The organism is Actinomadura sp. NPDC049753, assembly GCF_040674655.1.
In the GTDB taxonomy this organism is placed as follows: domain Bacteria; phylum Actinomycetota; class Actinomycetes; order Streptosporangiales; family Streptosporangiaceae; genus Spirillospora; species Spirillospora verrucosospora.
The window spans coordinates 1-55,214 of sequence record NZ_JBFARL010000004.1 but is presented as its reverse complement, the minus strand read 5'-3'; the positions used below and the strand labels follow the sequence as shown (position 1 = coordinate 55,214).

General features: G+C 72.5%; 57 protein-coding genes and 1 pseudogene (1 of these 58 running past the window's edge). 30 read left to right on the top strand and 28 right to left on the bottom strand.

Going from position 1 to position 55,214, the window contains the following annotated elements:
- The 3 genes in view from AB0K37_RS02150 to AB0K37_RS02140 are tightly spaced (at most 10 nt apart) and all read left to right on the top strand, a layout consistent with a single transcriptional unit that may run on beyond the window.
- On the top strand, positions 1-280 hold the 3' portion of the coding sequence (locus AB0K37_RS02150; RefSeq protein WP_363973458.1) for a hypothetical protein. It extends 8 nt beyond the left edge of the window; 280 of the gene's 288 nt are visible here — the last part of the coding sequence; the start codon falls outside the window, past its left edge; it ends in the stop codon at positions 278-280.
- On the top strand, positions 277-1,038 hold the full coding sequence (locus AB0K37_RS02145; protein WP_363973455.1) for a peptidoglycan-binding protein: 762 nt from the start codon (positions 277-279) through the stop codon (positions 1,036-1,038). The genes AB0K37_RS02150 and AB0K37_RS02145 overlap by 4 nt, the downstream gene beginning before the upstream one ends.
- A 10-nt stretch (positions 1,039-1,048) precedes the next feature.
- The gene (locus AB0K37_RS02140) at positions 1,049-1,414 is read left to right on the top strand and encodes a hypothetical protein (protein WP_363973452.1); all 366 of its coding nucleotides are present in this window, start codon (positions 1,049-1,051) and stop codon (positions 1,412-1,414) included.
- A 442-nt stretch (positions 1,415-1,856) separates the two neighbouring features.
- Here the strand turns inward: AB0K37_RS02140 and AB0K37_RS02135 are convergent, their stop codons facing one another.
- The 6 genes from AB0K37_RS02135 to AB0K37_RS02110 form a co-directional block, all read right to left on the bottom strand.
- Positions 1,857-2,270 carry a hypothetical protein gene (locus tag AB0K37_RS02135; RefSeq protein ID WP_363973449.1) on the bottom strand — a complete coding sequence of 138 codons (414 nt, stop codon included), beginning with the start codon at positions 2,268-2,270 and terminating at the stop codon, positions 1,857-1,859.
- A 390-nt stretch (positions 2,271-2,660) separates the two neighbouring features.
- The gene (locus AB0K37_RS02130; RefSeq protein WP_363973446.1) at positions 2,661-2,930 is read right to left on the bottom strand and encodes a hypothetical protein; all 270 of its coding nucleotides are present in this window, start codon (positions 2,928-2,930) and stop codon (positions 2,661-2,663) included.
- On the bottom strand, positions 2,927-3,142 hold the full coding sequence (locus AB0K37_RS02125; RefSeq protein ID WP_363973443.1) for a hypothetical protein: 216 nt from the start codon (positions 3,140-3,142) through the stop codon (positions 2,927-2,929). Before AB0K37_RS02125 ends, AB0K37_RS02130 begins: the two co-directional genes overlap by 4 nt.
- Positions 3,132-3,611 (bottom strand): hypothetical protein, encoded by a 480-nt coding sequence (locus AB0K37_RS02120; protein WP_363973440.1) that lies wholly within the window; start codon positions 3,609-3,611, stop codon positions 3,132-3,134. Before AB0K37_RS02120 ends, AB0K37_RS02125 begins: the two co-directional genes overlap by 11 nt.
- Complete coding sequence (locus tag AB0K37_RS02115; RefSeq protein ID WP_363973437.1) at positions 3,604-3,828, bottom strand: hypothetical protein; 225 nt, start codon at positions 3,826-3,828, stop codon at positions 3,604-3,606. Before AB0K37_RS02115 ends, AB0K37_RS02120 begins: the two co-directional genes overlap by 8 nt.
- On the bottom strand, positions 3,818-4,048 hold the full coding sequence (locus AB0K37_RS02110; RefSeq protein WP_363973434.1) for a hypothetical protein: 231 nt from the start codon (positions 4,046-4,048) through the stop codon (positions 3,818-3,820). Before AB0K37_RS02110 ends, AB0K37_RS02115 begins: the two co-directional genes overlap by 11 nt.
- Positions 4,049-4,183: 135 nt before the next feature.
- Here AB0K37_RS02110 and AB0K37_RS02105 point away from each other — a divergent pair, with 135 nt between their 5' ends.
- Positions 4,184-5,476, top strand: a complete 1,293-nt coding sequence (locus tag AB0K37_RS02105; protein ID WP_363973431.1) for a hypothetical protein — start codon at positions 4,184-4,186, stop codon at positions 5,474-5,476.
- Positions 5,473-6,039, top strand: coding sequence for a GNAT family N-acetyltransferase (locus tag AB0K37_RS02100; RefSeq protein WP_363973428.1), 567 nt, complete (start codon positions 5,473-5,475; stop codon positions 6,037-6,039). Before AB0K37_RS02105 ends, AB0K37_RS02100 begins: the two co-directional genes overlap by 4 nt.
- A 156-nt stretch (positions 6,040-6,195) precedes the next feature.
- Here the strand turns inward: AB0K37_RS02100 and AB0K37_RS02095 are convergent, their stop codons facing one another.
- The 5 genes from AB0K37_RS02095 to AB0K37_RS02075 all read right to left on the bottom strand — a co-directional run bounded on the left by AB0K37_RS02095 (position 6,196) and on the right by AB0K37_RS02075 (position 10,269).
- Positions 6,196-8,301 carry an FtsK/SpoIIIE domain-containing protein gene (locus AB0K37_RS02095; RefSeq protein WP_363973425.1) on the bottom strand — a complete coding sequence of 702 codons (2,106 nt, stop codon included), beginning with the start codon at positions 8,299-8,301 and terminating at the stop codon, positions 6,196-6,198.
- Positions 8,298-9,122 (bottom strand): DUF2637 domain-containing protein, encoded by an 825-nt coding sequence (locus tag AB0K37_RS02090; RefSeq protein WP_363973422.1) that lies wholly within the window; start codon positions 9,120-9,122, stop codon positions 8,298-8,300. The genes AB0K37_RS02095 and AB0K37_RS02090 overlap by 4 nt, the downstream gene beginning before the upstream one ends.
- A complete protein-coding gene (locus tag AB0K37_RS02085; RefSeq protein WP_363973418.1) occupies positions 9,119-9,580 on the bottom strand; it encodes a DUF1707 domain-containing protein in 462 nt (153 codons plus the stop codon). The genes AB0K37_RS02090 and AB0K37_RS02085 overlap by 4 nt, the downstream gene beginning before the upstream one ends.
- Positions 9,577-9,837, bottom strand: a complete 261-nt coding sequence (locus AB0K37_RS02080; RefSeq protein WP_363973415.1) for a hypothetical protein — start codon at positions 9,835-9,837, stop codon at positions 9,577-9,579. Before AB0K37_RS02080 ends, AB0K37_RS02085 begins: the two co-directional genes overlap by 4 nt.
- An 87-nt stretch (positions 9,838-9,924) precedes the next feature.
- On the bottom strand, positions 9,925-10,269 hold the full coding sequence (locus AB0K37_RS02075; protein WP_363973412.1) for a hypothetical protein: 345 nt from the start codon (positions 10,267-10,269) through the stop codon (positions 9,925-9,927).
- A 185-nt stretch (positions 10,270-10,454) separates the two neighbouring features.
- On the opposite strand from AB0K37_RS02075, the gene AB0K37_RS02070 reads away from it, so the two are divergent.
- Positions 10,455-10,697, top strand: coding sequence for a hypothetical protein (locus AB0K37_RS02070; protein ID WP_363973409.1), 243 nt, complete (start codon positions 10,455-10,457; stop codon positions 10,695-10,697).
- 317 nt (positions 10,698-11,014) lie between these two features.
- On the opposite strand, the gene AB0K37_RS02065 is transcribed toward AB0K37_RS02070, so the two are convergent.
- On the bottom strand, positions 11,015-11,551 hold the full coding sequence (locus AB0K37_RS02065; protein ID WP_363973406.1) for a hypothetical protein: 537 nt from the start codon (positions 11,549-11,551) through the stop codon (positions 11,015-11,017).
- Between the two features lie 155 nt (positions 11,552-11,706).
- Between AB0K37_RS02065 and AB0K37_RS02060 the strand changes: the two genes are divergently transcribed.
- Entirely contained in the window at positions 11,707-12,141 is a 435-nt protein-coding gene (locus AB0K37_RS02060) for an NUDIX hydrolase (protein WP_363973403.1), read from the top strand.
- Between the two features lie 185 nt (positions 12,142-12,326).
- Here AB0K37_RS02060 and AB0K37_RS02055 read toward each other — a convergent pair whose 3' ends face one another.
- Complete coding sequence (locus tag AB0K37_RS02055) at positions 12,327-12,938, bottom strand: dihydrofolate reductase family protein (protein ID WP_363973400.1); 612 nt, start codon at positions 12,936-12,938, stop codon at positions 12,327-12,329.
- 78 nt (positions 12,939-13,016) lie between these two features.
- Entirely contained in the window at positions 13,017-13,859 is an 843-nt protein-coding gene (locus AB0K37_RS02050) for a helix-turn-helix domain-containing protein (protein ID WP_363973397.1), read from the bottom strand.
- Between the two features lie 186 nt (positions 13,860-14,045).
- Here AB0K37_RS02050 and AB0K37_RS02045 point away from each other — a divergent pair, with 186 nt between their 5' ends.
- On the top strand, positions 14,046-15,161 hold the full coding sequence (locus AB0K37_RS02045; protein WP_363973394.1) for a glycoside hydrolase family 25 protein: 1,116 nt from the start codon (positions 14,046-14,048) through the stop codon (positions 15,159-15,161).
- A gap of 12 nt (positions 15,162-15,173) precedes the next feature.
- Here the strand turns inward: AB0K37_RS02045 and AB0K37_RS02040 are convergent, their stop codons facing one another.
- Positions 15,174-15,734, bottom strand: coding sequence for a GNAT family protein (locus AB0K37_RS02040; protein ID WP_363973608.1), 561 nt, complete (start codon positions 15,732-15,734; stop codon positions 15,174-15,176).
- A gap of 199 nt (positions 15,735-15,933) precedes the next feature.
- Between AB0K37_RS02040 and AB0K37_RS02035 the strand changes: the two genes are divergently transcribed.
- Positions 15,934-16,707, top strand: coding sequence for a hypothetical protein (locus tag AB0K37_RS02035; protein ID WP_363973391.1), 774 nt, complete (start codon positions 15,934-15,936; stop codon positions 16,705-16,707).
- A 31-nt stretch (positions 16,708-16,738) separates the two neighbouring features.
- Here AB0K37_RS02035 and AB0K37_RS02030 read toward each other — a convergent pair whose 3' ends face one another.
- Genes AB0K37_RS02030 through AB0K37_RS02020 form a run of 3 tightly spaced genes read right to left on the bottom strand, consistent with a single transcriptional unit; the run spans position 16,739 to position 17,978 of the window.
- Positions 16,739-17,152, bottom strand: coding sequence for a VOC family protein (locus AB0K37_RS02030; protein ID WP_363973388.1), 414 nt, complete (start codon positions 17,150-17,152; stop codon positions 16,739-16,741).
- Positions 17,149-17,646 carry an SRPBCC family protein gene (locus tag AB0K37_RS02025; protein WP_363973385.1) on the bottom strand — a complete coding sequence of 166 codons (498 nt, stop codon included), beginning with the start codon at positions 17,644-17,646 and terminating at the stop codon, positions 17,149-17,151. Before AB0K37_RS02025 ends, AB0K37_RS02030 begins: the two co-directional genes overlap by 4 nt.
- The gene (locus AB0K37_RS02020; RefSeq protein WP_363973382.1) at positions 17,643-17,978 is read right to left on the bottom strand and encodes a metalloregulator ArsR/SmtB family transcription factor; all 336 of its coding nucleotides are present in this window, start codon (positions 17,976-17,978) and stop codon (positions 17,643-17,645) included. The genes AB0K37_RS02025 and AB0K37_RS02020 overlap by 4 nt, the downstream gene beginning before the upstream one ends.
- Positions 17,979-18,128: 150 nt before the next feature.
- Between AB0K37_RS02020 and AB0K37_RS02015 the strand changes: the two genes are divergently transcribed.
- On the top strand, positions 18,129-18,926 hold the full coding sequence (locus AB0K37_RS02015) for a nuclease-related domain-containing protein (protein WP_363973379.1): 798 nt from the start codon (positions 18,129-18,131) through the stop codon (positions 18,924-18,926).
- Between the two features lie 34 nt (positions 18,927-18,960).
- On the opposite strand, the gene AB0K37_RS02010 is transcribed toward AB0K37_RS02015, so the two are convergent.
- Positions 18,961-19,398 carry a nuclear transport factor 2 family protein gene (locus AB0K37_RS02010; protein WP_363973376.1) on the bottom strand — a complete coding sequence of 146 codons (438 nt, stop codon included), beginning with the start codon at positions 19,396-19,398 and terminating at the stop codon, positions 18,961-18,963.
- Positions 19,399-19,421: 23 nt separating this feature from the next.
- Positions 19,422-20,291, bottom strand: a complete 870-nt coding sequence (locus tag AB0K37_RS02005) for a TIGR03619 family F420-dependent LLM class oxidoreductase (RefSeq protein WP_363973373.1) — start codon at positions 20,289-20,291, stop codon at positions 19,422-19,424.
- Between the two features lie 84 nt (positions 20,292-20,375).
- On the opposite strand from AB0K37_RS02005, the gene AB0K37_RS02000 reads away from it, so the two are divergent.
- The 9 genes and pseudogenes from AB0K37_RS02000 to AB0K37_RS01960 form a co-directional block, all read left to right on the top strand.
- On the top strand, positions 20,376-21,245 hold the full coding sequence (locus AB0K37_RS02000) for an SDR family NAD(P)-dependent oxidoreductase (protein WP_363973370.1): 870 nt from the start codon (positions 20,376-20,378) through the stop codon (positions 21,243-21,245).
- An 11-nt stretch (positions 21,246-21,256) separates the two neighbouring features.
- Entirely contained in the window at positions 21,257-22,195 is a 939-nt protein-coding gene (locus tag AB0K37_RS01995; protein WP_363973367.1) for an EI24 domain-containing protein, read from the top strand.
- A gap of 97 nt (positions 22,196-22,292) precedes the next feature.
- Entirely contained in the window at positions 22,293-23,564 is a 1,272-nt protein-coding gene (locus AB0K37_RS01990) for a hypothetical protein (protein ID WP_363973364.1), read from the top strand.
- Positions 23,565-23,615: 51 nt separating this feature from the next.
- Entirely contained in the window at positions 23,616-25,748 is a 2,133-nt protein-coding gene (locus AB0K37_RS01985) for an acyl-CoA dehydrogenase (RefSeq protein WP_363973361.1), read from the top strand.
- A 30-nt stretch (positions 25,749-25,778) separates the two neighbouring features.
- Positions 25,779-27,503: a hypothetical protein gene (locus AB0K37_RS01980; protein WP_363973359.1), complete on the top strand. Its 1,725-nt coding sequence runs from the start codon at positions 25,779-25,781 to the stop codon at positions 27,501-27,503.
- The gene (locus AB0K37_RS01975) at positions 27,503-27,634 is read left to right on the top strand and encodes a hypothetical protein (RefSeq protein ID WP_258942032.1); all 132 of its coding nucleotides are present in this window, start codon (positions 27,503-27,505) and stop codon (positions 27,632-27,634) included. Before AB0K37_RS01980 ends, AB0K37_RS01975 begins: the two co-directional genes overlap by 1 nt.
- Before the next feature lie 13 nt (positions 27,635-27,647).
- Complete coding sequence (locus AB0K37_RS01970; RefSeq protein ID WP_363973355.1) at positions 27,648-28,550, top strand: glycosyltransferase; 903 nt, start codon at positions 27,648-27,650, stop codon at positions 28,548-28,550.
- Positions 28,547-29,731 carry a glycosyltransferase family 4 protein gene (locus AB0K37_RS01965; RefSeq protein ID WP_363973352.1) on the top strand — a complete coding sequence of 395 codons (1,185 nt, stop codon included), beginning with the start codon at positions 28,547-28,549 and terminating at the stop codon, positions 29,729-29,731. The genes AB0K37_RS01970 and AB0K37_RS01965 overlap by 4 nt, the downstream gene beginning before the upstream one ends.
- Positions 29,732-29,765: 34 nt before the next feature.
- Positions 29,766-31,847: pseudogene (locus AB0K37_RS01960) on the top strand (alpha-(1->3)-arabinofuranosyltransferase family protein); the annotation flags it as partial.
- Positions 31,848-33,957: 2,110 nt separating this feature from the next.
- On the opposite strand, the gene AB0K37_RS01955 reads toward AB0K37_RS01960, so the two are convergent.
- Positions 33,958-35,139: an acyltransferase gene (locus AB0K37_RS01955; protein WP_363973349.1), complete on the bottom strand. Its 1,182-nt coding sequence runs from the start codon at positions 35,137-35,139 to the stop codon at positions 33,958-33,960.
- Between the two features lie 59 nt (positions 35,140-35,198).
- Positions 35,199-35,990, bottom strand: coding sequence for a methyltransferase domain-containing protein (locus AB0K37_RS01950; RefSeq protein ID WP_363973346.1), 792 nt, complete (start codon positions 35,988-35,990; stop codon positions 35,199-35,201).
- Between the two features lie 185 nt (positions 35,991-36,175).
- Here AB0K37_RS01950 and AB0K37_RS01945 point away from each other — a divergent pair, with 185 nt between their 5' ends.
- The 3 genes from AB0K37_RS01945 (at position 36,176) to AB0K37_RS01935 (ending at position 40,093) form a co-directional block, all read left to right on the top strand.
- A complete protein-coding gene (locus tag AB0K37_RS01945) occupies positions 36,176-37,336 on the top strand; it encodes a porin PorA family protein (protein ID WP_363973343.1) in 1,161 nt (386 codons plus the stop codon).
- Between the two features lie 361 nt (positions 37,337-37,697).
- Complete coding sequence (locus tag AB0K37_RS01940) at positions 37,698-38,807, top strand: nitronate monooxygenase family protein (protein ID WP_363973340.1); 1,110 nt, start codon at positions 37,698-37,700, stop codon at positions 38,805-38,807.
- Between the two features lie 170 nt (positions 38,808-38,977).
- On the top strand, positions 38,978-40,093 hold the full coding sequence (locus AB0K37_RS01935) for a hypothetical protein (protein ID WP_363973337.1): 1,116 nt from the start codon (positions 38,978-38,980) through the stop codon (positions 40,091-40,093).
- A 67-nt stretch (positions 40,094-40,160) separates the two neighbouring features.
- On the opposite strand, the gene AB0K37_RS01930 is transcribed toward AB0K37_RS01935, so the two are convergent.
- The gene (locus tag AB0K37_RS01930; protein ID WP_363973334.1) at positions 40,161-40,562 is read right to left on the bottom strand and encodes a hypothetical protein; all 402 of its coding nucleotides are present in this window, start codon (positions 40,560-40,562) and stop codon (positions 40,161-40,163) included.
- A gap of 103 nt (positions 40,563-40,665) precedes the next feature.
- A complete protein-coding gene (locus tag AB0K37_RS01925) occupies positions 40,666-41,478 on the bottom strand; it encodes a crotonase/enoyl-CoA hydratase family protein (protein ID WP_363973331.1) in 813 nt (270 codons plus the stop codon).
- 170 nt (positions 41,479-41,648) lie between these two features.
- Here AB0K37_RS01925 and AB0K37_RS01920 point away from each other — a divergent pair, with 170 nt between their 5' ends.
- The 8 genes from AB0K37_RS01920 to AB0K37_RS01885 all read left to right on the top strand — a co-directional run bounded on the left by AB0K37_RS01920 (position 41,649) and on the right by AB0K37_RS01885 (position 50,217).
- Positions 41,649-43,208 carry an acyl-CoA synthetase gene (locus AB0K37_RS01920; RefSeq protein WP_363973328.1) on the top strand — a complete coding sequence of 520 codons (1,560 nt, stop codon included), beginning with the start codon at positions 41,649-41,651 and terminating at the stop codon, positions 43,206-43,208.
- Complete coding sequence (locus AB0K37_RS01915; protein ID WP_363973325.1) at positions 43,198-44,172, top strand: OB-fold domain-containing protein; 975 nt, start codon at positions 43,198-43,200, stop codon at positions 44,170-44,172. The genes AB0K37_RS01920 and AB0K37_RS01915 overlap by 11 nt, the downstream gene beginning before the upstream one ends.
- Positions 44,172-45,212, top strand: coding sequence for a thiolase domain-containing protein (locus AB0K37_RS01910; protein ID WP_363973322.1), 1,041 nt, complete (start codon positions 44,172-44,174; stop codon positions 45,210-45,212). Before AB0K37_RS01915 ends, AB0K37_RS01910 begins: the two co-directional genes overlap by 1 nt.
- Positions 45,205-46,362 carry a thiolase domain-containing protein gene (locus AB0K37_RS01905; RefSeq protein ID WP_363973319.1) on the top strand — a complete coding sequence of 386 codons (1,158 nt, stop codon included), beginning with the start codon at positions 45,205-45,207 and terminating at the stop codon, positions 46,360-46,362. The genes AB0K37_RS01910 and AB0K37_RS01905 overlap by 8 nt, the downstream gene beginning before the upstream one ends.
- An 18-nt stretch (positions 46,363-46,380) precedes the next feature.
- Positions 46,381-47,949 (top strand): acyl-CoA synthetase, encoded by a 1,569-nt coding sequence (locus tag AB0K37_RS01900; RefSeq protein WP_363973317.1) that lies wholly within the window; start codon positions 46,381-46,383, stop codon positions 47,947-47,949.
- A 240-nt stretch (positions 47,950-48,189) separates the two neighbouring features.
- Positions 48,190-48,660: a MarR family transcriptional regulator gene (locus AB0K37_RS01895; RefSeq protein WP_363973314.1), complete on the top strand. Its 471-nt coding sequence runs from the start codon at positions 48,190-48,192 to the stop codon at positions 48,658-48,660.
- Positions 48,661-48,925: 265 nt separating this feature from the next.
- The gene (locus tag AB0K37_RS01890) at positions 48,926-49,456 is read left to right on the top strand and encodes a pyridoxamine 5'-phosphate oxidase family protein (protein ID WP_363973311.1); all 531 of its coding nucleotides are present in this window, start codon (positions 48,926-48,928) and stop codon (positions 49,454-49,456) included.
- Between the two features lie 275 nt (positions 49,457-49,731).
- Positions 49,732-50,217, top strand: a complete 486-nt coding sequence (locus AB0K37_RS01885) for a hypothetical protein (RefSeq protein ID WP_363973308.1) — start codon at positions 49,732-49,734, stop codon at positions 50,215-50,217.
- Between the two features lie 106 nt (positions 50,218-50,323).
- Here the strand turns inward: AB0K37_RS01885 and AB0K37_RS01880 are convergent, their stop codons facing one another.
- The 4 genes from AB0K37_RS01880 to AB0K37_RS01865 form a co-directional block, all read right to left on the bottom strand.
- Positions 50,324-51,655: an erythromycin esterase family protein gene (locus tag AB0K37_RS01880; protein ID WP_363973305.1), complete on the bottom strand. Its 1,332-nt coding sequence runs from the start codon at positions 51,653-51,655 to the stop codon at positions 50,324-50,326.
- A 139-nt stretch (positions 51,656-51,794) separates the two neighbouring features.
- Positions 51,795-52,370 carry a TetR family transcriptional regulator gene (locus AB0K37_RS01875; protein WP_363973302.1) on the bottom strand — a complete coding sequence of 192 codons (576 nt, stop codon included), beginning with the start codon at positions 52,368-52,370 and terminating at the stop codon, positions 51,795-51,797.
- Between the two features lie 15 nt (positions 52,371-52,385).
- Positions 52,386-54,503, bottom strand: a complete 2,118-nt coding sequence (locus AB0K37_RS01870; RefSeq protein ID WP_363973299.1) for a YhgE/Pip domain-containing protein — start codon at positions 54,501-54,503, stop codon at positions 52,386-52,388.
- A gap of 30 nt (positions 54,504-54,533) precedes the next feature.
- On the bottom strand, positions 54,534-55,214 hold a 681-nt coding region (locus AB0K37_RS01865; protein WP_363973296.1), incomplete at its 5' end, for an ATP-binding cassette domain-containing protein.

Sequence of the window (55,214 nt, the reverse complement as noted above, 5' to 3'; positions counted from 1 at the left end):
GCGGGTGCTGACGCGCACGGGCGCGTTCCGGGCGTGGTGGTCGGTGGCGATCGTGACCGTCTCGGCACTGCTGGTGGCGGGTGCATGCATCCTCTACACGGGCCACGTCCAGCGGCAGTCGGATCAGCGACAGGACCACGAACGGCGCGAGGACGACCGGCGCTGGTGTTCGCTGCTGACCCGGCTCGACCAGCCGGGGCAGCCCGCGACGACGGACCGAGGCCGGGCGGTTCAGCGCGACATTCACCAGCTACGGCGAGACCTGGGATGTGAAGTATGACCTACTCCGCTGCCGCCGCGATCGAGACGGCCGAGGACAAGATCGGGTACCGGGAGAAGGGCACCAACGACACGGTGTTCAACCGGTGGCTGGGGAAGATTGGTGGCTACCCGGCCGGCGGCTACGGCTACCCGTGGTGCGCGAGCTTCATGTCCTGGGTCGCCGACCAGGCAGGCGGGCGGGCCAACCAGGACTACCCGAAGACCGCCGGGTGCGCCACGGCCGTCGCCTGGTTCAAGTCGCACGGCCGATGGTCCAGCACCCCGCACGTCGGGGACTGGGTGTTCTACGGTCCACGCGGCGAGACGCACGTCGAGCTGGTGATCGCCGTCTCGGCGTCCAGCTTCACCACGATCGGCGGCAATACCAGCGGCAGCCTGTCCGGCCGGTACTACAACGGCGACGGCGTCTACAAGAAGTCGGTCAGCCGCTGGTCGGAGCGGATCTACGGGTACGGCCGCCCCGCCTACTCGGGTGCCGCCGCGCCGTCGAAGCCGAAGCCGCCGGCCAAGCCCGCGGGCGGCGCACCGAAGTGGCCGGGCCGGTACCTGACGCAGCCGCCGATGATGTCGGGCAGCGACGTGACCGTGTGGCAGCGGCAGATGCACGCGCGCGGCTGGGGCATCGCGGTCGACGGCGCGTACGGGCCCGACAGCGAGAGCGTGTGCCGGGCCTTCCAGAAGGAGAAGGGCCTCACGGTTGACGGCGTGGTCGGCCCCAAGACGTGGGCGACCGCATGGTCTGCCCCGGTGACCTGAGGAGGAAAGCATGAAGGTTTTCGGCTTCCGGGCGGAGCCCGCCGTCATCGCCTACGCGGTGAACGCGGTCGTGGCGCTGCTCGTGTCGTACGGGCTGCCCCTCTCGCAGGGGCAGGTCGAGGCGGTCACGGTCATCACGACCGCGCTCACGGCCGCCGTCGCCGCGATCACCACCCGGCCCATCGTGGTGTCCGGCATCACCGGCGCGCTGGCCACGATCATGGCGGCGCTCGCGGCGTTCAACTGGCACTTCACCGCCGACCAGATCAGCAACACGGTCGCGGTGGCGAGCATCGTCCTGGCGCTGCTGCTGAGGCAGAACGTGAGCCCGGCGACGCGGGCCGTGGGCGGGGAGGTCCCCGCGCGTACCCCCTGATCGTGGGGCGGTCCTCCCCGAGCCGCCCCGCGCGAACGCCCCTGCCTTCCGGTCTTATGGAGGGCAGGGGCGTTCGTCGTCAACAACCGTCAATTAGGGGCGCTGGCATCCGTTCGGGCACGAATGAAGGCCCGGGATGAACAAGGGCTCGCCCGAGCCGGACGGCCAGAATTGCTGAGCATCCACATGCACCGGCGTCTCGCATGCTGGGCAGGGCGGCCGCTTCTTAGCGGAAAACTCTTCCCAGGTGTAGCCGCGGTCGTCTTTTCCGTCATGCACGCCTGCATCGAAACGCCACGTGTGTGGATCAATCGTCCAAGCCATGAATATCCCCCAAAATAGTCGGCCGGGGCGATCCCGTTCCTCGCCTCGTGCCTCTTTCCAGGGTATGACCCGGACCGACATTTTGAGCCCGGGCAGAACTCACACCCGGGCTGCCTGGTCAGGGGTGTCGCGCGTCGTAGACCGCGCGGAGCTCCTTCGCCGAGCAGATCCACCGCCTCGCCGCCGCGAGAATCCGCCGCGCCTTCGCCGACCGGTCCGGCACGCTCGCCTGCCCGCCGTTGTAGCGGTAGGCGGTGTTCTTCAGCACGGTCGCGGCCGGCTTCCCGCCGTAGATGTCCCAGCACACGCTCACGGCGCGGCGGAGCGGCCGGGCCTTCGCACCGGGTGAAGTCGGGGTGAGGCCAGGATCGAGCTGGTGAAGGTAGGCCACGAATGCGCGTCGCTGGGCGGTCGGCACGTGCTGCCAGGCCTCCAGGCTCCGAGTGGGGGACGGCTTCGCGCGCGGGCTGGCCTTGGCCGTGGGTCCCTCGTCCTTCGCGGAGGTGATGACGGCAAGGACGGTGATGAGCACGATTAACGTGCCGGCCGCAACGGCGGCGACGATCCGGCCTTGCTTTCGTTCCTGCCTTACATGGGGCGGCCCGCCGGGCGGCGGGGGAGGCGGAGGTGGGCCGTACGGGTTGGGGGCGCCGTGCATGGGGGTCCTGTCTGGAGGAGGTGGGTGTGCTCGGCGGGGTGGCGGTCCTGTGACGCGTGACGCTCATGTCCGGTTCACGCCTGCGGCCCCGGCGCTACGCGCAAGCTCTGGAAGTGCGGGGCGTGCCGACCGCGAATCGGTGACGGGGGACAACGCAGCGGCTCGCGGCCGGCACATCTGGAAGGGGCGGCGCGTTCAGCCCGCGCACTGAACGCGCCGCCCCGCCGCGCCCCCGGGCGAACGCAAGCCTGGGGGCGCGGGGCTTTACAGGATCGACAGGCCCAGCGCGACCGCCACCGCCACCGCCGCCTGGTCGACGTCGGCGCCGAGCTGCCCGCCGGCATCGGGACCGGTCTTCCACTGGTAGACGCCGCGCCGCCGGTCCCAGACGATCACCCGGGGCTCGATGCCGGGTCTTGCGACCTTCAGGTAGCTCGACACCCGCCCCTCATCGCAGCGGAGGACCGTCTCCAGTCCCGGGACGCGCAGCCGCAGCTCGTCGCACAGCAAGCCCACCGGTCCGAACGGGGTCATGGAGCCGTCCGGGGTCCGGTGGCGTCCCGCTCGCGGGCGCGTGCTGCCGCGCGCTCGATGATGTCGCCGCACGCCGCGATGAAGTCGACGTTCTCCCCGCGCTTCCCGTGCTCGGACTCGGTGACGACCTCGTCGAGGAAAGCGTTGTACGCGGCGAGCGCTTCGGGTAGGCCCGGCCGGTCGAGGTCGTAGCGGTTGCGCCTACTCGCCACGGGTTACCGCCCGTCCGCCGAGGACGACCAGGGCGTCCACGACGTTGTCGGCCTCGACGATTGGCAGGCCCGCGCCGTCGAAGAACCAGAACTTGTCGTCGTCGTCGACGCGGGGGCCGCAGGTCACGACCACGGTCCCGGTGGTGCCGGGCGCGATCAGCATCAGGACCCTCCAGTCCAGATCCGCGCGCCACCCTGCCCCGGCCGCCCGCAGCCGCAGCGCCTCCAGGTGAGTGCGTGCGGCGGGCCCCGTAGCAATCCGGGCCTCGGCCGTGAGTGCCGCGTCGAGGAGGCCCATCAGGTCGCGGGCGGTGGCGGCGCCGATCCACATGTGCCCGCCGGTGGCGGGGAGAGTGGAGGTCTCCCGCCGCGCCTCCCAGGCCGGGGACGCCTCGGGCATGTGCTGGAACACCCAGTCCGGATAGTCCTCGCTGAGGTCGATGAGGTCCTGCTCGTCGCGGTCAGCCACGATGCCCCCTCGTCGCCGTGATGGCTCTGCCGAGCTGGTCCGGGGTCGATGCCTCGACGAGCCGGGCCTCGGGCAGCAGGGCCCACCAGCGCCGCGTGAAGCGGCCGAACCACACGCTGGTGGCTCCGTAGCTGGCCTGGATGCGGCGGGCCTCCAGCGCGCGGATCGGGGCGGGGTCGTCCATGGCCGTGTCCGCCGGTCCCCACCTACTGGCCACGGGTCACCTCCCGGATCTGGTGCGCGATTCCCTCGGGGTTGGTGTCGCTGAGGCCGGAGGCCCCGAGCGTTTCGCCGTTGAGTGGGCCGCGGATCGCCCACCACTGCCACCATCGGCCGCGGTCGATGTAGGTGAAGCTCCATCCCGGAAACTCGGCCTCCAGCCGGGCCTTGGCCTCCAGCCGGGCCTCTTCGGCTGGTACGTCAGGGGCGTGCACCATGCGCTCCCTCACTCGTGGTGATTGGGTTACGGCCAGTGAAAGCCCTACGTCTGTGACGCGGGAGGCGGATACTGGCGGTCAGAAGGCGGACTGTTCGGAGAGTCCGCCTGCCCGGTCCCGGCGGATGGTGCACGCATGACCGACGACGAACTCCCGCGCTGGGCGGCGCGCCTGAGCGCCGAGCGCGAAGCCCGCAGATGGTCCAAGCCACGGATGGCACGCGCCTTATACAGCGCCCGTGACCTGCGCCCGAACCGCACACAGGTGGAGTCGCTCGCCCGCCAGATCCGCAAGTACGAGAGGGGCGAGCACTTCCCCCGGGAGTGGGCCGCCGCCTACGCGATGGCGTTCGACATCGGGGAAGTCGAGCTGTTTGGGCGACTTGACGACGGCCATGACAATGAGGACGTGGACCGCCGCACACTCCTCGGCCTCGTAGCCTCCGCCACCGCCGCCGGCTCTCTCGCCCGCGATGCAGCACCCCTGCGGGATGCTTTCGAGGCCGCGGTCGCCGCCGACGCCAGCGACCGCGACGCCGACACATGGGAGCGCGTCGCCTACGATTACGCCCGAGAGGTCGGCTGGGCTCCCGCCGCGGCCCTGCAGGAGGAACTGGCGGCGGACTTCGCCGAACTCACACGCCTGGTCCCCGCCGGGAGCGGCACCGCCCGGACGCGCCTGATCCACGTCGCCGCGCAGATGGCCGCGCTCATGGCCATCAACCTGACCAACCTCGGCGAGGGCCGCGCCGCGCGCCGCTGGTGGCGCACCGCCGCCCGCGCCGCCGACCAGACCGGAGACCACACGGCCGCCGCCCTCGTCCGCGGCCGCGCCGCCGTCTTCTCCCTCTACGCCCCCACGCCCCGCCTCTCGGTCGTCGAAGCGGCCGAGGAAGCGATCGAAGTCGGGAAGGGCACCCCCTGCGCCGGCGTCGCCTCCGGGCACGCCGCCAAGGCCCAGGCCCTCGCCGAGCTCGGCCGCCACGATGAGGCCGCAGACGCGCTCAACGACCTGGGAGACGTGTTCGAGGGCCTGCCTGAGGATGTGCGGACGGAGCGGGGCAGCCAATGGGGATGGAACTACGGCCGCCTGCTGTACGTCACCAGCCTCGTCCACACCTGCGCCGGGAACGTTGGACCCGCGATGGCCGCCCAAGACGCCGCCCTCGACCTCTTCCCTCAGCGGAACTGGCAGGCGCGCGGCCAGGTCGAGATGCACCGGGCCGGCGCGCTGATCCGTGCTGGGGACGTCGACGAGGGCGCCGACCACATGGCGCGGGTCCTGCAGAGCCTGCCGGCCGAGCAGCGCGGCGATGGGCTCCTGCAGGGCAGCGCTCTGACGTCCTTGCGTCTCGCGGCGCCAGCCCAGGCAGGCCGGCCTTCGATCCGGCAGGCACGTGAACTACTCGCAGCGACAGGAGACCGATGACCGCGGATCCCACCTTCACCCGCCACGACCCTGACGATGCCGAGAAGATCCTCGACAGCGTGATCGTGCCGGTCTATGTCGCCTCCCACCAGGACGTGATCGACCAGCCGTTCTACTCCGCTGAGCGGTTCGCCGAGCGCTTCCCCGGCTACGCCAAGGCCCCGGGCTTCGAGATCGTTATCGCCTACATCGACGGGCACCCGGTGGGGCAGGCGTTCGGGTACGCGCTCCCGGTGAACGCGCGCTGGTGGGACGGGCTGACCACGCCGGTACCGGACGGGTTCACCACCGAGACCGGGTCGAGGACGTTCGCGTTCAACGAGCTGATGGTCGTCCCGGAGTGGCAGGGCAGAGGGGTAGCGCACGCGCTGCACGACGCGCTGCTGGGCGGCCGCTCCGAGGAACGGGCGACGCTGCTGGTGCGGGAGGACAACGACTCCGCGCAGCGCGCTTACGCCCGGTGGGGGTGGCGGAAGGCGGGCAAGGCCCAGCCGTTCCCCGACTCGCCGCACTTCGATGTGATGGTCGTGGATCTGCCGCTGGGCGAGGGCCGCGTGCCGTAGGTTCGCGGGTGCGTGCACCACACGCAGGGCGCCCCATCCCCGGTCTGGAGGTGGGGCGCCCGTCATTTGGAGACCTGTGACGATCCCATAGAGGCGAAACCGGTTTCGACCCTGGTATCGGGGGTGACCTGCGATGTTTCGGGTTTCGGGGGGTGCTCAGCCCCCCGGCAAATCGTCCCAGCGGACGCCCTTGCCACCCCCTCCCTGGCCGCGCCGGTTGATCTGCCTCGTCACCACGCCGTGGGACTTCAGCGCCGCGGCGAGCATCGTGGAGGCGGACGTGCGGGCCTCCCGCTGCTCGTCCTCGCCGAGCGCCTCCAGGTTGCCCGGGATCCACTCGCCGTACAGCTCCGGCTTGTAGACCGCGAGGGCCTGGACGAGGCGCCAGGAGTGGACGGCGTCGTCGCCAGCCGGCCACACCGCCCGGACGTGGTCGATCAGCGTGGACCTGTCGACCTCGGCCGCGCCCTGCCCGGCGGCCTCCCCGGTGAGCAGGCCGGCCGCCGTGCGCACGGCCAGGGCGCGGCGGCCGATCTCAACGGCCTCGGCCTGGGTGATGAACGCGGCCCGCGCGATCTGCGCGTCCAGCGCCGACCGGGCCAGCCAGCCCGTCCCGGCGTCCTTGCGCGGGTCGAACATCGTCGCCCGCACCCCGCGCGCGTACGCCCCGGAGCCCAGCACGAGGTTGTTGGCCAGGTGCCCGGTGACGGCCAGGCAGAACCGCAGGATCGCGTTGTCGCTGATGGCCTTGGGGATGCTGGCGGCGTCGGGCCGCTGGGTGGTGAACACGATGACGATGCCGTACGCGCGGGCCTTGCGGATCAAGCGCCCGGCGATCGCGGCGGCCTCCTCCCCGTACTGCTCGTGCTCGAACAGGGTGTGCGCCTCGTCGAAGATCGCGAGGATCGGGTGCAATCCGAGTTCGCGGCGGTCGGCGAGGCGGCGGGACACCTTCCGGCCGTCCGGGACGTCGGCGAGCGGAAGCGCCTTGACGACCTTCTTCCTCCGGTTCAGCTCGGCCTCCAGGCCGCGCAGCGCGTCGAGCGCGGCCTCACAGTCCTCGTCGTCGTCCCCGGACCGGTACCGGTGCGCGACCGGCCGGACGGCGTCTAGGTCCCCGGATCCCTTCATCTCGTACAGCCACAGCTCGCACGTCGGGTCGAGCGCGCCGGCGAGGGCCAGGACGAGGACGGCGGAGGTCTTCCCGGAGCCCATGACGCCGCCGATGAGAACGTTCGCGCCGGTCAGCTCCAGTTCGACGAGCCGCCCGCGCGGGTCCCACCCGAACGGGATCGGGGCGAACAGGTCGGCCTGCCCGTCCTTCATCAGCGGCCAGATCCGCCGTGGTGCCCGGGCCGGGTCCTGGCGGGCGACCCAGAGGCGGAGGCGGCCGGGGTGGGCGTCCGGGTCGGTCTCGGGCCACACGCACCCCAGCGGGCGCCGCATCGCCGCGGCGAGCGCGGGCCGCTTCTCCAGCACCGTGTCGGCGAGCGTCGCGCCCGGAAGGTCGACCTCGGCCAGCCACCCGGGGCCGTCCACGGCGATCGGCGCCACGTAGTCGACGCTGCCCTTCACGCCGATCGCGGCGAGCGCCTGGTCGACCTCGGCCGAGTCCAGACGCCGCTGGAGCTGCACGGCCACGTACCGGGTGACGATCGGCCGGTCGGAGTCCCGCCCGATCCAGCCCAGCGCGCACAGCGCCGCCGCGCCGGCCGTTGTCAGCGCCCACCCGGGCAGCAGGATCGCCGCGAGCGTGACCAGCAGCGCCACCGGGACGGCGACCACGACCGAGGCGCGGCGCCGCGGGCCGGTGCGGCGCGTCTGCGTCGCCACGAACCGCGTCCAGGCGTCCGGGTCGCCGAGCGAGGCCTTGGCCTCCACCGGGCGCGCCTCGGCGTCGGTCACCCACCTCCACCACTTCCGCGTCACCCGGGACCCGCCGCGCGGCGCGCACGCCCACAGGCGCCCCACGTAGACCGGGGCCCGGAAGGTGTGGAACGCCCACTCGCGGCCATACCAGCGCGCCACGAACGCGGCGGAGTCGGCGAGTTGGGCGCGGTCGCGTAGCCACACCGGAACCACCCGGGGCGCCTCGTCGAGCCGGGCCCGGCGGTCGTCCAGCCACCCGGGCCGCCCGGTCGCCGGGCCGTCGACCGGGACCGCCTCGACGGTCTCGGCCTCCAGTTCGACGGCGCCGGCGTCCTTGACGAGGGAGACGCCCTCCTCGTCCGGCACCGCGTACAGACGGGGGAGCTGCGTCACGAGGCGGCCTCCGCGGCGAGGATGGTGTAGACGCGCTTGGCCTTCGGGTGCCCGATCCGCAGCTCTCGCCGGAGTCGGCGGACCGAGGGGACGGCACCGGTCGCGAGCACCTCGGCGTACCGGTCGCGGGCGGTCGCGACCACCTCGGCGAGGTCCGGCTCGATGTCGGAACTTTCCGACACGGGCGGCTCGTCGTCCGGTGCCTCCGGGAGCGCGGCCGGGAGCGTCTCGCGAGAGGGCTCGATCTCGTCCCACAGCGCGTACCCGTTCGCCGTCTCACCAGCGGACCCGAGGTCCGGGAGCGGCCACCACACCGGCGTCGCCACGGCCGTTGTGACTCCGTCGCCCGGCGCCGCAAACTCAGCGTCGGGACCGGTGGTCGCGACCGGGGCCCGCGTGACCAGACGGTGAAGGGTCCGCAGCAGGACGAGCAGGCCGAGCATGGAGGCGACCGGCGGTACGGCGGCGGTGAGCTGGTCGCTCAGCTCGTGGTCGACGTGACCGACGTTGAATGCCAGCGAGACACCCCACCCGGTGGTCGCGATCGCCCCCGGGAGCAGCAGGTCCACCCACGACAGGGCGGTCCTGCGGAGGCGGTGGCCCTCCAGCGTGAGGGCGAACAGGCCCAGCTCCCCGACGCCGATGAACACGTCGACCATCGCCGGGAACGACATGGCCTTCCAATGGTTGAGGCCGTGGTCGGAGGCCCAGCCGTACAGGCCCGCCCAGGACTGGGCGAACCCCACACCGGTGGCGGCCAGGACACCGGTTGCCATAAAGGCAACGGACGCCAGGTGCGCGATGCGGGTCGTGCGGTTCATCGGCCGGTCACCTCGCTCGGCAGGCCCTCCACGGTCCGGCGCAGATCCTCGACGGTCCGCGCCGCGAGCGCGGCGGCGAGCCGCTCGGCGTGCTCGTCGACGTCCAGGCGCCCGGCGGCGAAGTGCGTGTGCAGCGCGCCCACGAACACGTCACGTTCGGCATCACCAATGCGGTGTCCCGCGCGGCACGACAGCAGGACGCTGGACACCGTCTCCGGCGCGGTCACGGGCACGGCCTGGCGCTCGGCGGTCAGGGCGCGCATCTGGTCGTCGTGGCGTCGTGCCACATGCAGGCCGCCGAGCCAGACCGTGCCGACCGTCGTGCCGAGCGCCCACACCGCGGCGACGATCGGGTGGGTAGCGAAGTAGGCGAACAGCCCGACGCCGAGCGTGACGGCGGCCGCCAGGAGCAGGACGCCGAACACCACATTCCACGGGTCGCGGTCGCGGCGGTTCATCGGGCGCCCCCCGCCCGCAGGACGAGGCCGGCGAGGACCGCACACACCTCGGGCTCCCACTTGGCCACCCAGTCCAGGATGCGCATGTCGTACGCGCCGAGCTCGACGTCCGCGGCCTCGCACGCCGCGGCGAGCCGGGCCCGGTTCACCATGCCCATGTGGCCGGGGGTGTGCGGGTGCCCGTAGGCGTCGCGGCACACCGCGGCCGCCTGGTCCTCGGTCTCGTAGGGGCCCACGTCGGTGGGAGGATGCTTCATGGGTTCGGACCTCCAAGCAGGTCGGGATCAAGGTCCCCGCCGGGCGGTAGGGTCGCCGCGGCGGGGACCGCTTATCGGGTGGTTCTGCTACTCGACGTCGAGCGCCTCGGCCAGTTCGAGGCAGTGCGCGATGGTCCTGCTGGTCTCGTGCAGCGTCCGGTCGAACTCCTCCTCGTCGTCGCCGTTCCGGCACGCCTCGGCGAACGCCCGGTTGGCCTTGACCGCCTCGCGCAGCGCGAGGCCGAGGTCGACGTCGATCCCGTCGTACAGCTCGGCCTCCAGCCGGGCCGCGAGGTCGTCGGCGCGCTGGGCGAGGTCGGTCCGGCGCCGGGCCATGTCGCGGACGTCGTCCGGCTCGCCGTTCGGCCAGGTCCCCGGCACGGTCGCCTCGACCGCTTCCTGCTGCCTTTCGGCGTCAGTAGGGTTGCCCATGGGTCAGGACCTCCTTGTCCTGGTCAAGGGCCTCGGTTTGCGGTGGAGTCGCTTGCCGGGGCCCGCCGTACTGGCGGGGGGATGTGAATGAAACTTGGTAGCTACAGAGTAAGCGGAAAGCTGGTAGCTACACAAGTCCTGTGCAAGGATTCTCCGTAGCTACACGACACGCGGAGGAGCGCCCCATGGCCGAGAAGTCCGGCAGGACCCCGACCAGACCCATCCGGGTACCCATTCCGCTGTGGGATGCCTACGGCCGTGTGTGCGAGAGGCTCGGCACGGACCGCACGCCAGATCTCCTCGACCACATGCGCGCGCGGATTCGCGAGTACGGGAACGCTGACGAGCTGGCCATGCTGGAGGAGGCGGAGCAAGAGCTTGCCGAGCGCCGGGCTCGCAAGGGCGGCCGACCGCCGAAGGGCGCATGAGGGGGCTGTGTTCGCGCCCGTTTTACGCCCGCAATATGACCGGTGAACGCCAACAACAGCCAATGACTGCCAACACTTAGAAGCACTGCTTACGCTGGTGAAACTACGATCGCCAACGACAGCCCAACATGATCGATTTGGGCGTCTGGAAGGACGCGGGTTCGATTCCCGCCACCTCCACGGCACACGAAGCCGCTGATCAGACGAGTTCTGGTCGGCGGCTTCTTGCGTTCGTCAGCGGCCGGACGGCCGTGGACGAGCAGATGGCCCCTCGCTCCTGGTGAGGGAGGGAGGGGCCACTGGGGGAGCGTCCGGGCTCAGACATGAACCCGGTCGCTGTCGAGCAGCATCGCCGCCTCCGAGGCGGGGATGGTGACGACGACCCGCGGAGCACGCCACATCTCGTCCGAGGACGTGAACGTCTTGCATCCGCACAGGCCGCACTCGGCGATCCCGTTGGTCGGTTCGACCGGCTCCGCGATCTCGACGGTGAAGTCGGCGGCGAAGTCGGTGTAGTAGCCGAAGAATTCACAGAGGACGCTGCCGGCCTCCTCGATGATCTCCTTCTCGCTCCCGGCGATCACGTTGATGAGCTCGACGACCAGGGCGCCCAGGGGCGCCTCCGCGTCGGTCGAGACGATCACCTCGGGCGCGAGGAACGTGTCCTGCGTCTCGGCCGCCACCTCGTCCATCTGGCATCCGATGCACTCCCACAGGCCGCGAGAGCGGATCGGACCGGCGATCGTGACGTGCAGCTCGGCGTTCCCGCCGATGTCCTCGCGGCCGAGGCCGCGGGCCCTGTCGAGGATCTGCTGAGCGGTGTCGCCGGGAACGTTCTTGTAAGCGGTGTCCATTGGAGCACCTCCAAGTCGTGGGACGACGCTTGCGCGCTCGTCCCTGCTTTTCTTTGATCGTGTCGCCCTATTGATCGTCCGACGCGGACCGGGGGAGGCAACATCACCGTGACGGTGTCGTCTCGGGCGGTTCGCCGGTCCGGTAGCTTGCCGGCGTGGACGTACGGGTTACCGGGGTCGTGATCGAGGACGGCCGGATTCTGCTGCTGGACCAGGACACCGACACCGGACGTTCGTGGTCCTTGCCGGGAGGCAAGGTGGAGGAGGGCGAGCCGCTGGCCGCTGCCCTGGTCAGGGAGATGCGGGAGGAGACCGGCGTCGACGTGGAGGCCGGCCGGCTGCTGTACGTCTGCGATCACATTCGCGGTGGCGCGCACGTCCTGCACATCACCTTCGAGGCGCGCCGCGTGGGCGGCACGGCCGGGGTCGTGGCCGGGACGGCGGACTCCCGGCCGATCCGCGGAGTCGAGTTCGTGAGTCTCGCCGACCTGGTGCCGCTCGGTTTCGGCGAGCGGTTCGTCGCCCTCGCGAGGGCCGGTTTCCCTGGAGCCGGCTCCTACATGGCCGCCAAGAGCGACATCGGCCTCTGAGACGCCGGCCTCGGCGACCGCGAGGCCCGCCGCGACACCACCTCCGCCACGCTGAAGGCCGTCATCAACGACCCCCGGCGCCGCCGAGGCGCGCCGGGGGCCCAACGGGCTCATCACCCGCCTCCTGCCAAGAACCTTTGCCTTGCACCGCTCGGCTGACCGGCCGCGATCCAGCCGTCGGGGGGCTAGCGGCGCACCTTGTACCGCAGGTGCAGCACCCGCTCGCCCTGGATGACCACGTGGGGGTCCTCCAGCAGGTACTGCCGGTCGACGGCGCCGAAGAAGCGTTTGCCCGTCCCGAACACGACCGGCACCACGTCCATCGCCACCTCGTCCACGAGACCGGCCGCGAGGATCTGTCCGCCCACGTCGCCGGCGTTCACGGCGACGGTCCGGTCCCCGGCGAGTTCCCGCGCCTTCTCGATCGCGGCCGTCACGTCGCCGGCGAAGTGGTACGACGCCTCGGGGTGCCAGCCCTCGGGCTTGGGCCGGTGGGACACCACGACCACGTGGTCGCCCGCGGGCGGCCGTCCCTCCCAGCCGTTCACCAGGTCGAACAGGGTGCGGCCCATCACGATCGCGCCGATCTCCGCCCACGTCGACCGGACGTACTCCGCCGACGACGTCGAGACCCTGATGCCGCTTCCGGTCCCGGAATGGTCGTACTCCTGGTCGCCGCCTCCGCCGATCGGGACGTCCCCGTCGAAGTACCAGTCGTGAAGCGTCCCGACCTGGTCCTCGTCGTCGGCGATGAAGCCGTCGACCGACATGACGCTGTGCATGATCACTGTGCCCACGGGTCCCCCTCGGTCCTTGCGTCCTCGCGTCCTCGCTCCGATCTTGTCGTCTCCAGGAGCGGCCGCGCTTGTAAGAAATCAATCGGCGGGCATCGGACCGCTGTCGGGCGGGAAGCCCGCCTCGGCGGGGAACCGGCGCCGCAGGGCCAGGTACTCCGCCGGGGTGTGGCCGGTGAAGTCCTTGAACTCCCTGCTGAAGTGGGCCCGGTCGAAGTAGCCCGCCGCGTGGGCGAGGTCCGACCAGTCGACCGGGCGCAGGGCGTCCACGGAAAGGATCAGCCGCGCGAAGCGGTAGATCCGCGCCACCCGTTTCGGGGTGACACCCACGTGGGACTTGAACTGCACGGCCAGGTGGTTGCCGCTCACCCCGGCGGCGTCGGCCAGCGCCCCGACCGGGGCCGCGCCGTGGGAGGTCTCCAGGCGCCCGCCGGCGTGCTGGACCAGGCCGAGTCCGCGCGGGGGCGCCTCGGCGAGCCGCGACCGCAGCTCCTCCTCCACCACCCGCAGCGCCTCGCCGGCCGATGCGCTTTCGCCGGCCCGGTCGCGGATCCGGTTCAAGGACCGCTGCCAGACGGCGTCGGCGGGCACCCAGCGGTCACGCAGCTCGGTCACCGGCACGTCGACGAACGGCGACAGCCCCCAAGGCTTGAAGTGAACCCCGACCAGCCGCACGCGCGCGGGGTACTCGACGAGGAAACGCCGGGTCCATACGCCCATGAACCATCCGTCGGCGAGCACGGCCGGGGGCACCGAAGGGTCGGAGTCCCGCAGGAGGGCGGGTTCGCCCAGGTTGATGAACAGATGTGCGGACGGCATCGGCGGCACGTTCATCCGGCGGTGGCGCGGCACCCCGGACAGGCAGTAGATGTCGTCGATGAACCGGTCGAGCGGCGGTGCGGGCACCCGGCCGACGTATCTCATCGCCTCAGTGTGGCCGACCGGGGCAATGGTCTCCACGCGGGTGCGGTGGAGACAGCGCCTTACGATCCGATCCGCTATGACTTCCTCCCGTATCGGCGATCGTGACCAAGCGGTTGCTCAGAGTAAGTTCCTCGTGGTGCCGCATCGTGTTCCGTCCGCGATGCGCGGGCCAGGGGAGGAGCCGTCGTGCTGTACGGGGTCGACGTGGCGAGTTATCAGGGCAGACCAGACTGGCGGCGAGTCCACGCCTCGGGAGTCCGGTTCGCTTTCTCCAAGGTCAGCGAATCGACCACCTACGTGAATCCGACCTGGAGCCACAACCGCTCGGCGATGCTCGCGCTGGGCGCCGGCTTCGTACCGGGCGGCTACCACTTCCTTCATGGGGGTGACGGGGCCGCGCAAGCCCGCTACTTCCTGGACAGGGCCGGTGACGTGTCCCGCCTCGCCGTCGCACTCGACGTCGAGGCGTCCGGCGCGGACGCGACCACTGCCCGGGCGTGGGTGGCCGAGGTGAAGCGCCGCACCGGCGGGCATCCCGTCATCGGCTACTTCCCGCGCTGGTACTGGGAGGAGCACGGCCGGCCCGACCTCGGCTTCTTCGACACGATCTGGCAGTCGCGGTACGTGACGGGCTCCGGCTCTCCGGCCGCCCTCTACCGGAAGGTCCCCGCCTCTTACTGGATCCCGTACGGCGGAGAGCCGATGTCGATCCTGCAGTACTCGTCCAGCGGCTTGGTACCGGGCATCACGGGCCGCTGCGACGTCAACGCCTTCCGCGGCTCGCTCGCGGAACTGAAGGCGCTGGCCCTCGGGTCACACGAGGAGGACGAAGTGCCCATCCGCAGCAGCTACGGCAAGTCCAGGCCCCAGGCTCTGGCGTGGGGGCGGTTCACTGTCCTCAACTGGGACGTCACCCACGCCGACCCGGCCGACTCCCACTCGGAACCGGACAAGGACCATCCCGACGGCTATCCCGGCTACGTGGCTCCGCTCTCCACGTGGGCGGACATCACCGCCGTCGTCGGCGTCGAGGGAATGGGCCCCGGCGACGAGTACCAGATGCGGTTCGAGGTCCACGACTGGAAGAACGGCCAGTCGGCCGGGGTGTGGTCCGAAACCCGAGCCGACGCCCTGGCCACCAGCGGCGCCCAGTACGTCACCGGCGCCATGCCCAAGGGCCTCAGCAAGGGCCAGCACGTGTACGTCGCGATCGCCGTGTTCCCCTCCGGAGGCGACCCCGGCGGCCGCCCCGCACCCCGCGCGACGTCAGGCCGCTGGACCATAGCCCAGGACCGCAGCTGACCAGGAACGGCTCTAGGGTGCCTGTCCGAATGCTCGCCACTCTGGGGCGAGCACTGACCAGACCTCTATGTCCTGCCGCACTCCGCGGTAGAGGTAGCTTTCCCGCAGGGTGCCGTCCTTCGTCATCCCGAGCCGCTTCGCCACCGAGATGCTGGGCTGGTTGGCGGCCGAGACGTGCCATTCCACGCGGTGGATGCCGCGCTCTTCGATGGCCCAGTCGATGATGGCGCGCACCGCTCTGGTCACCAGTCCCTTGCCCGCCGCCGACGGCTCCAGCCAGCAGCCGGCCTCGGCGGTGCCCTGGGCGACGTCCATCGACACGAAGAGGACGCCGCCCACCAGCCGTCCGTCGACCCAGATCCCGTAGATGCGCCCCCTGTCGGCTGCGGCTTTGTCCGCGTACGCCTGCAAGTGCGCGCGGCTGGATTCCAGGTCCGTGACACGGTCCGGGAGCCCGACGTGCCGGCCGATGAAATCGCGTCCCCGGTCGATGTGGGCCAGGAACTCGTCCGCCTGCCATGGTTCGAGGGGGCGCAGCTCCGCACCGTCGTCGCCAAGGGACACCGCGTACATCCACGCCTCCACGGTCAGAACCAGCACAGACTGCGGTGGATCCTCTCACGGCCCGGCACCCGAGCCCCATGCGCCGACGACGTCCCCGCGACTGGCGCCCCGTGACTGGCGATGCCTTGCGCCTGAAGAATCGTTTGTACATGCTCGTTCCGATCCGCGATGGTGGCCGAGACTTCGGCGCCGAGAGGAAGGGGTGGCCGTGGGCGGCGTGCTTCGTGGTGCGGCCTGGGTCGGGTTGGGCGCCGCGGCCGTGGCGGCCGGGGCCCTGGTGATGGCACTGATCGTCACTGATCCGTCCCCGCCGATCCTCGCGGACGACCCGCCGCTGCCCAAGCCCGCGCCGAACTCCGTCGCGCTGCCTTCGAACACTCCCGAGCAGCTCGCCGTCGTCCGCGCGTGCATGGTCGGCGACCCTCGCGTCTCGGTGCCGGACCCCGGGGATCCGAGGAGCGAGGCGAGGGTGACCGGGTCGGGGACGCGGGTATCCGATTTCCGGGTGTTAGCCACCTCTGTTCGCGACTCGCGCGGACGGACGGTGCTGCTGGGCAGCAGGGCCGCCTACCGGCTCTGCTCGCTCGACCGGTCCGGGAGGCCGAGTGTGAGCGACACGAGCCTTCATCAGGCCGCCCGTGTCTGGGGGGTGCCCCTGGGGCAGGTCTCCGAGAACGTGGTCTATGACGACACGGGCGGGGGCAGTTTGGACGCCGGCGGGCCCGACGCCGAGCCGGGGTGGGAGATGCACGTGGCCGGTCGGCTCCCGGTGTCAGGCGGCACGCGTGTCACGTTCACGGCCTCGGGGGGCGGATCCGCGGAAGCGCCGGTGACCGATCGTTTCTTCGTCCTCAGGAAGACTGGTGCCGGTCTCCAAGGCCCCGAAGTCGGGCGGGTCGAATCAGCGACCGTCAGGCTCTACAAAGGCCGCCGCGTTCTGAAGGAGTTCTCCACACAGGTGGAGGCGGGTGTCCTGCGTTAGAGAATCGCGGGCGTCGGGCCGTCGCGGTGGTTCAGGGGCGCCAGGGCATGTGCTGGAGGGTCCAGGTATTGCCGTCCGGGTCGGCGAAGCGGGCGTAGAAGACGCCGCCCATGTCCTCGACCGGGTCCACGTCGGCGCCGCGCTTGATGAGGTCGGACCTGGCCTGCTCGATGTCGCTGACGACCAGGTGCAGGCCGCGCTGCGTCCCGACCGGCATGTCCATGCCCGGCAGGCCCTCCGTCAGCGCGATCGAGCAGGCCGAGCCCGGCGGGGTGAGCTGGACGTAGCGGACGCCGTCCGCGGGTCGTACGTCGACGTCGGCGTTGAAGCCGAGACCGGTGTAGAAGTCCTTGGCCCGGTCGATGTCCTCGACGGGCACCGGGACGAGTTCGAGCATGAGCATTCCGGGGCGGACGGGCAGTACCGGACTTGGGGACTCGGTCATGGGTGGTGTCCTTTCGAGAGCAGGTCGTCGAGTCGGTCGTAGGACTCGCCCGCACCGCGCCGCATCGGGCTGCGGAGCACGCTGTCGCGTGTCGCGCGGGTGGGGTAGCGAACGGTGATGTTCATGGCGGTGCGGCCGTCCCGCTCGTCGAAGACGGTGGTGACCAGGGCCTCGCCGGCCTCCCAGCCGTCGCGGATCTCGCTCTGTACCAGCCGCGCGGGCGCGTCCACCTCGAGGAAGACGCCGCCGTAGCCCATCTCGGCGCCGCCCGGGCCGTGCGAGACGAAGCGCCAGGCGCCGCCGGGACGCAGGTCGATCTCGCAGACGGCGAGCCGCCAGCCGCGGGCGCCGTGCCACTGCATGAGCAGTTCCGGACGGGTGAACGCGTCGAACACCCGCCGCCGGGGCGCGTCGAACGTCCTGCTGAGCAGGATCTCGGTGTCGGACGGCGCGCTGACCGCGAGGCCGGCTCCACGGGGCTGCCAGACGGTCACGAGTCGTCCTGCTCTTCGAGCCGTGCGAGCAGCTCGTCGAGTTGCCGGTAGCTCTCCTCCCAGTACTGGCGGAAGTCGGCGAGCCAGTCCAGGGCCTCCCGGAGGGGGCGGGCCTCAAGCCGGCACGGCCGCCGCTGCGCGTCCCGGCCGCGCGAGACCAGGCCGGCGCGTTCGAGCACGCGCAGGTGCTTGGACACGGCGGGCTGGCTCATGGCGAACGGGGCGGCCAGCTCGCCCACCGACGCGTCGCCCTGGGTGAGGCGGGTCAGGATCGCCCGCCGGGTCGGGTCGGCCAGCGCGGCGAAGGTGGTGTCCAGAGTGCGGGTGTCCAAGGCAAACCTTTCGGTTCTATAACCAGTTGGTTTTGTAGTCGATGGCCGCGAGGTCTGTCAAGCGGGGGCTGCGAACCAGAGGGGACATCGGGTGATGAGCCGGCCGGAATTGCCCGTCTGCATATGGGCTGAAAGATCTATGTTTGGGCGATGCGGATCGAAGTGCTTTCAGACCATCCGGGAGCTCAACTTCAGAACACCGACGCGGCGATCGCCCGCGAGCGAGACCGCATCGCCGAGCACGGCCGGGCCGTGGAGGCCCTCCGCCGCCGGCAGCAGGCCTCGCGCCGATGGTGGCAGTTGGGCAGGTGGCTCCGCGACGCCCGGGAACTCCAGGCCGCCCAGCGGGCCGCGCCGGTGGCCGACCCCGGGGTCCTGCACCGGCGCGCGCAGCAGCAGGCCGGCGTCGACGCCGAGGACCGGGTGGCGTCCGAGCTCGAACGCTTCCTGCGCGGGGACTGGACGCTGTTCCGCGGATACGCCAACCGGCGCGGCGAGGTCGACCATCTGCTGGTCGGGTCCGGCGGGGTCTGGGCGGTCGAGGTCAAGGGCCGCGGCGTCCGGGTGCACGTCACCGGCGACGACTGGCGTTTCGAGAAGTTCGACCGCTACGGCAACCGGGTGGAGTCGGGCGTCCTGGCAGACGGCCGGGGGCGGAGCTGGGGACGGCAGGTCGGCGAGGTCGCCGGGGCGCTGGAGGAGTTCCTGCGATCCCGCGGCGCGTCCGTCCCGGTGCGCACCGCGGTCGTCGTCATGCACGACCGGGCGGAACTCGGCACCTGCCGCAATCCGGGCGTGGACGTCGTCGGCATCGGAACCCGGTCCCTGCTGGACCAGATCTCCAGGACCGCCGCCGTCCTCGACCGCGAGACCCAGCACAAGATCGCGAACCTGGTCCGGCGCGACCACCGCTTCCACGCGCGGCGCCGGTCGGGAGGGCGCCGCTGACCGCCGCGGCCCGCCCAGACCGGGCTACGTCAGGTCACGGCGCCGTGAGGGTGGCCATGGCGCGGTCGGGCTCCCAGTGGGCGCGCAGGGACGTGATCCTGCCTGCGCCGTCCACCGTGTAGACGAGGACGCAGTCGATGGTCATCGTGGCGCCGTCGGGCGTCGTGGTCGTGATCGTGGCGACGTTGGCGCAGCAGGGGCCGTTGGCGAAGGAGTCGGCGACGCGGAAGCGGAAGCCGGCGATCGTCGAGATGAAGGAGTTCCAGAAGTTCTCGATGCCGTCCGGGCCCCGGTGGCCCGCGCCCTCCGGATCGAGGAAGGACGGGCCGACCGGGTCCTCGATGAGGGCGTCCGGGGCGAACAGGGACAGCCAGTCGTCCTTGCGGCCCTCGGCGACGGCGGTCATGGAGGCGCGGGCGGCGCGGCGGGCCGGGTGGTCGGCGTCGGGGGCGTCCCAGGCGATGGCATCCACTGTAACGTGTTCTCGTTTCGGGGTCAGGAGGCGGTCTTGGCGATGACGGTCTCGGCGAACCGTTCGAGTTTCTCGATCTTCTTGTCCAGCGGCTCGGTGTCGGGTCCCTCGGCGTAGGGCGTCCGGAAGCCGACGATCACGTCGGTGACGCCCTTGTCCTCCAGCCGCCTCACCCCGTCGGGCGTGTAGGCGTCCATCGAGATGACGTGCACCTCGAAGGGGCCGCCCGCCTTGCCCTCCGCCTCGCGGATCCGGTCCAGCCGGGCGAGCAGGCCGTCCAGGTCGTCGCCGCCGCCCGCGTGCATCCAGCCGTCCCCGCGCACGACGGCGCGGCGCAGCGCGGCCTCGCTGTGCCCGCCGACCAGGATCGGGAAGGGCCGCGCCGGGCAGATCTTGATGGCCGGGACGTCGAAGTGCTCGCCGTGGTACTCGAAGTACCCGCCGGCGCTCAGGCCGCGCACGATGTCGATGGCCTCGTCCATCCGCCTGCCGCGCCGCTCCCACGGGACGCCCATCACCTCGAAGTCCTCGCGCCAGGGGCTGAGCCCGACGCCGAGGGCGAGCCGCCCGCCGGTCAGGCACGCGACCGACGTCGCCTGCTTCGCGACCAGGACGGGGGGACGTACCGGGAGCTTGAGCACGAACGGCGTGAACCGCAGCCGGGAGGTCACCGCCCCCATGGCCGCGATCAGCGTGAACGTCTCGATGAAGGGCTTGTCCTCCAGGAACTCCCGGCTCCCGTCGGCGGTGTACGGATACACCGAGTCCGACTCCTTCGGGTACACCAGCGAGTCGGCGACCGACATGCTCGTGTACCCGGCCTCCTCGGCGGCCTTGGCCAGCGGCAGGTAGAACGACGGGTCCGTCATGGCCTCGGCGTAGGTGAACCTCATGCGGAAATAGTAGAACGTGTTCCACTTCGGTGCCAGGGGCGCCGCGCTGTTGCCCGGGGGTGCGCGGGGTGGTTCGGTGGGGGCATGGAGCGCAGGATCGCGATCGTCACCGGGGGGACCTCCGGGATCGGGAAGGAGATCGCGCGGGGGCTGGCCCGGGCGGGGATGCTGGTGGGGATCGTCTGCCGGAACGAGCTGCGCGCCGCCGCGACGGTGGAGGAGCTGACCGCGGACGTGCCGGGCGCGCGGGTCGAGACGTTCATCGGCGACCTGTCGGTGCAGATGGACGTCCGGCGGGTGGCGGCGTCGCTGGAGGAGCGGTTCGACCGGCTGGACGTGCTGGTCGACAACGCGGGCGTCTACCTGCTGCGGGCCAAGGTCAGCGCGGACGGGTACGACCGCGTGATCGCGACGAACCACCTGGGGCCGTTCCTGCTGACGAACCTGCTGCTGGGGCTGCTGGAGAAGGGCGCGCCGTCGCGGGTGGTGGTCGTGGCGTCGGAGGCGCACCGGTTCTCGGACCGGCTCGACGTCGAGCGGATGGCCGAGCCCGGGTCGTACGGTCCGTCCGGGGCGCTGCGCGTGTACGGGCGGTCGAAGCTGCTCAACATCCTGTTCGCGCAGGAGCTCGCCAGGCGGATGGAGGGCAGCGGCGTCACCGCGAACGCGGTCTGCCCGGGGTTCGTCGCCACGAGCCTTGGAAGGGACGTCCGCGGCACCGAGCGGATCCTGGCCCTGTTCTCGCACACCCCGGTGTTGCGGACCCCGGCGCAGGGAGCGCGTATGGCCTTGCGGCTCGCGCTGGACGAGGAGTTCGAGGGGTGCAGCGGCGGCTACTACAGCACGACGCCGGGAGCCGGAAGGCTGCCGACGGTCGAGGCCTTGAAGGATTCGGAACTGCGGCGCGCGGTTTGGGACCGTTCTGTCCGTCTTGTGGGGCTGCCTGCCCTATAGGGTCAGGGTGCGTGAGCCAACCGTACGGACCGCCTGACCGACCCGGTGCCTGGAGCGGCCCGCCGCAGCCGGGCCCGCAAGCAGGCCCCCCGCCGAGCCCCCAGGCAGGCCCCCAGCCGAGCCCCCACCAGCCCCACCCTCCGCAGCAGCCGAGCCCGCCGCCGCGGCCGTCGGCGTTCAAGGACTTCTTCAACGGCGTCGGCTACCTGCTGCGCGGCATCGGATGGGTGGCGCGGCACCCCGCCCAGTGGCTGTTCGGGCTGATCCCCGCGCTGATCGTCCTGGCGGTGTACGCCGCGGCGCTGGTCTTCCTCGCGTACCGGATCGACGACCTGGCCGGATGGGTGACGGGCTTCGCCGACGGCTGGTCCGACGCGGTGCGCACGTCGGCGCGGGTCGTGGCCGGGATCGCCCTGTACGGGGCGGCCCTGTTCCTCGCGGTCATCACGTTCACGGCGGTGACGCTGCTGGTGGGCGACCCGTTCTACGAGGCCATCGCGGTCCGGGTGGAGGAGTCGCGGGGCGGCGCGCCGCCGGAGCCGGACGTCCCGCTGCTGGTCCAGATCGGGCGGGCGGTCAAGGACGCGCTGATCCTCGGGGCCGTGGCGCTGGTGTTCGCGGTCGTGTTCTTCGCGTGCGGGTTCCTGCCGGTGGTGGGGCAGACGGTCGTCCCGGTCGTCGCGGCGCTGGTGTCGGGCTACTTCCTCGCGGGCGAGCTGACGTCGATCGCGCTGGAGCGGCGCGGGCTGCGGCGCCGGGACCGGTTCGCGCGGCTGAAGGCCCACCGCCCGCTGGCCGTCGGGTTCGGCGCGGCGACCTTTGTGGTGTTTCTCATTCCGCTCGGCGCGGTGCTCGCGATGCCCGGCGCGGTGGCCGGCGGGACGCTGCTGGCGAGGGAACGCCTGGCCGACGACCCGGCGGCCGAGGCGGGCCTGACGAGTCCCGCGTGAGCGCCCGGGGCGTCGGCACCGAGGCGATGAGAAGATGTGTCCTGAGCGTGATGACCGGCCGGAACGGCACGAGTGATCTTGGCGTAACGTGTGCCGCATGTCCGATCAGGGGGAGCGCAGTGTGCGCTGGACCGAAATGAGCGAGAGCGAGCCGCGGGACGGCGCGGAGGGCGCGACCGGGCCGCAGGCGGCCTTCCCCGAGCCGAAGGTGCCGGAGGTGCCGGTGCCCCCGCCGACGGGCCGCACCGACTTCTCCGCGTCCGGCGGGGGCGCCGGGGCGCACGACGTCTGGGGCAAGGTCGAGACCGGGCGCCGGGAGCCCGCCGTGCGCGAGGAGCCCGACCCCGAGGACGTCAAGGTGGCGCCCGTCGCCGAGGAGAAGCCCCCCGCCGAGGAGGCGCCCCAGTGGGAGGGCTCGCTCTTCGAGGAGGGCGACGGCGACGGCGGCGGCGACGACAGGTACGTCCCGGCGGTCCCCACCGGGTCCGGGCAGCCGGCCAAGCCCGGCAAGCCGAGCAGCGGCAACTGGCAGATGCCCGACTGGATGGCGGACGAGGACGCCGCGGACGCCAAGCTCGGCGGCTCGCCGAGGCCGCAGCGCGACGTCCTGGACGAGCGCGGCGGCCGATCCCGGCTCGTGCTGTTCGGCGGGATCGGCCTGCTGGTGGTCGCGCTCCTCGCGGCCGGCGGCGTCTACTTCATGAAGAGCGGCGACGACGAGCCGGCCGAGACCGCCGACCCGCCCGGCAACGCCGACCGGCGGGCCGCGGCGGAGCAGTCCGAGGCGGCGCAGGTGGAGATGCCGCCGGACAAGCGCCTCGCGACGTTCCCCGGGAAGCCGAGCCGGATGCTCGGGCGGGTCGACGACGTCCACTCCGGGCTGTCGTACCCGCGGCTCGCCGCCCCCTGGCAGGTGCCCACCAAGAAGAACAAGCTGGGCACGCCGGGATGGTCGGGGCAGCAGATCCTCCTGACCGAGCGGCACGCCGGGCGGTTCTGGTACGGGCAGCTCCTCACCGGCACGCTGATCCCGTCCCTGCAGAGCGCCTACCAGGGGCCGGACAGCGTGAAGACCGTGGCCGGGCTGGCCGCGAAGAGCTACGAGGCGCAGTACTACGCGTTCCCCCACAAGACGGCCCCGCTCGCGTCGCAGGCGCTGAACGTGGGCGGGCGCAAGGGCTGGCTGGTCGCCTCCTACCTCACCTACAAGCGGTCCGGGGTGCGCGCGACGGGGGAGATCGTCGTCCTGGCGGTGGTCGACACCGGCCGGAAGGCGCCGGCGGTGGTGTTCGCGTCGATGCCGAACACGAACCGCAAGCAGTGGCCGGACGTCAACCAGTTCCTCGGGCAGCTCAAGCTCGCCTCCTGACAACCGAATCCCGTTCTAATACGCTGGGCCACCCCTGAGAAAGGTGTGGCCATGGCCATCGGGCTGACCGAGGAACACGAGGCGCTCGCGGCGGCGGTGCGAGGCTTCGCCGAACGGGCCGTCACACGGCAGGCCGTCCGGGACGCGGACGCGGGCTTCTGGCCCGCGCTCGCCGGGCAGGGGCTGCTCGGCCTGCACCTGCCCGAGGACGCCGGCGGCGAGGGCTTCGGGATCCTGGAGCAGGCCGTCGCGCTGGAGGAACTGGGCCGCGCCCTCGCTCCCGGCCCGTACGCGCCGACCGTGCTGGCGTCCGCGATCCTGCACAAGGCCGGGGCGGACGTGCGCGGCCTCGTCGCGGGGACCCGCAAGGCGGCGGTCGGGCTTTCGGGGGGCCTCACCACGAACGGCTCCACCGTCTCCGGGACGGTTCAGCCGGTGCTGGGCGCGCCCCTGGCCGACGTCTTCGTGCTCCCGGCCGGTGACCGCTGGGCCGTCCTGGATCGGGACGACGTCACCGTCGAGCCGCTGGAGTCTCTCGATATCACCCGGCCGGTGGGATCGGTCACGGTCGAGGGCGTGTCCCTTCCGGACGACCGCCTCATCAGCGGCGTGGACGTGCACGCCCTCGCCACCGTCCTCCTGGGCGCCGAGGCGTGCGGTGTGGCGGGACGTGCCCTGGACGACGCCGTCGCGTACGCGAAGCTGCGTGAGCAGTTCGGCCGTCCGATCGGCCAGTTCCAAGGCGTCAAGCACAAGTGCGCGCGGATGCTCATCGCCGTCGAGCGCGCCAGGGCGGCGGTATGGGACGCCGCGCGCGCCCTGGACGAGCCGGAAGACCAGCGCGCCTACGCCGCCGGGGTGGCGGCCGTCCTGGCAGCGGATGCCGCCGTCACCTGCGCGGAGGGCAACATCCAGGTCCACGGAGGCATCGGCTACACCTACGAGCACGACGCCCACCTTCTCTACCGGCGGGCCCTCACCCTCCGCGCGCTCCTGGGGCGGGCGAGCACGCACCGCGCGGAGGTCGCCGCGCTCGCGGTCGGCGGCGTCCGGCGCCCGATGAGCATCGAGCTGGCGGAGGACGCGGCGCCGGTCCGCGAGGAGATCCGCGCCCGCGTCGCCGAACTGGCCGCGATGGAGCCGCTCGAACAGCGGGCGGCGATGGCCGAGGGCGGCTGGGTGACGCCGCACCTGCCGAAGCCGTGGGGGCGGGACGCGGGCCCCCTCGAACAGATCGTGATCCAGCAGGAGCTCAGGGCGGCGAAGGTGCGCCCGGTGCCGCTGATGATCGCGGCGTGGGTCGTCCCCTCGCTGGTCCGGTACGGGACGGCGGAGCAGCAGGACCGCTTCCTTCCGCCGACGCTGCGCGGCGAGATCATCTGGTGCCAGCTGTTCTCCGAGCCGGGTGCGGGCTCCGACCTCGCCGGGCTGCGGACCCGCGCCGAGCGCGCCGAGGGCGGCTGGACGATCACCGGGCAGAAGATCTGGACGTCGCTGGCCCGCGAAGCGCGGTGGGCGATCTGCGTCGCGCGCACCGATCCGGACCGTCCCAAGCACGACGGGATCACCTACTTCCTCGTCGACATGGAATCGCCCGGCATCGAGGTCCGCCCGCTGCGCGAGTGCACCGGCGACGCCGTGTTCAACGAGGTGTTCCTCGACGGGGTGTTCGTGCCGGACGACCTCGTCGTCGGCCCGGTCAACGAGGGCTGGCGCGTGGCCCGCACGACGCTGGCCAACGAGCGGGTCGGGCTGACGAGCAGCTTCCAGCTCGGCGGCGACCTGCCCAAGCTGCTCGACCTCGCGGCCGGACTCGGCCTGGACGGCGACCCGCTCGTCCGCGACGGGATCGGGCGCCTCGCCTGCGACGAGCACGCGTTCAACCTGCTCGGGCTGCGCGCCACGCTCAAGCGGCTGTCGGGCACCGACCCGGGCGCGACGGCGAACGTCCGCAAGCTGGTGGCGATGGAGCACGGCCAGCAGGTCACCGAGTTCGGGTTCACGCTCCTCGGCGAGGAGGGCGCCCTGACCGGCGGGCGCCGCGACCCCCTGCGCGCCCGCTGGACCCGCTACCTGCTCGCCTCCCGGGCGATGACGATCGGCGGCGGCACCACCGAGGTCAACCTGAACGTGATCGGCGAGCGGATCCTCGGCCTGCCCCGGGACCCCGAGCCGGTCGGGTAGCGTCCAGGCTCACATGCGGGAGCGGACTGCTTGACCGACCGGACGCGGCACCTGGTGGCCGCCCTCACCGGCCTCGGGCTCGGGCTCGCGGCGCTGGGGCCGGGGCTCGCGCCCGGCTTCGTGCTGTCCTACGACATGGTGTTCGTGCCCGACCCGGCGTTCACCCGCCTGACGTTCGGGCTGACGGGGGTCGTGCCCCGGCATGTGCCGAGCGACGCGTTCGTCACCGCGCTCGCCGCGATCGTCCCGGCGGACGCGGTGCAGAAGCTCGTCCTGCTGGCCGTCTTCGTGATGGCGTGCACGTCGGCGGCGTCGCTGGTCCCCTCTCCCCGGTTGCTGCCGCGCCTGGCCGCCGGCGTCTGCTACGCCTGGAACCCGTTCGTCGCCGAACGCCTGCTGCTCGGACAGTGGGCCCTCCTTCTCGGCTACGCGGCCCTGCCGTGGGTGGTGGCGGCGGCCGCGCGCACGGAGGAGCCCGGCGGTGGCCGCCGCCTCGTCCGCGCCCTCCTGCCCGCCGCGATCGGCGGCTTCGCGGCGCTGGCGGTCTCCGCCATGACGGCCCTGGCCGTCGCCCTCGTGACCTCGTCGGGGTCCGGCCGCCTGCGTGACGGGCTTCGCGCCGGCCTGCGGGTCGCGGCGGCCGCGGCCGTGCTCAGCCTGCCCTGGCTGGTGCCGGGGGCGCTGCGTCCCGCGGGCCTGCCCGGGGACGGGACGGCCGTCGGCCTGTTCGCGGCCAGGGCGGACACCCCGTTCGGGACGCTCGGCAGCCTGCTCCTGCTCGGCGGGGTGTGGAACGGCGAGACGGTGCCGAGCGGCTACGGGGCGCCGGTCACCGCGACGATCTGGCTGGTCGTGGTGGTGGTCGCGCTGGCCGCCTACTGGAGATGGTGCAGGGAGCCCGGCTGGCGGCGGGGCGCGGCCGTCGCGGCTGCGGCCGGGTTCGCCGTCGCGGCCTGGGGAGCGGTGGCGGCACCCGTCCTCGAAGGCGTCATCGGCCTCTGGCCGGGGTTCGCCGTCCTCCGGGACGGGCAGCAGTTCGCGGCCCCGCTCGCCGTCGTGGTCGCCGTGGGGCTGGGGACGGCCGCCGACCGGGCGGCCGAGGCCCGGTGGCCGGGAGTGGCCGCCGCGGCGACGGCGGTCCCGGTCCTTCTCCTGCCGACGCTGGCGTGGGGTGCGGCGGGCGATTTGCGGGCCGTCCGATACCCGGACGACTGGGCGCGCGCACGGCAGATCATTGACGGCGACCCCGCCCCCGGGGACGTGCTGGTCCTGCCCTGGGCGTCCTACCGGAGCTACCCGTGGAACCACGGCCGCCGGGTGCTCGACCCGATGCCCCGCCACCTGCACCGCCGCGTCATCGTGGACGACGCCGTCACGGTCGGCGGGACGACCGTCGCGCCCGAGGATCCGAGGGCGGTCGAGCTCGCGCCCGCCGCGCGGACCGGAACCCCGCCCGTGACCACGTTGCGTGACAAGGGAGTACGGTACGTCGTCGTGGACGCCGAGCCGGAGGGCAACCGTCCCTCGGGCCCGGCCACGGAGGTGCTGCGCGGCCCTGACCTGGTCGTATATCGGATCGACGGGGTCGCGGGCGGGGCCCGTGACCCACTCCCGGTCGCGCCCGTGGTGGCCGCGTGGGTGCTGACCGGTCTCGCCGTTTCCTGGTCAATCAGGCCCTCAAGGACTACTCTGAGCTTCCCGTTACTCGGCGGTATCACGCCCCGCAGACCCGACCCCCGACGAAGGACCCCCTGATGCGCATCGCCATCGCCGCAATCGTCGGCGTCCTGCTGGCCTCCGGAGCCTCGTTCGGCGCCGTCCAGCTCGCAAGCGCTTCCCAGAAGGACCCCGTCATCAAGCCGCTGTACAACTACGGCTCCCGGTGACGTGTAGGCCCTGATGGGGACCAGGCGTGACCGGCCCGCCCTTCTGGAGATCGTCGTTCCCGCCTTCAACGAGGCCGACAGGCTTCCGGCGGGACTGGATCTGCTGTGCGGCAAGCTCGCGGGCCTCGCGGCGCGGGCCGAGGTCATCGTCGTCGACAACGCCAGCACCGACGGGACGGCCGGCATCGTCGAGTCGTGGGACGGGCCGGTCCCCGTCCGGCTGGTGCGGTGCGAGCGCCGGGGGAAGGGAGCGGCGGTCCGCGCCGGACTGCTCGCGACACGGGCCCCTTACGTGGGCTTCATGGACGCCGATATGGCAACAGACCTCGCCGCGCTGGACGAAGCCATCGTCCTGCTGCGCGAGGGCCGCCCGGTCGTGGTCGGGTCAAGGCGCCACGGTCGGTCGGTCGTCCAGGGGTACGCGCTGCCCGTCAGGCGCCTCGGCGCCATCACCTTCAACCGGATCGTCCGCGACCTCGTGGGCGGCATCCCCGACACCCAGTGCGGGTTCAAGTTCTTCTACGGCCCCCTGGGACGGGCCGCCGCGGAGGACCTGCGCACGTCGGGCTTCTCGTTCGACGTCGAACTCCTCGCCCACTGCGTGCGGCGCGGAGCGTCCGTGACGGACATCCCGGTGGTCTGGCGTGACCGTCCGGGATCGACGTTCTCGGTCCGGCGGCATTCACTGCAATGCCTGCTCGACCTGGCCCGGATCCGCGCGCGCGCCGGAGTCCGGTTGCCTCTCATGCCGGTGAGGCCGAACATCCCGGTCGTGCCGCTGCGGGCGGTGTTCGGTGAGCCGAGCCCGGTGCCGGCCGCCCTGTCCGAACCCATCGCCCTGTCGAGTTCGGTCGCCCTGTCGAACGCGGCCGCACTGGCGGAGAACGTACCCACGCCGCGCGCGAAGACGGGATGAGCGAGAAGCTGCGGCTGGCGGTCGTCAACTGGAGGGATCCCTGGCATCCCTCCGCAGGCGGCGCCGAACGCTACGCGTGGGAACTGGCGCGCAGGTTCGCCGGTGAAGGAGCCCGCGTCCATTACGTGACGAGCAGGGCACCGGGGCAGAGGCGCAGGGAACGGGTCGAGGACGTGGAGTTCGTACGTCTCGGCGGCCGTTTCACCGTCTACCCCTTCGTCCTGCTGTGGATGCTGGGTTCCCGCCTCAGGCGGCGGCGCTTCGACGCGGTCGTCGACTGCCAGAACGGCATCCCTTTCTTCACGCCGTGGGTCATGCCGTGCCGGGTCCCGGTGTTCTGCGTCATCCACCATGTGCACGACGCTCAGTTCGGCCTGTACTTCCCCAGATGGCTCGCGTGGGTCGGCCGAGTCCTGGAGGGGCCGGTGAGCCGCTGGACCTACCGGCGGCACGCGTTCGTCGTCGTCTCGCCGTCCACGGAGCGTGCCGTCAGGGAGCGGCTGGGCTGGAGCGGTCCGACCTACGTCGTCCCCAACGGAACGGTGGTCGCCGAACCCGACGGCGCGGTCCCGGAGCCCGCCGGGGACCCGGATCTCGTCTGCGTGACCCGGCTCGTCCCGCACAAGCGCCTCCCTCTCCTCCTCGACCTCGCCGGCGACCTCGCCGAGACCCATCCCGGGCTGAAGCTCCACATCGTCGGCGACGGCCCCGAGGCGGCCGCGCTCGCGACCGGGATCAGAGCCCGCGGCTTGGAGAAGGTCGTCATCGCGCACGGCTACGTCGCCGAGAACGTGAAGGCGGCCCTGGTCGCCCGCGCCGACCTGCATCTCAGCACGTCCCAGGGCGAAGGCTGGGGCCTCAGCGTCATCGAGGCCGCCGCGTTCGGCGTCCCCACCGTTGCGCACGACGTGGACGGCCTGCGCGACGCCGTCCGCGACGGGGCCACCGGATGGCTCGTCCGCGAGGGCGACGACCAGGCCGACGTCGTCCGGCGCGCCCTCAAGGAGCTCGCCGACCGCGCGGAGCGTGATCGCATCGCCACGGAATGTCAGAGGCGGGCGGCAGAGTTTGACTGGGCGCGCACCGCCGCCCGGATGCGGGACCTCGTCGCCGCCGCCGTCCGGGCCCGCGAGGCCGGTGCGCGAGGCGACCGAAGGTACGGTGACGGACACCCTGGCTGACGCCCGGGAGAGCAGAGAGGGGCAGAGGGCGAGCATGGCGGTGGGAGAGGCGAATCCGCCCCGCGCCGGCGCGTCCCGCCGACCCGTGCCGGACGGTCCGGACGTCGCGGGCCGGGTGCGGGACCGGCTGCGCGTCCTCGCGTGCTGCCTCGCGCTGACCGCGCTCGCCTTCGGCACCCGCCCCGGCGCGATCCTGGCCGACACCAAGATCGACATGGCGGTGAACCCGCTCGGGTTCCTCGGCCGCGCCCTGCACCTGTGGGACCCCGAGCAGTTCGGCCAGCTCCAGAACCAGGCCGTCGGCTACCTGTTCCCGATGGGCCCGTTCTTCGCGCTCGGCGACCTCGCCGGAATGCCCGCCTGGATCACCCAGCGGTTCTGGCTGGCGCTGCTGATGTGCCTGGCGTTCACCGGCACCTGGCGCCTCGCGGGGCGCCTCGGCTTCGGCGCCGGTGGGGACGGGCAGGGCGCCCGCCTGTTCGCGGCGATGGCCTACGCGCTGGCCCCGAACGGGCTGGCCACGCTCGGGCAGATCTCCTCGGAGTACCTGCCGGTCGCGATGCTGCCCTGGATCGTCCTGCCGCTGGTCGGCGCGGCGGCCGGGGAGACGGGGCGGCTCAGGGCGGCGGCGAGGTCCGGACTGGCGATCGCCTGCTGCGGCGGCATCAACGCGACCGCGACCGTCGCCGTGCTGGTCGTCCCGGTCGTGTACGTGGCGACGCGGCCGCGCGGATCGTTCCGGGCGCGGATGCTCGCGTGGTGGTCGGTGGCGGCGGGCGCGGCCGTGGCCTGGTGGCTCGCCCCCCTCCTGCTCACCGGAACCTACGGCTTCTCCTGGCTGACCTACACCGAGAAGGCGCGCACCACGGCCGGGCCGACCGGCCTGATCAACGTCCTGCGCGGCGCGGAGCGCTGGGTCAACTACCTGATCGTGGACGGGCAGGTCTGGTGGCCGGTCGGGCACGGCCTGTCGCTCGGCCCCGTCGCGATCGTCTGCACGGGCCTCGCCGCCGCGATCGGGCTCGCCGGGCTGTTGGGCCGGCTGCTGCCCGAGCGGACGTTCCTGCTGCTGACGCTGCTCGCCGGGCTGGCGATCCTGTCGATGGGCCACCTCAGCGGCCTGCCGGGCCCGTTCGCCGGGCAGCTCCGCGATCTGCTCGACGGCCCGCTCGCCCCGCTGCGCAACCTGCACAAGTTCGACGCGGTCGTGCGGCTGCCGCTCGCGCTCGGCCTGGCCCACGCGCTCGTCGCCGCGGCCCGCCACACGGCGGGCCGCGTGCGCGGCCGCGGGGCGGGGCCCGCGTCCGGCCCGGTGCTGAAGTCGCTGCTCAGCGTGCCGGTGGCCGCCGCCGTCGCACTCGGCGGCATCGGCGTCACGGCCGCCTCGCGGGGCCTGTCCGGGCCGGGCGAGTTCACGGAGGTGCCCCCGTACTGGCGGGACGCCGCGGCATGGATCAACGCGCGGGCCGGGCGGCAGGGGGTGCTGGCCGTCCCGGGCGCGCCGTTCGGCGAGTACCTGTGGGGCCGCCCCATGGACGACATCGTCCAGCCGCTGCTGTCGGCGCGGTGGGGCGTCCGGCAGCTCGTCCCGGCCGGGTCGCCCGGGTACACGCGCGCGCTCGACGCGATCGACCAGCAGGTCCGGTCCGGGCAGGGGTCGCCCGGCCTGAGCGCCTTCCTCGGCCGGATGGGCGTCCGGTACGTCCTGGTGCGCAATGACCTGCGGCGCGAGACGCTGCGGGGCGCCTGGCCCGCCCGCCTCCACCAGGCGCTCGGCGACTCTCCCGGGATGCGGAGGGCCGCCGCGTTCGGCGCGCCCGTCGGCGGGGACGCCGACGACGCGGTGACCGCCGTCGACCAGAAGTACCCGGCGCTGGAGGTCTACGAGGTCGCCGGCGCCGCCGGCGTGGCGACCCTCGCCGACGCCGCGAACCCCGTCCGCGTGTACGGGGGGCCGGAGTCGCTGCTGCCCATGGCCGACGGCGGCACGCTGCCGGACGGGCCCGTCCTGCTGGACGACGACGCCGCCGACCTCAGGGGCGCCCCGGTCGTCACCGACTCGCCCCGCCTGCTGCGCCGCAACTTCGGCGAGCTGCACCAGACGTCCCCGACGCTGACCGCCGCCCGCGAGGGCGAGGCCGCCGACGTCCTCGACACGGGCTGGAAGCGCTACGCGACCCACGTGACGTACGGCGGCGGCGTCCGCGACGTCACGGCGTCCACCTCGGCGGCGGGCGACGACGCCGTCCCGCAGGCGCGCGAGCCCGAGGCGACCCCGTTCGCGGCGCTCGACGGCGACCAGTTCACCGCCTGGAAGACGGGCGGCTGGCACGGGCCGGTCGGGCAGTGGCTCCGCGTCGACTTCGACCGGCCCCGCGAGGTTTCGAACCTCACCGCCGCGTTCCTCCAGGACGGGTCCCTCGGCCCCGCCGTCTCGCGCGTCGCCGTCGAGACCGAGAACGGGACGGTGCGGCAGGACGTCCAGAAGATCGTGACCGGGCAGCCCCTCCGCGCGCCCGGCGGCCCGACCCGCTGGCTGCGGCTGCGGATCCTCGGGCTGGCCTCCGAGCCGCTCGTCCCGGGTTTCGCCCGCGCGGGCGTGGCGGAGCTGTCGATCGGCGGCGTGCGGCCCGCCCGCACCTTCACGATGCCCGCGCCCGCCGGCCTCGCCGGGCCCGCGACGTACGTGATGAGCCGGGCGCAGGGCGCCGCGGGCGAGTGCGTGAAGGGCAGCCGCCGCTGGGTGTGCTCGCCGTCCCTCGGGTCCGGCGACGAGGAGGAGGCCGGGTTCGACCGGACGTTCACCGCCGCCGCGGGCCGGGCCGCCGTCACCGGGACGGCCGTGCTCACGGACCGGCGGCTCGTCGAGCGGTTCACCGCCGTCCGCGGGCAGCCGGCCGTCACCGCGAGCTCGGTCCTGGCCGACCATCCCGCCGACCAGCCGAGGGCGGGCTTCGACGGCGACCCGCAGACGGCCTGGATCGCGGGGGAGCGGGACGAGGCCCCCACGTACACCGTCCGGTGGAAGGGCCGCAAGCGGCTGGCGGCCGTCACCGTCACCCGTCCGCCCTCCGCCTCCGGGCCGATGCGCGTCCGGGTCGAGGGGGCGAACGGCCAGACCCGCGAAGGGCTGTCCGACGCCCAGGGCAGGCTGGCGTTCGCCCCGATGACGACCGACCGGGTCACGTTCACCTTCTTCCGGGAGAGCCAGGCCCAGCCCATCCAGGTGACCGACCTCGTCATTCCCGGCGTCAAGCCGATCCCCGACGTCCGCGCCCTCCCCTTGCGGCTGCCGTGCGGGTACGGCCCGAAACTGCGGATCGGCGGCGCCGCCGTCCAGACCAAGGCGACCGGCACGCTCGGCGACCTGCTCGCGGGCCGGCCGGTGCGGTTCAGCGCCTGCGCGCCCGCCGCGCTCCAGGCGGGCCGGAACCGGCTGGCGTCCGCGCCGTTCGACCCCTACCGCCTCGACACGGTGACGGTCGGGGCGAAGCCTCGCGCGGCCGCGGCGGCCCGGCCATCGCAGCAGGTCAAGGTGCTCGAATGGGGCTCCAGCACGCGCAGGCTGGAGGTGGACGCCGCCACCGCCTCCTTCCTCACCGTGAACGAGAACTTCAACACCGGATGGCGCGCGACCGTCGGCGGCACCGAGCTGCGTGCCGTCCGCCTCGACGGCTGGAAGCAGGGCTGGGTCGTCCCGAAGGGCACCAGCGGCGTCGTCGAGCTGGCCTACGCCCCCGACCGGGCGCAGCGGACCGCCGTCGTCGCGGGCCTCGTCCTGCTGCTCGTCCTGCTGGTGATCGCCGTCTGGCCGTCCCGGCGGGGCCGGCGGCGCGGCCCGGAGCCCCGCGCCCTCGTCGCCGGGACGGGCTGGCCCGCGTGGGCGGCGGTCGGGCTGGCCGCCGCGCTCGGCGGCTGGATCGCCGGCCTGCCCGGCCTCGCCGTCACGGCCGCCGTCGCGGCCGCCTGCGGCTGGGCCCGCACCCGCCGCTCCGCCGTGCCGCGCGCCCTGGCCTCGCCGTGGCCGGTCGCGCTCGCCATGCTCGCCGGGGCGGGCTGCCTCGCCGCCGGTGTCCGGCTCGACCTGATCGACAACCCGGCGGCCCCGTCCGGCCCGCTCGGCGACATCGCCCCGCAGCTGCTCGGGCTCGTGATCGTCGGGCGGCTCGCGGTCGAGCTGTGGCGCCCGAAGCCGCCCGGCGGCGGCTCCGGCGGCCCGATCCCGCTCAGCTGGACGGCGCCCGGGCAGGGTCCGCCGGACGGGACGGCGCCCGGCGGCGGGTCAGCCGCTGGACCGGCCACTCCACCAGATAGTGGGTCAGGGCCCCCGCTGCGATGGTCGCCGCAGCCACCACCGGCAGATCCGTCACGACGTTCCCCCGGAAGCCGCGGCCGGTCGCGTCGAACCAGGCGATGATGATCAGGAGCTGCCACAGGAACACGCCGTAGGAGATCCGGCCGAGGAACCGCATCACCGGGTTCCCCAGGATCGCGCCGAGCGCCGGATGGTCCGCCGGAGCCAGCGCCACCGGCGCCACGAGCGCCGCCGCGCACAGCCCGAACACGACCACGTGCAGCAGCGACGTCCAGAAGGCGTCCGGCGTCTGGAGGCTGAGCGGCCCGGCGGCGGGCGTCGCCGCCACCACGTACAGCATCGCCGCCGCGACCCAGCACGCCGCCCACGAGTCGGAGACGGCGCGGCACACCGCGGCCACGGGACGGCGCTCGTCCAGCCGCGCCCACACCGTCACCACCGCGAGCGCCATCCCGATCGCGAACCAGGCGAAGTACCGCGGCAGCCAGACCCCCATCCCGGTGTGCCGCTCCGGGACGAACATGAGGACGGTCCACGGCAACGACAGCGCCGCGTACAGGCCGATCCCGACGAGGAGCCGCCTGGCGCGGACGCCGACGTCGCGGCTGCCCGTCCGGCGCGCGTACCAGGAGAGGGCGGCCGCGGTGAACGGCAGCAGGACGTACCAGCCGGCCTCGACGACGAGGCTCCACATCTGCCCGAGCTGCGCGGGCCCGAGATCGCCGTTCCACCACGGGTCGGGCAGGTAGGTCTGCGTCAGGGTGAGCAGCGATCCCCAGGTCAGCGGGTCGCCGATGTGGTCGCGTCCGGCCGTGAGCATGAAGACCACGACCACGGCCCAGTACGCGGGCAGGATGCGGAACACGCGCCTGCGCAGGTACTCGGCCGTCCGCGGCGCGGCCCGCCCGTCCAGGACGGCCGCCGCCCACGGGCGGTAGAGCAGCAGCCCGGAGAGCGCGAAGAAGATCGGCACGCCCACCTGGCCGCCGTTGAACAGCCACCGCGCGCCGTTCGGATTGGTGATCGAACCGGCCGCGCTCGCGACATGGAAGACCAGGACGACGAGAGCCGCCACGGCCCGCAGGCCGTCCACGGTGTCCTGGTGCCCCGATATGGGCGGCGCCGCAGACGGAACCGCCCGCTCACCGGCCCTCACGAACCCGAACTCCCGAGCCCCCCGTGCTTCCTGAGCACCAGGACGAGGTTCCAGGTGGCTATCTCGCGCAGGCCCGGGACGTGTACGACGGCCTCCGCCCAGCGCGGGTGGTAGCGGGGCAGCGCGTCCAGGACGGTCGCCTGGTCGTTCCCGCGGGCCCACCTGAGCGCCGACGACACCGACACCGGGTGCAGGCCCAGCCCGAACCGGTTCTTCGGCGGGAACCCGTTCCGGCGCTCGTAGCGCCGCGCGGCCCGGTCGCCGCCGAGATAGTGCCAGGGGGACGTCTCGTGGCCGCCCCACGGGGACAGCCAGTTGGTGAACGACAGGAAGATCGTCCCGCCGGGCCTGGTCACCCGGACCATCTCGTCGGCCATGCGCCAGGGCTCGGGGACGTGCTCCAGGACGTTCGAGGAGAAGCACACGTCGACCGACCCCGTGCGGAAGGGGAGGGCCAGCGCGCTCCCGACGAGCGTGTTCGGCACGTCGACGGCGTGCGCCGCCAGTTCGGAGAGGTCGTGGTCGATGCCCGTGCAGCGCGCCCCGGCGTCCGCCAGCGCGCGGGCGAAGAAGCCGGAGCCGGTCCCCACGTCGACGACGGTCGCCCCTGCCAGATCGGCGTACGAGCCGAGCTGCGCGACGGTGTCGCGCGCCATCAGCCCGTAGAAGTACTCCGGTTCGCTCTGCTCGCGCCGGAACGCGCTCAGCAGCCGTACCGACCGCGCCAGCGTGGCCCGGTGCCCGTTCCCGGGACGTGCTCCGTCCCGCCTGGGGGGCGCCGCCGCCATCGCCACCTCACCGTCCGTGTCGTCGGGCCCGGTCGTCCCGCCGATCGGGCGCCCGCAAGGTAACGGGGAGCTTACCGACCAGTACGGCGGTCCGGTAGGGTGACCCGGACATGCTGGAGGTGGGGCTCGACGGCTCGGCGAGGCCCCCGCCCGCCGTGCGAGCGACGGCAGCCCCGGAGGTGTTCATGCGGCGACCGGTCGGCCTGGTCCTGATCGGCCTTGGCGCGTTCTTCCTCACGCTCGCGCCGCTCGTCCGTTTCTACGTCGCCGACCAGGTGGTCGTCGCGCCTCTGAACCGCTACCAGGTGACGAACCTGGAGTCGAAGGGATCCACGTACTTCGACGAGGCCGACCTGAAGCTGAAGACCGGCGTCACCCTGCTGGCCAAGAACACCGTCCGCGGGGACGTCCGCGCCAACGAGGGCAACGACGACATCGCGGTCTGGGACTCCACCACCAACATCTACAACCAGGAGAAGCCGGACAAGCCCGTTCAGATCCAGGGCTACCGCATCGCCTTCGACCGTCGGACCGGCGTGCTGACCAACTGCTGCGGCGCCAACGTCGACGGCGACAACGGCGTCCGGATGACCGGGTACGGGCTGCTGTTCCCCATCGCGAACGTGCAGAAGAAGGACTACCCCTTCTACGACATGACGACCAAGCAGACGGCGCCGATGCAGTTCAACGCCGTCGAGAAGGTCCACGGGCTGACGACGTACCGGTTCACCCAGACGATCCCGCTCACCAAGACGGCCGCGCTGGACGCCAAGCTGCCCGCGAAGATGCTCGGCCTGCCCGAGGACGCGGGGAGCCAGAAGGTCGACCGGTACACCGAGGCCTACAACACCGTCTGGGTCGACCCGCGCACGGGCATCCCGGTCAAGCACCGCGAGAACATCCGCAGCACCGTCCGCACGGCCGACGGCAGGGGCTCGATGATCGTCGCGCAGGCCGACCTCATCACCGTCGACAGGGACCAGAAGGGCCTGGTCGGCATGGCGAACAGCACCGCCCTGCAGATCGACATGGTGCGCAGCTACGTCCCGGCCGCCGGCGTCCTGCTCGGCCTGGTCCTGCTCTTCGTCGGCGGCCACCTCGGCATGTCCCGCCGCGAGGCCCCGCCCCTGGAGGCCCCGCGCCGCCCCGACGGCAAGTTCGGCGACATGACCCCGCCCGGCCCGCCCAGGCCGTCCGGCCCGCCCGGACCGGCCAAGCCGTCCGCGGCGCCCACCGAATCAGCCGCGCCCGTCGCCCCCTCCGCCGGACCGCCCGAGACCCGCCGTCCGGCGCCCCGCAGCCAGCGCCAGCAGCGCAGGGCCGCGGGTCCCGCGAAACGCCGCTGACCCCGCGGGCCGACACGGCCCGCCGTCTCATCGCCCGGCCGGCGGTGCCCGCCCCCGTGCCCAGTTCGCGCCGCGACCCGTATGCCGCTCTGCACACCTCGCCGCCGCCTCCTGGTCCGCGGCGGTGGAAGGGGCGTGCTCGGCCGCGTGCGTCCGGTCGCCTTCGTGCCGCGTCCCCCGGCTCCGCGGGCTTCGCCGCTGCCTCCAGCTCTTGCAGCCGCGGCGTTCCGCGTGCGTCGGCCCGTCTCGCCGAGCGCTCTTGTTGATACGTGTTCTAGAAGCCGGGCTGGCATGCGCCCGGGATGAGATTCCTAACTAGAACCTGTTGCAGTTTTGCGGGTCCGCGCCTAGGGTCGTGGCTGTGCGGACACGAGTCACCGAACTATTCGGCATCGAGTACCCGATCTTCGCGTTCAGTCATTGCCGCGACGTGGTCGCGGCGGTGAGCCGCGCCGGCGGCATGGGCGTCCTCGGCGCCCTGCACTTCACCCCCGAGGAGCTCGAACTCGAGCTGAAGTGGATCGACGAGCACGTCGGGGGCAAGCCCTACGGCGTCGACGTCGTGATGCCCGCCAAGTACGAGGGCGCCGACGTCGGCGACGCCGAGGAGCTGCTCGGCAAGCTCCAGGGCATGATCCCGGCGCAGCACCGGGAGTTCCTGGAGAACCTGCTGGCCGAGCACGGGGTCGACCCGCCGAGCGAGCAGGCCGGCAAGGCGCTGCTCGGCTGGACGGACGTGACCGCGCGGCCGCAGGTCGAGGTGGCGCTCAAGCACCCGATCGCGCTGCTGGCCAACGCGCTCGGCCCGCCCCCGGCGGACGTCGTCGAGCAGGCGCACGAGCACGGCGTGAAGGTCGCCGGGCTGGCGTCCAACGCCCGGCATGCCCGCAAGCAGGTCGAGGTCGGCGTGGACATCATCGTCGCGCAGGGCACCGAGGCGGGCGGGCACACCGGCGACGTCGCCACCATGGTCCTCATCCCCGAGGTCGTGGACGCCGTCGGCGAGGACACCATCGTGCTCGCGGCGGGCGGCATCGGGCGGGGCCGCCAGATGGCCGCCGGCATGGCGCTCGGCGCGGACGGCGTCTGGACGGGCTCGATCTGGCTGACGGTCGACGAGGCCGACACCCCGGAGCGGGCCCTGCCGAAGCTGCTCAACGCCACGTCCCGCGACACCGTCCGGTCCCGGGCCTGGACGGGCAAGCCCGCGCGCTTCCTCAAGACCGCGTGGACCGAGGCGTGGGAGAGCGAGAACTCGCCGGGCTACCTCCCGATGCCGATGCAGTTCATGCTGATCGCCGACGCCCTGCCCCGGATCCAGCGGTCCGGCGACGGCGAGCTGGTCACCTTCCCGGTGGGCCAGATCGTCGGATCGATGAACCAGGTGAAGCCGGCCGCCCAGGTCGTCTACGACCTGATCGAGGAGTACGTCGAGGCGATCGAGCGCCTGAACGCCATCACCGAGGGCTGACCGCCCCCCGAAGGCCCCGGCCGGCGCTGTTCCTCCCAGCGCCGTCCGGGGCCGCACGCGTTCCCGGCCGTGCGGCGGCCCGGACGAAGATCATTAAAGCCCGGATACCGGCGGTGGCCGCTGTTACGGTGTGCCCGCGTCAAGATCATTTCTTCGGGGAAAGGTACCGGGTGAAGAGAAGCAGAAGGCTCGCCGTGTTCGCGGGGTCCACCCTCGCTCTGGGGGCGGTCGCCGCCGCCGGGATCACCGCGGCGCGCCCCGGCGAGCACCGCGCGGCGTCCGTCGCGGACGCCGCCGCGACCACGTGGCCGCTCGTCCAGAGCAGCCCGAAGGCCGACACCGGAACCAGCCTCAGCGGTCTGGCCACGGCGCCGGACGGCACCATGTGGGCCGCCGGCGGCCGGCAGGCGAGCGGCGTCTCCAAGCCGATCCTCCAGCGTCTGACCGGCGACACCTGGAGCGACGTGACGCTGCCGGCGGCCGCCGCCCCGTACCGCTTCAACGCCGCCGCGGCCACGTCGGCGTCGAACCTGTGGCTGGCCGCCCAGCTCAACACCTCGGGCGACTCCCACGCCGTGCTGCGCTGGAACGGCACGGCCTGGAACACGTTCAAGGTCCCGCTGGGCTTCCAGCCCACGGACATCGCCACCGCGGGCCCCGGCAGCGCATGGGTGGTCAGCGCCTCGGCGGCCAAGCACTGGAACGGCACGGCCTGGGCCGACACCCCGATCGGGATCAAGCCCCGCGCGATCACGGCCGTCTCGCCCACCAGCGCGTGGGCGGTCGGCTGGGCGGGCGAGGGGCTGCCCGCCACGGCCCACTGGAACGGCACCTCGTGGACCACCGTCCCGTTCCCCCCGGTGGACGGGGTCGTCCGGGGCGAGATCGCGTCCGCCCTGAGCGACGTGTACGCCGCCTCTGAGAACGACGTCTGGGCGGTCGGGACGGTGCGGGTGCCCGACGAGACGGGCAAGACGGTCGCGCGGTCGATGCTGGCGCACTGGAACGGCACCGAGTGGAGCAACGTTCTCGGCGCCCCCGGCACCTACCTGACCAGGGTCGCCTCGGACGGCGCCGGCGGCATCTGGGTCTCCGCCGGCGACGTCATGCGCCACCGCACCGCGGCGGGCGTCTGGTCCGACGAGAAGCTGGCCCAGCCCACCGGGACGAAGGCCGTTCCCTCGGAGTTGGCCCTCCGCCCGGGCACCACGACCATGTGGGCGGTCGGTTGGACGAGCACCGACGCGACCCGGTGGGCCGACCTGGCCCACTGGCGCAGCAACTGACGACCGCGGAGAAGGAACCCGGCCGGCGTCGTTCCTCCGGCGCCGACCGGGATCCTCGGGGGGCGGGTCAGAAGCGGGTCATCCAGGACAGTGCGCGGGCCAGGACGTAGTAGACGGCGCCCGCGAGGGCCCAGTTGATGTAGAGCTGCTCGTCGGGGTCGCTGCGCGTGAAGACGTCGTGGAACGGCGTGGCGAGCCAGCGTCCCGCGTCGAGCGTGGCGTCCACCAGGGTGTTGCCGGGGTTCGCGTCGCCCCACGTCAGCAGCATGCCGAGCGCGAGGATCGCGACCGCCGCCCAGCCCGCCGCCATGATCATCGCGCTGACGGGGTTCGGCCTGGTGCGCCGCCAGCGCGGCGGCTTGCGCTGGACGGCCGTGCCGTCCGTCCGCCGCCAGAGCGCCCGCCGGGGCGGACGGGGGGACGTCTCCTCCGGGGTCGTCTCGTGCTTGCGTCCTAGATGCAAGGCCATGGCCTCGTCCTTCCGTGCTCGCTTCGCCCCAGGCGATGCCACGGGAGGCCCCCCGCAAACCTGGCCCCTATTTACGGACAGGCCATTTTCCGTCGGACGGGCGTCACTTGCCGTGGTAGACGGGCGGGCGCTTCTCCTTGAAGGCGCGCGAGCCCTCCTTGGCGTCCTCGGAGCCGATGACCGGCCAGCCGATCTCGTCGGAGATCTTGAGGGCGTCCTCCTCGGACAGGTGCTGGGTCTCGCGGTAGGTGCGCAGGATGCCCTGCACGGCGAGCGGGCCGCAGGCGGCGATCTGGTCGGCCAGCTCGCGGGCGGCGGCCAGCGCCTGCCCGTCCGGGACGATCTTGTTGATCAGGCCCATGGCGAGGGCCTCCCGCGGGGTCACCGAGCGGGCCGTCAGCAGGATGTCCATCGCGTTGGCGTAGCCGATCTGGCGGGGGAGGCGGATCGCGGAGCCGCCCATGGGGAACAGGCCGCGCTTCGCCTCGTACAGGCCGAGGGTGGCGCCCTCGGCGACCACGCGCAGGTCGGTGCCGACGAGCAGCTCGGTGCCGCCCGCCACGGCGTAGCCCTCGATGGCGCAGATCAGCGGCTTGGTCGGCTGGCCCTCGCGCAGCAGGCCCTTCCAGTGGAAGTTGGGGATCTGCGCCATCCGCTCCTGGACGCGGGGGTCGGACGGCTGCTGCCCCATGGCCTTCAGGTCGGCGCCGGCGCAGAACGTGCCCTCGGCCCCGGTGAGGATGGCGACGCGCACCTCGGGGGTGTCGGAGATGTAGGCCCAGGCGTCGGCGAGGCCCACCAGCATGGACGAGCTGAGCGCGTTGCGCGCCTCCGGGCGGTTCATCGTGACGATGACGACGTGGCCGTCGCGCTCGACGATGCAGTGCTCGGTGCTGATCGGCAGCCGTTCCGTCATGGTTCCTCCAGCTCAGATGTCAAACGAGAACAGATTCTAGTTAAGCCGCTGCCCTACCGGTAGGGGTTGAACTGCAAAACGAGAACGTGATCTACTTTGGCTGCCGGGCGCCCGCAGCGGGTGCCGGTGCTCTGTGCTCTGTGTGCTCTGTGCTCACGTAGGGAGATCCGATGGGGTCATTGGGCTTTTGGCGGCTGGCGCAGGCCGATCCCGAGTGGGTCGCCGCCGTCGATCCGGACGGGACGCAGCACGCCGCGGGCGACCTGCTGGCACGCGCGAACCGGCTCGTCCACGGCCTGCGCGCGCTGGGACTGGAGAAGGGCGACGGCATCTGCGGCCTCGTCCCGAACGGCGCGGACGGGGTCGTCCTCTACCTGGCGGCGCTCCAGGCGGGCTGGTACTACACGCCGATCAACTGGCATCTGACCGGCCCGGAGATCGGCTACATCGTCGCCGACAGCGAGGCCAAGGCGTTCTTCGTCCACGAGCGGTACGCCGCCGAGGGCGCGCGGGCGGGCGAGGAGATCGAGGCCCACCGGCGGTTCGCGTTCGGGGAGGTCGAGGGCTTCCGGCCGATCGCGGAACTGGTCGACGGGCAGCCCGACACCCTGCCGGACGACCGCAGCAACGGCGCCACGATGCACTACACGTCCGGCACGACGGGACGGCCGAAGGGCGTCAAGCGGGCGCTGGCCGGGCTCGACCCCGACGACAGCGCCGAGCTGATGACGTTCCTGCTCGGCATGTTCGGCATCCCCCCGGGCCGCCCCGCCGGAGGAGAGCACCAGGCGCACCTCGTCACCTCCCCGAACTACCACACGGCCGTCACCCAGTTCGGCGGGACGGCCCTGCAGATGGGCCACACGCTCGTCTACATGGACAAGTGGGACGCCGAGGAGACCCTGCGGCTGATCCAGGAGCACCGCGTCAGCAACACCCACATGGTGCCGACGCACTTCAAGCGGCTGCTGTCGCTGCCGGAGGACGTCCGGTCCCGGTACGACGTGTCGAGCATGAAGTGGGCGATCCACGCGGCGGCGCCGTGCCCGGTGCCGCTCAAGCAGCAGATGCTCGACTGGTGGGGCGACTGCATCTGGGAGTACTACGCGGCGACGGAGGGCGGCGGGACGATCGCCAGCCCGGCCGACTGGCGCGCCCACCCCGGCACCGTCGGCAACGCCTGGCCGATCAGCGAGCTGCTGATCGTGGACGACGACGGCGAGCCCGTCCCGACCGGGACGCACGGCACGATCTACATGAAGATGGCCGGCGTCGAGTTCGAGTACAAGGGCGACAAGGAGAAGACGGAGAAGAACCGGCTGAAGGACTTCTTCACCGTCGGGGACATCGGGTACCTGACCGAGGACGGGTTCCTGTTCCTGTCCGACCGCAAGGCCGACATGATCATTTCGGGCGGGGCGAACATCTACCCGGCCGAGATCGAGAACGAGATCATCCTGCATCCCAAGGTCGGGGACGTGGCCGTGTTCGGCATCCCGGACGAGGAGTGGGGCGAGCAGATCAAGGCCGTGGTGGAGCCCGCCGAGGGCGTCGAGCCTGGGCCGGAACTCGCGGAGGAGATCCTCGCGTCGCTGGAGGGGCGGCTGGCCAAGATGAAGTGGCCGAGGTCCGTCGACTTCATCGAGGCGATGCCGCGCGAACCCAACGGCAAGCTCCTCAAGCGCAAGCTCAGGGACCCGTACTGGAAGGACCGCGACAGTGCCATCTGACACGGCGCCCGTCGAGAGCGCGCCCGCCGACGCCGGGCGGCCCGAGCCGAACCACGTCCTGGAGTTCCCCGGCGGTTACACGCGCTCGGTCGGCCCGGTGATCGGCCGCTTCTTCAGCGAGCTGCGCGACGGCCGGCTGGTCGGCGTCCGGACCGCGGACGGCAGGGTCCTCGTCCCGCCGTCGGAGTACGACCCGCAGACCGGCGAGGACGTGACGGACGAGTTCGTCGAGGTCGGCCCGGTCGGGACGGTCACGACCTGGTCGTGGGTGGCGCACCCGGCGAAGGAGCACCCGCTCGACCGCCCGTTCGCCTGGGCGCTGATCCGTCCGGACGGCGCCGACACCGCGCTCCTGCACGCCCTCGACCTCGGCATCTTCGACGAGGGCGCCAAGCCGCCGAAGTTCCTCAAGACGGGGATGCGCGTCCGCCCCCGGTGGCGGGCCGAGCGCACCGGCGGGATCGGCGACATCGAGTGCTTCCAGCCCGAGGTCACCATGATCAACGCGCCGACGCGGCTGGAGTACCGCCTGAAGGGCGGGCAGGCCCTGCGGCGCTTCCTGGAGGGCATGTCCGAAGGCCGCATCCTCGGCCACCGGTGCCCGGTGTGCGAATCGGTGATCGTCCCGATGAAGGGGCTGTGCCCGCGCGACGGCGTCCCCACGACCGAGGAGGTGGAGCTGCCCGACACCGGCACCGTCACCACCTTCGCGGTCAACAACATCCCCGACCCGCGCGCGCCCGAGGTGCCGTTCGTGTCCGCCTACGTCCTGCTGGACGGCGCGGGCCTGACGATGCTGACGCTCGTGGCGGGCATCCCGGCCGACCAGGTCCGGATGGGCATGCGGGTGAAGGCGGCGTGGCGGCCCCGCGAGGAGTGGGCGCCGACGATGGGCAACATCAAGTGGTTCGAGCCCGTCGACGAGCCCGACGTCCCCTTCGAAGAGATCAAGGACTTCATGTGATGCCTCGTCCCGTGGCCGTGGTCGCGTTCGCGCAGACCGAGCACAGCGGTGAGGACCGGGGGATGGCCGAGATCGAGATCCTGGCCCCCGTCATCACCGAGATCAAGGAGCGGACGGGCCAGAAGCAGTTCGGCTTCACCTGCTCCGGATCCTGCGACTACCTCGCCGGCGCGCCCTTCGCGTTCGTGTCGGCGCTGGACGCCATCGGCGCGTGGCCGCCGATCTCCGAGAGCCACGTCGAGATGGACGCCGCCTGGGCGCTGTACGAGGCGTGGGTGAGGCTCCAGCACGGCGACATCGACACCGCCCTCGTGTACGGGTTCGGCAAGTCGTCGCAGGGGAACCTGCGCGCCGTCCTCACCCAGCAGCTCGACCCGTACCACCTGGCGCCGCTCGGCATCGACGCGGTGTCCCTGGCCGCGCTCCAGGCCCGCGCCTACATGGAGCGGTCGGGCGCGAAGGAGGACGACCTGCGCGCGGTCGCCGCGCGGTCCCGCGAGGCCGGGCGCGGCAACCCGTTCGCGCTGCACCTGCCCGAGCCCGAGGGCGACGACTACGACGTCGCCCCGCTGCACCCCTACGACGTCGCGCCCGTCACCGACGGCGCCGCCGCGATCGTCCTCGCGGCGGGCGACCGGGCTCGCGACCTGTGCGAGCGCCCCGCGTGGATCACCGGGATCGACCACCGCACCGAGCCGCACGCGCCGGGCGTCCGCGACCTGAGCCGCTCGGACTCGGCCCGGATCGCGGGCGAGAAGGCCGGCGCGGCCGGGATCGAGGTCGCCGAGCTGCACGCGCAGTACACGCACGAGGAGCTGATCCTGCGGGAGGCGCTCGGCCTCGGCGAGGACACGGCGGTCAACCCGTCCGGCGGGCCGCTGTCGGCGAACCCGATGATGGCCGCCGGCCTCATCCGGATCGGCGAGGCCGCGGCCCGCGTCCACGACGGGTCGGCGTCCCGCGTGCTGGGGCACGCCTCGTCCGGCCCCTGCCTCCAGCAGAACCTCGTCTGCGTCCTGTCGGGAGAGAACCATGGCTAACCGTTGCGCGATCATCGGCGTCGGGCAGACGGCGTACAAGACCAAGCGGCTGGACGTCTCGATGGCCGGGCTGCTGCGCGAGGCGGCCCGCCGGGCGCTGGAGGACGCCCAGCTGACCTGGAAGGACATCGACGCGGTCGTCGTCGGCAAGGCCCCCGACCTGTTCGAGGGCGTGATGATGCCGGAGACCTTCCTCGCCGAGGCGCTCGGCGCCGCCGGCAAGCCGATCATGCGGGTGCACACCGCCGGGTCGGTCGGCGGCTCCACGGCGATCGTCGCGGCGGGGCTGATCCAGGGCGGCGTCCACGACCGCGTCCTCACGATCGCGTGGGAGAAGCAGTCGGAGTCGAACGCGACGTGGGCGCTGACCGTGAACTCGCCGTTCACGACGTCGCTGGTCGTGGGCGCGGGCGGCTACTTCGCCCCGCACATCCGCGCCTACATGCGCCGTTCGGGCGCCCCCGACCACATCGGGACGCTCGTCGCGGTCAAGGACCGGCAGAACGCGCTGAAGAACCCGTACGCGCACCTGAAGATCCCCGGCATCTCCCGCGAGATGGTCGAGTCGACGCCCATGCTCTGGGAGCCGATCCGGTACCTGGAGACGTGCCCGTCCTCGGACGGCGCGTGCGCGATGGTGCTGGCCTCGGAGGACGCGGCGAAGAAGGCCCCGGCCCCGCCCGCGTGGGTGCACGGCACGGCGATGCGCTCGGAGCCCATGCAGTTCGCCGGGCGCGACACCGTCAGCCCGCAGGGCGGCAAGGACGCGGCGGCGGACGTCTACCGGCAGGCCGGGATCTCCGACCCGCGGCGCGAGCTGGACTGCGCCGAGGTCTACGTCCCGTTCTCCTGGTACGAGCCGATGTGGCTGGAGAACCTCGGGTTCTGCGGCGAGAGCGAGGGCTGGAAGCTCACCGAGGCGGGCGCGACGGCACTGGACGGCGACATCCCGTGGAACCCGTCCGGCGGCGTGCTGTCGTCCAACCCGATCGGGGCGTCCGGGATGATCCGGTTCGCCGAGGCGGCGCTGCAGGTGCGCGGCCGGGCGGGCGAGCACCAGGTGGACGGCGCGCGCCGCGCGCTCGGCCACGCCTACGGAGGCGGAGCCCAGTTCTTCGCCATGTGGATCGTCGGCAGCGACAAACCCTGATTCCCGGAGGCCCGTCCGATGGAGTTCAACCACGCTGACCTGTTCGAGGGCGTCGCGGACGCGATCGGGGACCGTCTCGCGCTGGTGTGCGGCGACCGGCGCCTCACCTACGCCGAGCTGGACGAGCACGCGAACCGCCTCGCGCACCACCTTTCGGACGCGGGCGTCCGGCCCGGCCAGCACGTCGCCGTCCAGCTCTACAACGGCGTCGAGTACGCCGCCGCGCTGCTGGCCGCGCTGAAGATCCGGGCCGTGCCCATCAACGTCAACTACCGGTACGTGGAGAGCGAGCTGCTCTACGTGTACCGGGACTCCGACAGCGTCGCGCTGCTGTACGACGTGGAGTTCGAGGACCGCGTCGCGGCGACCGTCCCGGAGGCGCCCGAGCTGCGGCACCTCGTCGCGGTGGGCGGCGAGCCGTCCATCCCGGGCGCGGTCGCCTACGACGAGGCCCTGAAGGACGCCTCCGGCGCACGGGACTTCCCGGCGCGCTCCAAGGACGACCTCTACATCATCTACACCGGCGGGACCACGGGGATGCCGAAGGGCGTCATGTGGTCGACCGAGCAGATGCTGCTCGCGTTCTGGAACCCCGCCTATCCCCGTCCGACCAGGCCGGAGGACGTCGTCGAGAACGCCCGGGGCGGCGGCCCGATGACCATGATGCCGGTCGCGCCCCTGATGCACGGCGCCGCTCAGATGGCCACCTGGATCGCCTGGTTCATGGGCGCGACGCTCGTCTACACGCGCAAGTTCGACGCGGCGGACGTGTGGCGGACGATCGAGCGGGAGAAGGTCAACTCGCTGACGATCACCGGCGACGCCATGGCGATCCCGATGGCCGAGGAGCTGGCGCGCGGGGACTACGACACCTCGTCCCTGCTGGCCTACGTCTCCACCGGCGCGATCTTCACCGGGACGGTCCGCGACCGCATCCAGAAGCTGCTGCCGAACACGATGATCCTGGACCGCTTCGGCTCGACCGAGTCGGGCTCGACGGCCGAGGCGGTCGCCGGCTCCACCCCGGAGAAGGGCCTGCGGTTCGCGCCGGACGTGGAGAACGTCACCGTCCTGGACGACGCGTTCCAGCCCGTCAAGCCGGGATCCGGCGTGCTCGGCCAGGTCGCCCGCACCGGCCACATCGCGCAGGGCTACTACAACGACCCGGAGAAGACCGCCAGGACGTTCCCCCTGGTGGACGGCCGGCGCTGGCTGCTCACCGGCGACATCGCGACCGTGGAGGAGGACGGCTCGATCGCCGTGTACGGCCGCGGCTCGCAGGCCATCAACACCGGCGGCGAGAAGGTGTTCCCAGAGGAGGTCGAGGCCGTCCTGAAGGGCCACCCCGCCGTCTACGACGCGGTCGTGACGGGCATTCCGGACGAACGCTGGGGGAGCCGCGTCGCGGCGGTGATCCAGCCCTCCGGTGCGGAGCCCTCCTCCGAGGAGCTGAACGAGCACTGCCGCAAGAAGCTGTCGGGCTACAAGGTGCCGCGCGTCTACGCGTTCGTCGCCGAGATGAAGCGGTCCCCGGCCGGCAAGGCGGACTACCGCTGGGCGAAGCAGGTGGCGGAGGAGGCCAGATAGGGGTCGGCCCCGAACCTTCGTGGGGTTCGGGGCCAGGAGCGGACCTCTGTTAGTGGTCCTAACGAAAGCCATGGTAGGTCGCGCCCCGTAGTGGTGCGATCATTGAACGGTGTCGGCTGCGCCACATGCCGTCGCCGTCCCGCCTGGTCCCGCCGGGTTCGGGTCGATAGAATCTCCCCCAGAGAGTCGCTCTTGAAATGAGTGTCTCTATATGAGAGAAAAGGGAGAGAGGTTCACGGCGTGTCGACCCCGGAGCGCGAGCGGATGGCGGGCGAGCTGCAGATGGCGATGCAGCGCAGCACGATGTTCACGGTGCTGCTGCACCATGCCACCGCGAGCAAGGCGGGCATGAACGTCACCGACGCGCAGTGCGTCAACGCGCTGACGCTCGACGGCCCCCAGACGCCGGGCCAGCTCGCCCAGCTCATGGGCATCACGACCGGCGGCGCCATCACCGCCGTCATCGACCGCCTGGAGCGCGCCGGCTACGTCCGCCGCACCCGCGACCCCGACGACCGCCGCCGCGTGATCGTCGAACTCGTCGAGGAGAACGTCGCCCAGTTCGCCCGCTACTTCGAACCGATCGGCCGGGCCTTCCGCGACCGCCTCGACACCTACACCGACGACCAGATCGCCGTCCTCCTCGACTGGATCCGCCACAACAACGAGACGATGCCGTCCGTGATCGAGGAAATCCGCAAACTCCCCTGACGGCCCCTTGCACGCCGCCGCCGGAGACGGAACGGCGGAGGAGTCCAGGTGGGCGGCGGCGGCCGCGCGGCCGGCCTCCGATATGACCCTGCACCGCCCACGCGGTTCGGACGCGCCCCGATTTCGGTGAGACGGATGTGGGCGGGGTTGCGAAGATCGCGGACGAAACCCTGACAGAGGGTGTCAGGTTTTGGGGGGAGGGTGGGGGCACCGGCCAGTGCTGGGGGATGAAGTGTGGACCGGACCCTTCGGACTAGGACTCGTCATGCGTGAGACCAGAGAAGAACTCAAAGAGCTCCAGACCCTTCTGGACGGCTCCCTTTCCCGTTCCACCGCGCATCTGCGGTCGATCATCAACACGGAGAGGACGTTGACCGCCGAGCAGCTCTGCCGGGTGCTCACCGGCATGTGCACGCTGGCGCTGTCCACGGTGACCGCCAAGGGGGAACCGCGGATCAGCGGTGTGGACGGGCACTTCCTGCACGGGAAGTGGCACTTCGGCACGGCGCGCGAGGCGGCCAAGGCGCGCCATCTGGCCGCCCGGCCCGCCGTCAGCGCGGCGCACATGCGCGGGGAGGACCTCGGCGTGTTCACGCACGGCACGGTGGAGATCCTCAACCCGCGGGAGGGCGAACCGGCCCCGGACTGGCCGGACCTGCTCGCCTACTTCAAGGGTTTCTACGGTGGGGACGCCTTCGACTGGGACGACGAGATCGTCTACTACCGCCTGCACCCGCACTGGATGGCCGCCTACGCGCCCGACGCCGCCAAGCTCACGGAAACGGCCGGATCCTGACCGCCTGACCGGAATCTTGTTATCGTCCGGAAGCCGGCCGGCGGGCCCGAGGCCGTCGCCCGCCGCGATCTCACCCCGGCACGAATCGAGGTACCGCGATGGACTCCTCCGCGCCGGGAGCGCAGCCCTTCGGTCCCCGGTTCAGGCTGGGAGGGATCTCGGCCACGGCGAGCGGCGTCCTCTTCCTTCTCAAGTCGGTCCTGGACTTTCTCGTGGGGGACCCACCGTCCGAGGGCGCGCGGCTGCTGTCCTGGACGGCTTCGCATCGGTCTTCGTTGTCCCTGACGAACGAGGTGCTCTTCTTCGCGGTCGTCCTGCTCATCCCCGTGGTCTTCGCGCTCTACCGCAGTCTGGACGGGGCCGGCAGGCCGTGGGTCGGGTTCGGCTGCGGCATCCTCGCGCTGGCCGTGGCGATCGTCTTGGCGCTGGTCTTCGTCCACGGACGGCTCGTGTACCCCGTCTACGGCATCGACCTTGACGAACCGGCCACCGTCGCGCTGGTCGTTTCCCTCTACTACGGCGGCATGCACGAGGTCGCCCTTCTCCTGGGCGCCGCCCTCGTCATGCTCGGCCTGTCGATGAGACGCGGAGACTTCGGCCGTGCGGTCGCCGTCTTCGGAGTCATCGCGGGGACGGCTCAGCTCGCCGGCGCCTTTCCGTGGCTCGCCGGCCCCCTGCTGACCTCGATCGTCCAGGCGATGTTCGCCCTGTGGTTCGTGCTCGTCGGGCTGAGACTCCTGCGTTTCCCGGTCAGGGGGTGAGGCGCGCCCGACTTCGCCGAGCTGGCGACCGGGGTCCTGACCCGTGGTGCGTCCGCCCGGCCAGGACCTCGGTCGAGGGTCGGGTGGCGCACGGGGCGCTCTCGGTTCAGTGCGGTGTTGGGATCGCCGTGGCGGGAGTGACCTCCTGGCGGTGGACGATCACGTCGAACCACTGCCGCAGCGTTCCGCCCGTCATGTACGAGCCGGGGCCGGTGTGGGGCAGGCCCCTGGTCTGGACGGGGGCGTCCAGCCATCTGCGCACCGGCGCGGGAGCCGGTGTGCGCAGGTCGATGGTGAACTGCCCGGTGCGGACGCCTCCGAAGGGGCGCTCGAACCAGTTCGGAGCGGGACGCGGCATGGGCGCGGTCCGGCCGCCGCCGAGGCTCACCGTCCCGTGGTCGAAGGTGAAGCCGATCGACCGGTAGCGCGGGCCGTACCAGCGGCGCAGGTACGAACCGGCGCTGGCGAAGCGCATGTCCGGTTCGGACGGCCCGACGATGCGCATGCGCGGCGCGTTGGCGGTGTGCGGGGAGGCCGCCCAGTAGGCGATCTTGTCGCGGCTGAACCCGCGCCACCATCTCAGGTTCCGCGCCGCGTGGGCGTCCCTGTAGGCGTGCTGGTCGGCCTCCGGAAGGCTGTAGTGCTCGTAGAACGACAGGATCTGCCGGGCGTCGTGCACGGCCAGGGCGTGCGCTCGGTCTCCCGGCCGATGCGGCAGCCCCTCGACCAGGGCGTACATCGCACGGGCGTGGCGGACGTACGGCTGCTTGTCCTCCACTTCTTTGTATTCCATGACGTACTTCCACATGTCCGAAGTCCGTGGCCGGAGGAAGCGCAGGTGCCGCCGAAGCTCGGGCAGGCGATCCGGGGCGGTCGCGGTGATGTGGGCCCGGACGGCGTCGTAGGCCGGCAGGCCGGTGAGGAAGTACTCCACACCGACGAAGCGCACCTTGTCGGCCCGGCCCGCGTTGAAGTCGCGGAGCCAGCGCAGCACATCGGCGACTTCGCCGGTCTGGTACTGGGGGAGCATCTGCCGCATCAGCGCGTCCAGATCCCCTTCCCCGGTCCGGATGTACCGGTCGATCTGGACGCCCGTCGTCCAGTTCTCCTCCCAGGCCACGGATCTGAAGCCGAGCCTCTCGACCATGAGGCGGAGCGCGCGGTGCTTGAGCCGCGTCTCCTCACGGGTGCCGTGCACCGACTCGCCGAGGCCGACGACGGTCGCGCCGCCGATCGAGCGCAGCAGCGGCGCCTGGTCGTCCAGAGGCGCCGCGGGGTCGAGGGTGCGCAGGGCCGCGGTGTTGCGGTCGACCCACGCGGTCACCGGTTCCGTGCGGGCGTCGGCGCTCGCGGCGGGGGCGCCCGCGAGCACGGTCCCGATGCCGGTGGCGGCCGCCAGAAGCGCTGTCGCCCGCACGTTCCGTCCAAGGTGATTCATGGTTTCTCCCTTCGACCGTCATCGTGGCTCGCCGGTTCCGCGGGGCACGTCCACCGAGGGGCGGCACGTCGAGTACGCCCGGCGGCGTAGATCACCGTTTGCTCGGATCGCGCACGGTGGTTCCGCGAGGAGAAGCCGGTCAGGGGGTGAGGCGGCCTCGGAGGAGGGCCAGCAGGGTCGCCTGGACGTCGTCCAGGGAGCGGCCGGGTTGGAGGGCGCGCCAGTCCAGGGCGACGGTGAGGACCATGCCGAAGACGGCGGAGGCGGCCGTGCCGGTGTCCAGGTCGGAGCGCAGGTCGCCGGTGGCGACCGCTTCGCGCAGGACGTCGGCGACGACGCCGATGGCGCGTTCGCGGATCAGGCGGGCGGCGTGCTGCCAGTCGCCGCCGGCCCGCCACGTCTCGGCGATCAGGAGCCGGGCGAAGGGCTCGTGCTCGCCGATGAACGCCAGCTCGGCGGCGACGACGGCCTCCAGCGCCTCCAGCGGGGGGCGGCCGGACGCGGCGTCGCGCAGCGCGGTGGCGAGGCGGTCGACGCCGTACTCCAGCAGCGCCGCGAACAGCGCGGCCTTGCTGTCGAAGTTGTAGTAGACGGTGCCCTTGGCCACACCGGCGCGCTCGGCGATCTGGTCGACGGTCGTCGCGGCGAGCCCGCTCTCGGCGATCAGCTCGATCGCCGCGGTGAAGAGCTTCTCCCGGGTCGCGATGCGGGCCACGTCCCCTGCCTCCGATCAGAGCTTCAGTGCCGGGTGCAGGCGCTTCACCGTCCAGACCCGGTTGTGCCGGACGGCCAGGGCGGTGAGCGCGAGCCCGCCGGCGAGGAACGCGACCAGCACCGCACAACCCTGCCACACCGAGGACAGGTCGCCGCCGCTGATCAGGTGCCGGACGGCGTCCACGACCCACGGCATCGGCAGGTACGGGCGGACGGCCTGGAAGAACGCCGGGCTCGTCTCGATCGGGTACGTGCCGGCGGCCGAGGTGAGCTGGAGCATCAGGAGCGCCAGCGCGATGATCCGGCCGATCGGGCCGAAGCGGGCGTTCACCCACTGGATCACCGCGAGGAACGCGGCGGAGGCGAGCGCGAGGAACGCGACGAGGCCGGGCCAGTGCTCGGCGCGCAGGCCGAGCGCGAAGTGAAGGACGGCGAGGACGACGCAGGCCTGCGCCGCGCCGATCGCCGCGGCGGGCAGCCAGCCGGCGAGGGCGACACGGCGTCCGGGCGCGGTGCCCGCGAGCGCGCGGGGGTTCAGCGGGCGCAGCAGCATGTAGATGATCATTCCGCCGACCCACAGGGAGAGCGGGACGAAGAAGGGCGCGAACCCCGTCCCGTAGTTCGGCACCTCGTTCTCGGTGGCGCTGGCGAGCCGCACCGGGTTGCTCATCATGTCGTCGCGTGCGTTGCGTTCCCCGGCGCCGTAGTTCGGAATCTGGGAGACGCCCTCGTGGAGGCCGTTCGCCAGCCGCTCGTTGCCGTTGGAGATCTGCGCGAGGGCCGTCTCCAGCGTCACGGCGCCGCCGGACAGCCGCCCCAGCCCGCCCCGCAGTTCGCCCGCGCCTCCCGAGAGCGTGCCGAGCCCTGCCGTGAGCTGGGACGATCCGAAGAGCAGGCGGCCGGCCCCCGCGTTGACCTGCTGGGTTCCGGCGTTGAGGCGGTCGACGTCCCGGCGCGCCTTCTCGACCCTGGCGGCCAGGGAGGGCGCGTCCTTGGCGATCTTGCGGGCGGCCCGCTCGACCGTGCGGGCGTCGGCCGCGACCCTGCGCAGGTCGCCGGTGTGGTCGCTGATGTAGCCGTCCACCTGCTTCGCGACGGTGACGACCTGCGCGGCCGCCCGGGTGAGGTCACGGCGGACGTCCGCCGGGACCTCCGGGTGCGCGGCGAGATAGGCGTTCAGTTCGGCCTGCGCCTTCTCCGCGCGCTGGACGGCGGCGGCGGTCTGGGCGGGAAGCCGTCCGGCGCCGTCGGCGAGGGCGTCCGCCCCCTGGGCGACGGCGAGCGCGGCCCGGCGGATCTCGGGGGCGTTCTCCCTCAGCAGCGGCACGAGGGTGTCGCCCGCGCGGTCGACGGTCCCGGTCAGCCGCTGCATTCCGGCGGCGACCTGGCCGGTTCCGGTGCGGAGCTCCTCCAGGCCGGAGGTCAGCCTGCCGCTGCCGGCGCGGGCCTCGTCGATGCCGCCCTTCAGCTCGCCCGCGCCCGCCTCGGCCTTGCCCGCGCCTTCGGCGAGCTTCCCCGCGCCGTCGTGCGCCTGGCCGGATCCCGCGGCCAGCTTGTCCGCGCCCTGGGCGGCCTTGCCGAGTTCGCCGTGCAGCTTGCCGAAGGAGAGGAAGATCTGGTCGAAGTAGCCGCGCACCGCCTCGCTCCCGGCGGCGGCGCTGATCTCCTTGAACGCGGCCTGGGCGAGCGTCCCGACCACGTAGTTGTTCGCGTCGTTCATCTGGAGCCGCAACCCGGCCGGTGCGGGCGTCCCGTCCCCGGACGGCGACGCGATCCGCGCGCTGAAGTCGGCGGGGATCGTCAGCGACATGTAGTACTTCCCCGACCGGACGCCCTCCTCGGCCTTCGCCGCCGAGACGGTGCGCCAGTCGAAGACCCTGCGCTTCTTCAGCTCGTCCGCCAGGTCGGCCCCCGCGTGGACGGTCCTGCCGCCGGCCTGGGCGGGCTGGTCCTGGACGACGAGCGCGACCGGCACGTGCTGGAGCCGCGCGTACGGGTCCCAGAACGACCAGAGGTAGAGGCCGGCATAAAGCAGCGGAAGCAGCACGAGCCCGGCCATCGCGACGCGGGTCAGCCGGTTGCGCTGGAAGCGGCGCAGCTCAAGGCCGCCCGAGGTCAACGCGGGAAGTCTCATCGGGGGGTCTCCTGGCTTTCGGGGGTACCGCTAGAGCGGGAGTGTGTGCGTGGCGACGCCCTCGGCGGGCGCGGCGTCGTGGCAGGACGCGATGACGGTGACGCCGCCGGCGGCGATGGCGGCCAGCCGTCGCCACAGGTCGCGCTGCCGTTCGGCGGGCAGGCCCTCGTCGACGTCGTCGAGCAGGAGCAGCCCGGGATCCCCGGCGAGCGCCAGGGCGGCGCCCAGGAGCTGGGCTTCGTCGGGCGCGAGTTCTTCGGCGAGCGTCCCGGGGGCGACGTCGAGGCCGACCCGTTCGAGGGTCCGGCGCCTGCGGGCCTCGCGCCCGCGGAACCTGCCGAGGACGCCCTCGCGCAGCGCGAGCGCCTCGTCGACGTGCTCCCGGACGGTCAGCGCCGGGTCGAGTTCGGTCACCCCCGGCACGAGCCCGAGGGCCGCGACCCGCTGGATCCGCCTGAGCCCGGTGACCTCGCCCACCGCGACCGCGCCCTCGGCGGGCCGCATCCGCCCGGCGAGCGTGAGCAGCAGCGCGGTGCGCCCGGTGCCCGCGATGCCGCTGACGGCGACCAGCGCGCCGCCCGGGACGTCCAGTTCGACGTCGCGGAACACCCAGCCGCGCGCCCCCTTCACTCCGAGGCCCCGCGCCCGCACGGCCGAGCCGTGCGCGGGGGGGGGGCCGGCGGGGGGGGGGGCCCCGGCCGCCCCCCCGCC

Excerpts from the sequence above, each read along its gene's own strand:
- AB0K37_RS01985 (WP_363973361.1), top strand. The coding sequence starts at position 23,616 with ATGGCCATCGGGCTGACCGAGGAACACGAGGCGCTCGCGGCGGCGGTG.
- AB0K37_RS01990 (WP_363973364.1), top strand. The coding sequence starts at position 22,293 with ATGTCCGATCAGGGGGAGCGCAGTGTGCGCTGGACCGAAATGAGCGAG.
- AB0K37_RS02100 (WP_363973428.1), top strand. The coding sequence starts at position 5,473 with ATGACCGCGGATCCCACCTTCACCCGCCACGACCCTGACGATGCCGAG.
- AB0K37_RS02030 (WP_363973388.1), bottom strand. The coding sequence starts at position 17,152 with ATGACCGAGTCCCCAAGTCCGGTACTGCCCGTCCGCCCCGGAATGCTC.
- AB0K37_RS02080 (WP_363973415.1), bottom strand. The coding sequence starts at position 9,837 with ATGAAGCATCCTCCCACCGACGTGGGCCCCTACGAGACCGAGGACCAG.
- AB0K37_RS01945 (WP_363973343.1), top strand. The coding sequence starts at position 36,176 with ATGCGGCGACCGGTCGGCCTGGTCCTGATCGGCCTTGGCGCGTTCTTC.
- AB0K37_RS01910 (WP_363973322.1), top strand. The coding sequence starts at position 44,172 with ATGCCTCGTCCCGTGGCCGTGGTCGCGTTCGCGCAGACCGAGCACAGC.
- AB0K37_RS01950 (WP_363973346.1), bottom strand. The coding sequence starts at position 35,990 with ATGGCGGCGGCGCCCCCCAGGCGGGACGGAGCACGTCCCGGGAACGGG.
- AB0K37_RS01920 (WP_363973328.1), top strand. The coding sequence starts at position 41,649 with ATGGGGTCATTGGGCTTTTGGCGGCTGGCGCAGGCCGATCCCGAGTGG.
- AB0K37_RS01880 (WP_363973305.1), bottom strand. The coding sequence starts at position 51,655 with ATGAATCACCTTGGACGGAACGTGCGGGCGACAGCGCTTCTGGCGGCC.
- AB0K37_RS02105 (WP_363973431.1), top strand. The coding sequence starts at position 4,184 with ATGACCGACGACGAACTCCCGCGCTGGGCGGCGCGCCTGAGCGCCGAG.
- AB0K37_RS01890 (WP_363973311.1), top strand. The coding sequence starts at position 48,926 with ATGCGTGAGACCAGAGAAGAACTCAAAGAGCTCCAGACCCTTCTGGAC.
- AB0K37_RS02075 (WP_363973412.1), bottom strand. The coding sequence starts at position 10,269 with ATGGGCAACCCTACTGACGCCGAAAGGCAGCAGGAAGCGGTCGAGGCG.
- AB0K37_RS02015 (WP_363973379.1), top strand. The coding sequence starts at position 18,129 with ATGCGGATCGAAGTGCTTTCAGACCATCCGGGAGCTCAACTTCAGAAC.
- AB0K37_RS02110 (WP_363973434.1), bottom strand. The coding sequence starts at position 4,048 with ATGGTGCACGCCCCTGACGTACCAGCCGAAGAGGCCCGGCTGGAGGCC.
- AB0K37_RS02040 (WP_363973608.1), bottom strand. The coding sequence starts at position 15,734 with ATGTACGCGGTGTCCCTTGGCGACGACGGTGCGGAGCTGCGCCCCCTC.
- AB0K37_RS01975 (WP_258942032.1), top strand. The coding sequence starts at position 27,503 with ATGCGCATCGCCATCGCCGCAATCGTCGGCGTCCTGCTGGCCTCCGGA.
- AB0K37_RS02065 (WP_363973406.1), bottom strand. The coding sequence starts at position 11,551 with ATGGACACCGCTTACAAGAACGTTCCCGGCGACACCGCTCAGCAGATC.
- AB0K37_RS02145 (WP_363973455.1), top strand. The coding sequence starts at position 277 with ATGACCTACTCCGCTGCCGCCGCGATCGAGACGGCCGAGGACAAGATC.
- AB0K37_RS02070 (WP_363973409.1), top strand. The coding sequence starts at position 10,455 with ATGGCCGAGAAGTCCGGCAGGACCCCGACCAGACCCATCCGGGTACCC.
- AB0K37_RS01900 (WP_363973317.1), top strand. The coding sequence starts at position 46,381 with ATGGAGTTCAACCACGCTGACCTGTTCGAGGGCGTCGCGGACGCGATC.
- AB0K37_RS02140 (WP_363973452.1), top strand. The coding sequence starts at position 1,049 with ATGAAGGTTTTCGGCTTCCGGGCGGAGCCCGCCGTCATCGCCTACGCG.
- AB0K37_RS02050 (WP_363973397.1), bottom strand. The coding sequence starts at position 13,859 with ATGAGATACGTCGGCCGGGTGCCCGCACCGCCGCTCGACCGGTTCATC.
- AB0K37_RS02090 (WP_363973422.1), bottom strand. The coding sequence starts at position 9,122 with ATGAACCGCACGACCCGCATCGCGCACCTGGCGTCCGTTGCCTTTATG.
- AB0K37_RS01965 (WP_363973352.1), top strand. The coding sequence starts at position 28,547 with ATGAGCGAGAAGCTGCGGCTGGCGGTCGTCAACTGGAGGGATCCCTGG.
- AB0K37_RS02000 (WP_363973370.1), top strand. The coding sequence starts at position 20,376 with ATGGAGCGCAGGATCGCGATCGTCACCGGGGGGACCTCCGGGATCGGG.
- AB0K37_RS01925 (WP_363973331.1), bottom strand. The coding sequence starts at position 41,478 with ATGACGGAACGGCTGCCGATCAGCACCGAGCACTGCATCGTCGAGCGC.
- AB0K37_RS01970 (WP_363973355.1), top strand. The coding sequence starts at position 27,648 with ATGGGGACCAGGCGTGACCGGCCCGCCCTTCTGGAGATCGTCGTTCCC.
- AB0K37_RS01930 (WP_363973334.1), bottom strand. The coding sequence starts at position 40,562 with ATGGCCTTGCATCTAGGACGCAAGCACGAGACGACCCCGGAGGAGACG.
- AB0K37_RS01905 (WP_363973319.1), top strand. The coding sequence starts at position 45,205 with ATGGCTAACCGTTGCGCGATCATCGGCGTCGGGCAGACGGCGTACAAG.
- AB0K37_RS02005 (WP_363973373.1), bottom strand. The coding sequence starts at position 20,291 with ATGAGGTTCACCTACGCCGAGGCCATGACGGACCCGTCGTTCTACCTG.
- AB0K37_RS02085 (WP_363973418.1), bottom strand. The coding sequence starts at position 9,580 with ATGAACCGCCGCGACCGCGACCCGTGGAATGTGGTGTTCGGCGTCCTG.
- AB0K37_RS02130 (WP_363973446.1), bottom strand. The coding sequence starts at position 2,930 with ATGACCCCGTTCGGACCGGTGGGCTTGCTGTGCGACGAGCTGCGGCTG.
- AB0K37_RS01870 (WP_363973299.1), bottom strand. The coding sequence starts at position 54,503 with ATGAGACTTCCCGCGTTGACCTCGGGCGGCCTTGAGCTGCGCCGCTTC.